General features: G+C 68.9%; 61 protein-coding genes, 2 tRNA genes and 1 pseudogene (1 of these 64 running past the window's edge). 30 read left to right on the top strand and 34 right to left on the bottom strand.

What is annotated here, in order from left to right; all coding sequences use genetic code 11:
• The 11 genes in view from BXA11_RS37705 to BXA11_RS37655 are tightly spaced (at most 21 nt apart) and all read right to left on the bottom strand, a layout consistent with a single transcriptional unit that may run on beyond the window.
• A protein-coding gene (locus tag BXA11_RS37705; protein WP_076442451.1) for a pilus assembly protein TadG-related protein crosses the window boundary here: on the bottom strand, window positions 1–331 show its 5' portion. 89 nt of this gene lie to the left of the window's left edge; only the first 331 of its 420 coding nucleotides appear in the window; the start codon lies at window positions 329–331; its stop codon lies beyond the left edge, outside the window.
• Window positions 328–759 (bottom strand): TadE/TadG family type IV pilus assembly protein, encoded by a 432-nt coding sequence (locus tag BXA11_RS37700; protein WP_076442448.1) that lies wholly within the window; start codon window positions 757–759, stop codon window positions 328–330. Before BXA11_RS37700 ends, BXA11_RS37705 begins: the two co-directional genes overlap by 4 nt.
• Complete coding sequence (locus tag BXA11_RS37695) at window positions 756–1,130, bottom strand: TadE/TadG family type IV pilus assembly protein (RefSeq protein WP_076442446.1); 375 nt, start codon at window positions 1,128–1,130, stop codon at window positions 756–758. Before BXA11_RS37695 ends, BXA11_RS37700 begins: the two co-directional genes overlap by 4 nt.
• Window positions 1,127–1,339, bottom strand: a complete 213-nt coding sequence (locus tag BXA11_RS42805) for a hypothetical protein (protein WP_076442443.1) — start codon at window positions 1,337–1,339, stop codon at window positions 1,127–1,129. The genes BXA11_RS37695 and BXA11_RS42805 overlap by 4 nt, the downstream gene beginning before the upstream one ends.
• Window positions 1,340–1,360: 21 nt before the next feature.
• Window positions 1,361–2,230, bottom strand: coding sequence for a type II secretion system F family protein (locus BXA11_RS37685; RefSeq protein ID WP_143734758.1), 870 nt, complete (start codon window positions 2,228–2,230; stop codon window positions 1,361–1,363).
• Window positions 2,227–3,060: a type II secretion system F family protein gene (locus BXA11_RS37680; RefSeq protein WP_076442439.1), complete on the bottom strand. Its 834-nt coding sequence runs from the start codon at window positions 3,058–3,060 to the stop codon at window positions 2,227–2,229. Before BXA11_RS37680 ends, BXA11_RS37685 begins: the two co-directional genes overlap by 4 nt.
• The gene (locus BXA11_RS37675) at window positions 3,057–4,370 is read right to left on the bottom strand and encodes a TadA family conjugal transfer-associated ATPase (protein ID WP_076442437.1); all 1,314 of its coding nucleotides are present in this window, start codon (window positions 4,368–4,370) and stop codon (window positions 3,057–3,059) included. Before BXA11_RS37675 ends, BXA11_RS37680 begins: the two co-directional genes overlap by 4 nt.
• The gene (locus BXA11_RS37670; protein ID WP_076442435.1) at window positions 4,367–5,110 is read right to left on the bottom strand and encodes a CpaE/TadZ family protein; all 744 of its coding nucleotides are present in this window, start codon (window positions 5,108–5,110) and stop codon (window positions 4,367–4,369) included. Before BXA11_RS37670 ends, BXA11_RS37675 begins: the two co-directional genes overlap by 4 nt.
• A 6-nt stretch (window positions 5,111–5,116) precedes the next feature.
• Complete coding sequence (locus tag BXA11_RS37665; protein ID WP_083744861.1) at window positions 5,117–5,767, bottom strand: SAF domain-containing protein; 651 nt, start codon at window positions 5,765–5,767, stop codon at window positions 5,117–5,119.
• A gap of 4 nt (window positions 5,768–5,771) precedes the next feature.
• Window positions 5,772–6,269: a hypothetical protein gene (locus tag BXA11_RS42800; RefSeq protein ID WP_143734757.1), complete on the bottom strand. Its 498-nt coding sequence runs from the start codon at window positions 6,267–6,269 to the stop codon at window positions 5,772–5,774.
• On the bottom strand, window positions 6,242–6,589 hold the full coding sequence (locus tag BXA11_RS37655; protein ID WP_143734756.1) for a hypothetical protein: 348 nt from the start codon (window positions 6,587–6,589) through the stop codon (window positions 6,242–6,244). Before BXA11_RS37655 ends, BXA11_RS42800 begins: the two co-directional genes overlap by 28 nt.
• 718 nt (window positions 6,590–7,307) lie before the next feature.
• On the opposite strand from BXA11_RS37655, the gene BXA11_RS37650 reads away from it, so the two are divergent.
• Window positions 7,308–8,681: an IS1380 family transposase gene (locus BXA11_RS37650; protein ID WP_275409783.1), complete on the top strand. Its 1,374-nt coding sequence runs from the start codon at window positions 7,308–7,310 to the stop codon at window positions 8,679–8,681.
• A 926-nt stretch (window positions 8,682–9,607) separates the two neighbouring features.
• Here the strand turns inward: BXA11_RS37650 and BXA11_RS42795 are convergent.
• The gene (locus tag BXA11_RS42795) at window positions 9,608–10,522 is read right to left on the bottom strand and encodes a hypothetical protein (protein ID WP_143734755.1); all 915 of its coding nucleotides are present in this window, start codon (window positions 10,520–10,522) and stop codon (window positions 9,608–9,610) included.
• 92 nt (window positions 10,523–10,614) lie between these two features.
• Between BXA11_RS42795 and BXA11_RS42790 the strand changes: the two genes are divergently transcribed.
• Window positions 10,615–10,923 (top strand): type II toxin-antitoxin system Phd/YefM family antitoxin, encoded by a 309-nt coding sequence (locus tag BXA11_RS42790; RefSeq protein ID WP_143734754.1) that lies wholly within the window; start codon window positions 10,615–10,617, stop codon window positions 10,921–10,923.
• 3 nt (window positions 10,924–10,926) lie between these two features.
• Here the strand turns inward: BXA11_RS42790 and BXA11_RS42785 are convergent, their stop codons facing one another.
• A complete protein-coding gene (locus BXA11_RS42785) occupies window positions 10,927–11,277 on the bottom strand; it encodes a hypothetical protein (RefSeq protein ID WP_143734753.1) in 351 nt (116 codons plus the stop codon).
• 435 nt (window positions 11,278–11,712) lie between these two features.
• Between BXA11_RS42785 and BXA11_RS37635 the strand changes: the two genes are divergently transcribed.
• The 4 genes from BXA11_RS37635 (at window position 11,713) to BXA11_RS37615 (ending at window position 15,033) form a co-directional block, all read left to right on the top strand.
• Window positions 11,713–12,582: a helix-turn-helix domain-containing protein gene (locus BXA11_RS37635; RefSeq protein WP_076442423.1), complete on the top strand. Its 870-nt coding sequence runs from the start codon at window positions 11,713–11,715 to the stop codon at window positions 12,580–12,582.
• Between the two features lie 180 nt (window positions 12,583–12,762).
• A complete protein-coding gene (locus BXA11_RS37630) occupies window positions 12,763–12,987 on the top strand; it encodes a DUF397 domain-containing protein (protein WP_076442420.1) in 225 nt (74 codons plus the stop codon).
• 771 nt (window positions 12,988–13,758) lie between these two features.
• On the top strand, window positions 13,759–14,292 hold the full coding sequence (locus BXA11_RS37620; protein ID WP_076442419.1) for an AAA family ATPase: 534 nt from the start codon (window positions 13,759–13,761) through the stop codon (window positions 14,290–14,292).
• A gap of 204 nt (window positions 14,293–14,496) precedes the next feature.
• Window positions 14,497–15,033, top strand: coding sequence for an NUDIX hydrolase (locus BXA11_RS37615; protein WP_308441094.1), 537 nt, complete (start codon window positions 14,497–14,499; stop codon window positions 15,031–15,033).
• Window positions 15,034–15,085: 52 nt separating this feature from the next.
• Here the strand turns inward: BXA11_RS37615 and BXA11_RS37610 are convergent, their stop codons facing one another.
• The 4 genes from BXA11_RS37610 to BXA11_RS37600 form a co-directional block, all read right to left on the bottom strand.
• Window positions 15,086–16,183, bottom strand: coding sequence for a hypothetical protein (locus tag BXA11_RS37610; RefSeq protein WP_076442417.1), 1,098 nt, complete (start codon window positions 16,181–16,183; stop codon window positions 15,086–15,088).
• A 4-nt stretch (window positions 16,184–16,187) separates the two neighbouring features.
• Complete coding sequence (locus tag BXA11_RS45135) at window positions 16,188–16,484, bottom strand: class I SAM-dependent methyltransferase (RefSeq protein WP_239105294.1); 297 nt, start codon at window positions 16,482–16,484, stop codon at window positions 16,188–16,190.
• Window positions 16,448–18,019 carry a methyltransferase, FxLD system gene (gene fxlM / locus BXA11_RS37605; protein WP_239105299.1) on the bottom strand — a complete coding sequence of 524 codons (1,572 nt, stop codon included), beginning with the start codon at window positions 18,017–18,019 and terminating at the stop codon, window positions 16,448–16,450. Before fxlM ends, BXA11_RS45135 begins: the two co-directional genes overlap by 37 nt.
• Before the next feature lie 468 nt (window positions 18,020–18,487).
• Window positions 18,488–18,560 (bottom strand) — tRNA-Arg (locus BXA11_RS37600).
• A gap of 160 nt (window positions 18,561–18,720) precedes the next feature.
• Between BXA11_RS37600 and BXA11_RS37595 the strand changes: the two genes are divergently transcribed.
• Both BXA11_RS37595 and BXA11_RS37590 read left to right on the top strand, forming a co-directional pair.
• Complete coding sequence (locus BXA11_RS37595; protein ID WP_143734750.1) at window positions 18,721–19,287, top strand: hypothetical protein; 567 nt, start codon at window positions 18,721–18,723, stop codon at window positions 19,285–19,287.
• Window positions 19,288–19,416: 129 nt separating this feature from the next.
• Window positions 19,417–20,541: a M15 family metallopeptidase gene (locus BXA11_RS37590; protein WP_083744860.1), complete on the top strand. Its 1,125-nt coding sequence runs from the start codon at window positions 19,417–19,419 to the stop codon at window positions 20,539–20,541.
• A 34-nt stretch (window positions 20,542–20,575) separates the two neighbouring features.
• Here the strand turns inward: BXA11_RS37590 and BXA11_RS37585 are convergent, their stop codons facing one another.
• Window positions 20,576–20,926 carry a DUF1801 domain-containing protein gene (locus BXA11_RS37585; protein ID WP_076442413.1) on the bottom strand — a complete coding sequence of 117 codons (351 nt, stop codon included), beginning with the start codon at window positions 20,924–20,926 and terminating at the stop codon, window positions 20,576–20,578.
• A 116-nt stretch (window positions 20,927–21,042) separates the two neighbouring features.
• Between BXA11_RS37585 and BXA11_RS37580 the strand changes: the two genes are divergently transcribed.
• Window positions 21,043–21,513 (top strand): MarR family winged helix-turn-helix transcriptional regulator, encoded by a 471-nt coding sequence (locus tag BXA11_RS37580; RefSeq protein WP_239105293.1) that lies wholly within the window; start codon window positions 21,043–21,045, stop codon window positions 21,511–21,513.
• Window positions 21,514–21,544: 31 nt separating this feature from the next.
• On the opposite strand, the gene BXA11_RS45130 is transcribed toward BXA11_RS37580, so the two are convergent.
• The 6 genes from BXA11_RS45130 to BXA11_RS37555 form a co-directional block, all read right to left on the bottom strand.
• Complete coding sequence (locus BXA11_RS45130; RefSeq protein ID WP_244303602.1) at window positions 21,545–21,820, bottom strand: hypothetical protein; 276 nt, start codon at window positions 21,818–21,820, stop codon at window positions 21,545–21,547.
• 87 nt (window positions 21,821–21,907) lie between these two features.
• Window positions 21,908–22,195, bottom strand: a complete 288-nt coding sequence (locus BXA11_RS45125; protein ID WP_239105291.1) for an SAF domain-containing protein — start codon at window positions 22,193–22,195, stop codon at window positions 21,908–21,910.
• 208 nt (window positions 22,196–22,403) lie between these two features.
• On the bottom strand, window positions 22,404–23,210 hold the full coding sequence (locus BXA11_RS37570; protein ID WP_076442411.1) for an S-methyl-5'-thioadenosine phosphorylase: 807 nt from the start codon (window positions 23,208–23,210) through the stop codon (window positions 22,404–22,406).
• Between the two features lie 62 nt (window positions 23,211–23,272).
• Window positions 23,273–23,605: an FmdB family zinc ribbon protein gene (locus BXA11_RS37565; RefSeq protein WP_076442408.1), complete on the bottom strand. Its 333-nt coding sequence runs from the start codon at window positions 23,603–23,605 to the stop codon at window positions 23,273–23,275.
• A gap of 173 nt (window positions 23,606–23,778) precedes the next feature.
• Window positions 23,779–25,218 carry a potassium/proton antiporter gene (locus BXA11_RS37560; protein ID WP_444543455.1) on the bottom strand — a complete coding sequence of 480 codons (1,440 nt, stop codon included), beginning with the start codon at window positions 25,216–25,218 and terminating at the stop codon, window positions 23,779–23,781.
• Between the two features lie 99 nt (window positions 25,219–25,317).
• Window positions 25,318–25,884: a 5-formyltetrahydrofolate cyclo-ligase gene (locus tag BXA11_RS37555; RefSeq protein ID WP_143734760.1), complete on the bottom strand. Its 567-nt coding sequence runs from the start codon at window positions 25,882–25,884 to the stop codon at window positions 25,318–25,320.
• Window positions 25,885–25,917: 33 nt separating this feature from the next.
• Here BXA11_RS37555 and galU point away from each other — a divergent pair, with 33 nt between their 5' ends.
• From galU to BXA11_RS37520, 7 genes are all read left to right on the top strand, one after another.
• Window positions 25,918–26,823, top strand: a complete 906-nt coding sequence (gene galU, locus BXA11_RS37550; RefSeq protein ID WP_030511380.1) for a UTP--glucose-1-phosphate uridylyltransferase GalU — start codon at window positions 25,918–25,920, stop codon at window positions 26,821–26,823.
• Window positions 26,824–26,827: 4 nt separating this feature from the next.
• Complete coding sequence (glp, locus tag BXA11_RS37545) at window positions 26,828–28,012, top strand: molybdotransferase-like divisome protein Glp (protein ID WP_076442400.1); 1,185 nt, start codon at window positions 26,828–26,830, stop codon at window positions 28,010–28,012.
• Entirely contained in the window at window positions 28,009–28,485 is a 477-nt protein-coding gene (gene moaC, locus BXA11_RS37540; RefSeq protein WP_030511382.1) for a cyclic pyranopterin monophosphate synthase MoaC, read from the top strand. Before glp ends, moaC begins: the two co-directional genes overlap by 4 nt.
• 3 nt (window positions 28,486–28,488) lie before the next feature.
• Window positions 28,489–28,965: a MogA/MoaB family molybdenum cofactor biosynthesis protein gene (locus BXA11_RS37535; RefSeq protein WP_076442397.1), complete on the top strand. Its 477-nt coding sequence runs from the start codon at window positions 28,489–28,491 to the stop codon at window positions 28,963–28,965.
• 67 nt (window positions 28,966–29,032) lie between these two features.
• The gene (locus BXA11_RS37530; RefSeq protein ID WP_030511384.1) at window positions 29,033–29,674 is read left to right on the top strand and encodes a GNAT family N-acetyltransferase; all 642 of its coding nucleotides are present in this window, start codon (window positions 29,033–29,035) and stop codon (window positions 29,672–29,674) included.
• Window positions 29,675–30,062: 388 nt separating this feature from the next.
• Window positions 30,063–30,785: a divisome protein SepX/GlpR gene (sepX, locus tag BXA11_RS37525; protein ID WP_076442395.1), complete on the top strand. Its 723-nt coding sequence runs from the start codon at window positions 30,063–30,065 to the stop codon at window positions 30,783–30,785.
• A gap of 50 nt (window positions 30,786–30,835) precedes the next feature.
• A tRNA-Ala gene (locus tag BXA11_RS37520) sits at window positions 30,836–30,912 on the top strand.
• A gap of 273 nt (window positions 30,913–31,185) precedes the next feature.
• Here BXA11_RS37520 and BXA11_RS37515 read toward each other — a convergent pair.
• Window positions 31,186–32,097 carry a LysR family transcriptional regulator gene (locus BXA11_RS37515; RefSeq protein WP_076442393.1) on the bottom strand — a complete coding sequence of 304 codons (912 nt, stop codon included), beginning with the start codon at window positions 32,095–32,097 and terminating at the stop codon, window positions 31,186–31,188.
• Between the two features lie 168 nt (window positions 32,098–32,265).
• On the opposite strand from BXA11_RS37515, the gene BXA11_RS37510 reads away from it, so the two are divergent.
• The 3 genes and pseudogenes from BXA11_RS37510 to BXA11_RS45120 form a co-directional block, all read left to right on the top strand.
• Window positions 32,266–32,889 carry an NADPH-dependent F420 reductase gene (locus BXA11_RS37510; RefSeq protein WP_030511387.1) on the top strand — a complete coding sequence of 208 codons (624 nt, stop codon included), beginning with the start codon at window positions 32,266–32,268 and terminating at the stop codon, window positions 32,887–32,889.
• Between the two features lie 42 nt (window positions 32,890–32,931).
• Window positions 32,932–33,873 carry an SDR family oxidoreductase gene (locus BXA11_RS37505; RefSeq protein WP_076442391.1) on the top strand — a complete coding sequence of 314 codons (942 nt, stop codon included), beginning with the start codon at window positions 32,932–32,934 and terminating at the stop codon, window positions 33,871–33,873.
• A gap of 382 nt (window positions 33,874–34,255) precedes the next feature.
• A pseudogene (locus tag BXA11_RS45120) lies at window positions 34,256–34,384 on the top strand (NUDIX domain-containing protein); the annotation flags it as partial.
• Between the two features lie 177 nt (window positions 34,385–34,561).
• On the opposite strand, the gene BXA11_RS37495 reads toward BXA11_RS45120, so the two are convergent.
• Complete coding sequence (locus BXA11_RS37495) at window positions 34,562–35,818, bottom strand: FAD-binding oxidoreductase (RefSeq protein ID WP_239105297.1); 1,257 nt, start codon at window positions 35,816–35,818, stop codon at window positions 34,562–34,564.
• 155 nt (window positions 35,819–35,973) lie between these two features.
• A complete protein-coding gene (locus BXA11_RS44160) occupies window positions 35,974–36,189 on the bottom strand; it encodes a hypothetical protein (RefSeq protein ID WP_204054047.1) in 216 nt (71 codons plus the stop codon).
• A 756-nt stretch (window positions 36,190–36,945) separates the two neighbouring features.
• Between BXA11_RS44160 and BXA11_RS37485 the strand changes: the two genes are divergently transcribed.
• Window positions 36,946–38,367 (top strand): sensor histidine kinase, encoded by a 1,422-nt coding sequence (locus tag BXA11_RS37485; RefSeq protein WP_076442387.1) that lies wholly within the window; start codon window positions 36,946–36,948, stop codon window positions 38,365–38,367.
• Window positions 38,368–38,377: 10 nt separating this feature from the next.
• Here BXA11_RS37485 and BXA11_RS37480 read toward each other — a convergent pair whose 3' ends face one another.
• Both BXA11_RS37480 and BXA11_RS37475 read right to left on the bottom strand, forming a co-directional pair.
• Window positions 38,378–39,295 carry an amidohydrolase family protein gene (locus tag BXA11_RS37480; RefSeq protein WP_076442385.1) on the bottom strand — a complete coding sequence of 306 codons (918 nt, stop codon included), beginning with the start codon at window positions 39,293–39,295 and terminating at the stop codon, window positions 38,378–38,380.
• Window positions 39,296–39,306: 11 nt separating this feature from the next.
• Window positions 39,307–40,263 (bottom strand): helix-turn-helix transcriptional regulator, encoded by a 957-nt coding sequence (locus BXA11_RS37475; RefSeq protein ID WP_076442464.1) that lies wholly within the window; start codon window positions 40,261–40,263, stop codon window positions 39,307–39,309.
• A gap of 80 nt (window positions 40,264–40,343) precedes the next feature.
• Between BXA11_RS37475 and BXA11_RS37470 the strand changes: the two genes are divergently transcribed.
• Both BXA11_RS37470 and BXA11_RS37465 read left to right on the top strand, forming a co-directional pair.
• On the top strand, window positions 40,344–40,754 hold the full coding sequence (locus tag BXA11_RS37470) for a VOC family protein (RefSeq protein ID WP_076442383.1): 411 nt from the start codon (window positions 40,344–40,346) through the stop codon (window positions 40,752–40,754).
• 13 nt (window positions 40,755–40,767) lie between these two features.
• Window positions 40,768–41,310, top strand: a complete 543-nt coding sequence (locus BXA11_RS37465; protein ID WP_076442381.1) for a cellulose binding domain-containing protein — start codon at window positions 40,768–40,770, stop codon at window positions 41,308–41,310.
• Between the two features lie 38 nt (window positions 41,311–41,348).
• On the opposite strand, the gene BXA11_RS37460 is transcribed toward BXA11_RS37465, so the two are convergent.
• The gene (locus tag BXA11_RS37460; protein ID WP_076442379.1) at window positions 41,349–42,692 is read right to left on the bottom strand and encodes a hypothetical protein; all 1,344 of its coding nucleotides are present in this window, start codon (window positions 42,690–42,692) and stop codon (window positions 41,349–41,351) included.
• A gap of 116 nt (window positions 42,693–42,808) precedes the next feature.
• Window positions 42,809–44,416, bottom strand: a complete 1,608-nt coding sequence (locus BXA11_RS37455; protein WP_030511396.1) for a dolichyl-phosphate-mannose--protein mannosyltransferase — start codon at window positions 44,414–44,416, stop codon at window positions 42,809–42,811.
• Window positions 44,417–44,522: 106 nt separating this feature from the next.
• On the opposite strand from BXA11_RS37455, the gene rsmI reads away from it, so the two are divergent.
• A complete protein-coding gene (rsmI, locus tag BXA11_RS37450) occupies window positions 44,523–45,353 on the top strand; it encodes a 16S rRNA (cytidine(1402)-2'-O)-methyltransferase (RefSeq protein ID WP_076442377.1) in 831 nt (276 codons plus the stop codon).
• A 46-nt stretch (window positions 45,354–45,399) separates the two neighbouring features.
• Here rsmI and BXA11_RS37445 read toward each other — a convergent pair whose 3' ends face one another.
• Window positions 45,400–46,836: a hypothetical protein gene (locus BXA11_RS37445; protein ID WP_239105290.1), complete on the bottom strand. Its 1,437-nt coding sequence runs from the start codon at window positions 46,834–46,836 to the stop codon at window positions 45,400–45,402.
• Between the two features lie 398 nt (window positions 46,837–47,234).
• Between BXA11_RS37445 and BXA11_RS37440 the strand changes: the two genes are divergently transcribed.
• Window positions 47,235–48,476, top strand: a complete 1,242-nt coding sequence (locus tag BXA11_RS37440; protein WP_063754704.1) for a glycosyltransferase family 2 protein — start codon at window positions 47,235–47,237, stop codon at window positions 48,474–48,476.
• Here the strand turns inward: BXA11_RS37440 and BXA11_RS43525 are convergent.
• Entirely contained in the window at window positions 48,473–48,637 is a 165-nt protein-coding gene (locus BXA11_RS43525) for a hypothetical protein (RefSeq protein ID WP_159454902.1), read from the bottom strand. The genes BXA11_RS37440 and BXA11_RS43525 overlap by 4 nt on opposite strands.
• Between BXA11_RS43525 and BXA11_RS37435 the strand changes: the two genes are divergently transcribed.
• From BXA11_RS37435 to rsmA, 4 genes are all read left to right on the top strand, one after another.
• The gene (locus BXA11_RS37435) at window positions 48,627–49,310 is read left to right on the top strand and encodes a helix-turn-helix domain-containing protein (RefSeq protein WP_083744859.1); all 684 of its coding nucleotides are present in this window, start codon (window positions 48,627–48,629) and stop codon (window positions 49,308–49,310) included. The genes BXA11_RS43525 and BXA11_RS37435 overlap by 11 nt on opposite strands.
• Before the next feature lie 84 nt (window positions 49,311–49,394).
• The gene (gene metG / locus BXA11_RS37430) at window positions 49,395–50,981 is read left to right on the top strand and encodes a methionine--tRNA ligase (RefSeq protein WP_076442373.1); all 1,587 of its coding nucleotides are present in this window, start codon (window positions 49,395–49,397) and stop codon (window positions 50,979–50,981) included.
• Window positions 50,982–50,983: 2 nt separating this feature from the next.
• Window positions 50,984–51,841, top strand: coding sequence for a TatD family hydrolase (locus BXA11_RS37425; RefSeq protein ID WP_076442371.1), 858 nt, complete (start codon window positions 50,984–50,986; stop codon window positions 51,839–51,841).
• Window positions 51,842–51,860: 19 nt separating this feature from the next.
• Window positions 51,861–52,712 carry a 16S rRNA (adenine(1518)-N(6)/adenine(1519)-N(6))-dimethyltransferase RsmA gene (gene rsmA / locus BXA11_RS37420; RefSeq protein ID WP_076442369.1) on the top strand — a complete coding sequence of 284 codons (852 nt, stop codon included), beginning with the start codon at window positions 51,861–51,863 and terminating at the stop codon, window positions 52,710–52,712.
• A 5-nt stretch (window positions 52,713–52,717) separates the two neighbouring features.
• Here the strand turns inward: rsmA and BXA11_RS37415 are convergent, their stop codons facing one another.
• Window positions 52,718–53,308 (bottom strand): TIGR03086 family metal-binding protein, encoded by a 591-nt coding sequence (locus BXA11_RS37415; protein ID WP_076442367.1) that lies wholly within the window; start codon window positions 53,306–53,308, stop codon window positions 52,718–52,720.
• Between the two features lie 96 nt (window positions 53,309–53,404).
• On the opposite strand from BXA11_RS37415, the gene BXA11_RS37410 reads away from it, so the two are divergent.
• Window positions 53,405–54,103, top strand: coding sequence for a TetR/AcrR family transcriptional regulator (locus tag BXA11_RS37410; protein WP_076442365.1), 699 nt, complete (start codon window positions 53,405–53,407; stop codon window positions 54,101–54,103).
• A 296-nt stretch (window positions 54,104–54,399) separates the two neighbouring features.
• Window positions 54,400–55,007 (top strand): trypsin-like serine peptidase (locus tag BXA11_RS37405; RefSeq protein WP_425293415.1); only part of this gene is annotated, 608 nt, incomplete at its 3' end.

The raw sequence follows: 55,007 nt of genomic DNA, 5'->3' as shown, positions 1-55,007 counted from the left end.
GCATGGTGGGCCGGGACACCGTGACGGTCACCTGGACCGTGCGGTTGCCGGATAGGGAGGCGTTGCCCGAGTGCCCGCTGGAGGACAGGTAGGCCCGGGCGGCGGCCAACGCCTTGGAGGTGTCGATCTCGAATCGGCCGCCGGCGTAGGCGTGGTCGATGTCCACCTGCCCGGCTCCGGCGCGGGCGGCCTCCTCGGCCACGGCGTACGCCTCGCGGTATGCCTGGATCTTGGCTCCGCCGTCCACGACGAGTCCGGCGCAGATCAGCAGCGCCAGGCCGAGCACCGCGGTGAACGCGGTGACGGAGCCTCGCTCCTCGGTCCGGGTCACGGCTGTCCGCTCCTTGCGCGGTGCGGGTCGATCGGGCTGCTGAAGCTGCTGGTCAGGCGCTTGGATCCGAAAACTCCAGGCACGGCGAGGTCGGCCAGGTCAACGTCACAAGTGACACGAGCGAGCACGACAGCAGGCCTCCCCAGCGGAGTGGAGAACCCTGTCGTGTCGACCGTTACCGATGGCGAGCACGCCAGTCCTTCACGGTCGAGCGCCGCCCGCGCACTGGACAGAGCGGCCGATCGTGCCGCGGCTGGATCGCGGGCCATGGAAGCCTGGCGGGCCGCGTCCCGCGCCGCGGCGTCGATGGCGCCATGGGCGAGCGTGACACGGCCCAGCCCGACCACCATCAGCAGCGCAGCAACCAGAGCGGGCGCGATGATCGCCGTCTCCAAGGCCATCGAGCCGCGCTCACGCAGGTCCGTCATTCGGATGTCCACTTCTCCACCGGGGCCCGGGCGACCTGCTCGACATGGAGGGGCAACAGCGGAATCAGGCTGATCGCCTGGCCGCTGACCGCCACGCTGAGGCTGTCCGCGGTGCGCTCGACGCTGACCTTCGCGGAGGTGAGGAACGAGCCGCCGACCTGCCGTATGAAGCGTTCGGCTGTCGCCTGGCCGGCGGAAAGGCTGGAGCCGTACGCCCGCCCGGCTCGCAGTCCTTCCTGAGCCGCCGCCAACGCGAGGTTCCGGGCATGGAACCACAACGCGGCGTTGATTGTGAGCAGGACTAGCAGGAGGAGCGCGGGATAGACCAGCGCGGCCTCCAGCGTCGCTGATCCTCGCTCACGCCCGCTCATTTGATCTTGGCGAGCTGCTCGTTGACGACGGACGTGATTTTCGCGCCTACGGCGATGGCCAGCAGGAACACCACGGCTGCGATGATCACCCATTCGACCGTCGAACCACCGCGTTCAGGGTTCGCGCCGCGCCGCTGCGCGTACCGATTGACAACCAGCGACATCCGCTCCAGCTGTACGGCCAGCGCGAGCATGGCTCTGTAGATCATCGGTGGGTACCTCCGAAAGGGTCAGCCGCCGGTCATCCGCGCGAAGGCGGGATAGCCGAGCAGCAGCAGGAACCCGAGGACCGAGAGGGCCATCGGGACGGTGATGGTCTCGGTACGGGATTTGGCCTTGGACACCTCGGCCGACAGTTCGACCTCGCGCAGGGACTGGGCCTTGGCCATGAGGGTGTCGAGGATGCCGGCGCCGTGAGTTCCGGCGAGCCGGGCGATGGCAGCCAGGTCGGCGAGCTCGGGAACGTGGATCTCCTCGGACAGCCGGGTGAGCTCATCCCATGCGCTCGCGGTGGCTCGCCGTGCGGGGTCCAGCGCGAGGGACAACCGCTGGAAGGTCCACCCTCCGCCGACCTTGGCGGCCGACTCCAGCGCCTCAGCCGGCCCCGATCCTGCCGCGCGAGCGAGCGCCACCAGATCCAGGTACGCCACGATGGCCAGCCGGAATGCCGCCCGCCCCTCGGCGGCCTGGCCGCGTATCGAGGCGTCGGGGGCGAAGAACGCGGCGACGGCGAAGGCCAGGCATGCTCCCCATGAGACCGGCCAGGGAAGGGCGACGCCGAGCAGTGCGCACCACGCCCAGAAGACGACCGGACCAGCTGCCCCGAGCCCGATCATCGCGCCCTTCTGAGTGAGGTAGTCATCGGCCGTCTTGCCGAGCACCGCCAGCTCCGCCTGCGGGATGCGCGCGCCGATTACTGTTCCGGACAGTTTCCGCGCCATGCGCGACCGCCAGTCCCCATCCGGCTCGCTGCGGCTCCCACCCGGCCTGAGCCGTTCCATCGCCGGTGCGAGCGCGGGCGGAGCGGGGAAGACCGCCAGGATGGCGAGGGCTCCGCCGAGGCCGATCAATGCCCCGCAGGTCAGCACCAGCGCTATCACGATGGATCACCTGCGGGGTTGAGGAAGCGATGTCCCTTCGGCGCTCTGGTCAGGCGGTGCAGCCACATGAAGGCACCCGCGTACAGCGCGATCACGATGCCGAGAACGAGCTGGCCGCCGACCGTTCCGAACGGGGCGACATAGGCCCGGTTGACCAGCGCAAAGGCCGTGTATCCGAGCAGTGCGCCGATGACCCATCGGGCGGTCGTGCGATGGGTGGCCCGCTCGGCGTCGATTTCCCGCCGTGCGGCCACGTCCTTGGCCACCGTACGGGCAAGGCCCTGGAGGACCTCCCGCAGTCCCTTGCCACGGGCGCGGCAGGCGAGGATCAGCGCTGCGGCGATCACATCCCCGGTCGGGTCGTTCAGGTCATCGGCGAACGCTCGCAAGGCCTGCTCGGTCGGAGTGCGATAGGCGAGCCGCCGCGCCAGCGCCCGCACTTCGGCTGCGATCGCCGGCGGCGGGTTGTCCGCGCTGGACTGCAACGCCTCCTCGATGCCCGCGCTGCCACCCAGCACGTCGGCCAGATGGCGGGTCCACGTCTGAAGTGCCTCCAGGCGCTCGATCCGCCGCCCGCTGCCGCGGGCGCTGAGCATCCGCGGCAGCGTCACAGCACCCGCGGCAGCCCCGAGGGCGGCGACCGGCCACCCCGTCAGCCACCATGTCAGCACGAGAACTCCCGCAGCCACGGCCGTGGGAATCGCCGGTATCCGCGGCAGCCGCAGTGCCGGGTGCGGAGGCCGTACCGGGGCTCGGCGCATTCCCGTGATGGCGAGCAGAGGTCCCGCGACGAGCGTTGCGCCGGCCAGTGCAGCGAGCCAGCCGGTCATGCGTACCCTCGATCCCAGCCACGAGGCGCGAACAGGTCCGGGTCGAACCCCGCCGCCACCAGTTCCTCCATGCACTGCGGGATGGTGTTCGGAACGGCACGGCCGTCCGGCCCCGGGACGTAGACGTGGTTGACCGCCGGTTCGAGTCCGTCTCCCGGCGGGAGCACCTCGTTCACCTCGGCGACGTAGCGGCGATTGATCACGCCGTCGATGTCGTGGCGGAGTTCGTGTCGCAGGTGGACGACGAAGTCCACGGCCATGCCGATCGTGCGGAACAGGGTGTCCGGCGCGATGGAAAGGGCACCCGATCCGGCGAGGATCAGCATTCGGGCGAACACCTGGTCGGCCGAGTCGGCGTGCATGGTGCAGATGGAGCCGGAGCCGCCGGTGTTCATCGCCTCCAGCATCGGCACCAGCTCGTCGCCGCGGACCTCGCCGACGATGATCCGGCGCGCGTTGAACCGAAGCGCGTCCTCGATGAGCTGGCGCATCGTGATCGCGCCCAAGCCTTCGGTGTTGCCCTCACGGGCTTCCATCGCGAGCACGTCTCGGTGCCGGTCGGTCTGTAGGTGCAGGAAGAGCTCGTACTCCTTCTCCACAGTGGCGATCCGCTCGTCCGGGTCGATTTCGGCGGCCAGTGCCCGGGCGAAGGTGGTCTTGCCGTCGCCCATCCCACCCGTGATCACGATGTCCTTGTGGGCGCGTACGGCGGCGGCGAGGAACGCGCGAAGCCCCTTGTCCACGGTTCCGTTCACCATCAGGTCGTCCAGATCGGCCTCGAGCAGGCCGTGTCTGCGGATGGACAGGCACGGTCGTGGCGTGACTCCCATCAGCGCGGCGATGCGGGTCCGGTGCCCAACGGACAGATGAAGACGCGGCCGGGCGATCGAGAAATCCCGGGCGGTCTGTCCCTGGTAGGCGGCCCACCGACGGACGTTGCCCACCAGTTCCTCATCACTGTCGGCGATCGGTGGTCCGAGCGCCTTGCGGCCGTCCCGGTAGGTGATCCACACCTGGTCACAGCCGTTGACGTCGATGTTCTCCACCTCGGGGTCGTCGACGAACGGCTGCAGACGCCCCAGCGCGAAGATCTCGTTGTAGACCGCTTCCGCGAGCCGGCGCTCCTCCTGCAGCGTCGGCGCATCCCTGCCGGCCAGCGCCCTGCTGTCCACGTGCTCGCGGACCAGGTCGGTGATGACCGCTCTCGCGTACTCGCGTACGGCCTCGTCCCCGGTGACCGCTGCGGCATCAAGCGCTTGCGTGACCGTGGGCAGGACCTCGCGCACCGCCTGCTGGACGTCGAAGCTCACGAGACTGTCACCTCAGTACGTGCCGGTTCCTCGCAGAGGTGATCGGCCAGCGAACGAGCGGCCCGAATCAGTGGAGAACGGGGGAGGTACCGCTCGTTGCCGACGCCATGCGACAGCACCGCCGCGGCCCGAGGATCGTGGGGAAGGTGGTCGACCACCTCCACGCCGAGCGTCTTCGCCACCTCCTTGCGGCCGTACTGCCCGGCCCCGACGAGCAGAGCCCGCGCAGCGGACCGACGACCGCGCAGGGCTCGAATCTCAGTGAGGCGGGGAGCCAGCGCGGACAGGTCCACGAGCGTGGGACGTGCGACCACGAGGACCTGGTCCGCGTCGACGAGCAGCGGGGTAGGCGTGTCCGAGCCGCCGACGCGTCCGACGTCGGCGATCACATCCCCGGGCGTCGCGGTAAAGGTCTTGGTGATGTCCACCCAGAGTTGCCGGACCGAGGCCAGCTGAGCAGGGTCGGCGAGACCTGGCAGGATCCGGCGGGACTCGGCACCAGCCAGATGCAGGATCTGCTCGTGAAGAGTGGTGGCGGGGTCTGCGCCGCGGCGGAGTTGGACCGCCCACTCGCCCAGGCCGCGTTCCTGCGGCTGGCCGGCGAGGTATCCGGACAGGACGCTGCCACCGGCAGGATCGCACTCGGCGAACAGAACCTCACGCGGCCAGGCCAGCGTGAGAGCGAGTCCGGTCGTCGTGACGCCCGGACTATGGCCGCCCGAGCACAAGACGGTCAGCATCTATGTTCACCTCGCCCGCGACTGGAGGATGAGCGCGATCTTCCCGTCCGCGGCCTGACGCGCCAGCGCACTGCCCTCGCCGGCCGGGACGACGAGGTCGACCACGATGAGCCCGTCAGCGTCGGGCTCGCCGACGCGGTCGACCCGAGCCTGGTGATCGGCAGGGGCGCCCTGCCCGTTCGAGATGGCGGGCGCCACGGCGGCGGCCACGACGCGATCACCGGGCTGGATTCCCCTGGCCGGTAGTTGGCTGGGCTTGAGCGCCACCGACACGACGACCTGTCCCGGTGCCGGAACGAGCGTCCCGGTCAGGTGCGCGGGTGCCAGCAGGCTGCCGGCCTTCAGGTCCACGGCGGCGCGTTTACCGATGACCGCACTCTTGTCGGTGGCCTCCACGGCCCGTACTCCCGAATCCAGGCCGAGCGCGACCGTCCGAAGGTCCTGTGCTTGCAACTGCTGGCCGAGGGGAACGTTGCGTGCCATGACGAGGACCGGCGTCCGGTGCCCGGCGATGCCGTACACCTGCCAGGCGATCAGCGCGCCGAGAGCGGTCAGCGCGATGCTCACCACGAGCATCACCGGGCTGCGCCTGCTCGGTAGCGGGCGCACGTGTGTGGCCCGGCTCGCTACCCTGCTCGGCGTGGAGCGCTGGAGCATAGGGCTATCCCTTCGTGACGAGCGCCTGGGCTTCGATGACGCGGATCGGGAAGGTGACCGACTTCGTGATGGGCGGCAGCGTGCCGCCTGTGCCACCCGAGCCGCGCCAGGTGCCGCTCCAGGTCACTGACACGGTCACCCGATAGGCGCTTGCCGGATGCTGGTACGTGTGCGAACAGGTGGAGCTCTGCTGGTCGGCAGGCTGAGTGGTGTCGTACGCGGCTCCGGGCCCGTTGCAGGTGAGCGTCTGGCCGTCGCCGGTACTGATGGTCATCCGCTCGGGAGTGGCAGTGGCCGCGGCCCAAACAGCGCCGATGTGCAGCCGCTTGGACTTGGGCGTCCACTGCCCGTCGGTTAGGAAGAACCACTGCGGAAGCCCGACCAGCCCGTTCTGTCCGCGTGGCGGAGCAGTGAGCACTGTCGGCGGCGCGATCGGGATCAGTTTGTACGCTCGACGAGCGAGCTGCTCGGGGGTTACCGCATCACGTCGTTTTTGATCCAAACGACGTCTCGGTAACCATCGGAGCACTCGACCAGGTAGTAGGCGCCCTTGCCGGTCGGCTCGCTGCTCAGGTTGCTGCCGGGATCGACGAACTCCAGACCACCGTTCTCTCGCCCGTCGGCGAACCACGGTTGGTAAGAACATCTGACCTTCGATCCCTTGCCCGCCGGAGTCGCTGACCCGGGACGGGGCAGGCGCTTGGCCGAAATGATGTAGCCCGTGTAGTCGCTCGACACGCCGATGCCATCTCCGTCCCCGTCTCCGAGCGGGGCAATGACAAGTCCGGCGACAAGGACATAAGTCATTCCGTAGGCGAACAAGGCTCTTTCACCTGCTCTACCTTCGACACTCGCCAGGCGCCATCCGTCCCCTTCGCAAGGGTGGCGACAAGATGAATGCGACTCGTTCCGTACGTGAGGCGCTTTCCTGTCCGATCGTCTGCCTGACCGCCTTTTCGGGCGTCTTGGCAGTCGTGGAGGGTGGCGTGGTCGCCCTTGATCCGTACGTCGAACGGGTGATGTTCGGGCTGTCCCCAGGTCACCCGGTGAGTGGCGCGGAGCGCGGCGATTCCTCGCAGCATCCGGCTCAGGAGAGGCCGGGTGGCTACCTGTTCAAGGATCGCCTTGCGCTCTGCTGGGTAAGCCCGCTCGGCGCGTTGGCCAGCGGGATAGAGGTCGCGGTATGCGGCAAGAACGACATCCTCGCTCGTGGTGGCCGTCCGCCTGGGCGAGGGCGGCGTGATGGTACGGGTTGGTTCTCGAGCGGTGCCACTGGACTGGCAGGCAGCCACAGTGCTTGCCGCGACGACGAACATCGCCACCAAGGGCAAGGCGCGTTTTGGGCACCGCGAAACAACCCTCACCGGCCAGCACCTTCACCGTAGAAATTGGTCCACTACAAGCAGTCGCCAGATTAGCCTCGGGCTTTCGCGGCGAATCTGAGCGGGCTTGATCGTTTACATGAGAAAAGTGCCTTTGAGCTGGGAGGATTGGGCTTGTCTAAGGTCCTGTCCGCACCAGTTCAGAAGGCACTTTCCGAGTGAAGACTATCGTGTCCCGGCGCAAGATCATGGTGTCCGCTGACGGCTCGGGACTCCTCTCGCAGGCCGGTGGGCTGTTACTGAAGGAGACGTTGCGGGTCACGGGTCTGGATGCGGCGCTGTCGGCGGAGTTGGAGCGGTGGCGTGCGTCCCGGGCCGTGCACGATCCCGGCAAGGTCATCGCCGATCTGGCCCTCACCATGGCGCTGGGTGGGGACTGCCTGGCCGACATCGCGATGCTCCGCGCTCAAAGCGAGGTGTTCGGCCCGATCGCCTCCGATCCGACCGTGTCCCGGCTGATCGACCGCCTGGCCGCCGATCCCGCCCGCGCGTTGAAGGCGATCCGCGCCGCCCGTGCCATCGCCCGCGAGCGGGCATGGATGCTGGCCGGCACCCACGCCCCCGGCGCCGACAATGAACTGATCCCCATCGATATCGACGCGACCATCGTCATCGCCCACTCCGACAAGGACCAGGCCGCGCCGACCTGGAAGAAGACCTTCGGGTTCCATCCGATGACGGTCTTCGCCGACCACGGCCCCGCAGGGGGCGGGGAACCGCTGGCGATCGTGCTACGGCCCGGCAACGCCGGGTCCAACACCGCCGCCGACCACATCACCGCGACCCGCCTGGCCGCGGCTCAGCTTCCCAAGCAGCGCCGCCGTCAGGTGCTGATCCGCACCGACTCCGGCGGCGGCACCCGCGAGTTCCTGTCCTGGCTGACCCGCCCCGGGCGGCGGCTGTCGTATTCCATCGGGTTCGCCCTCACCGAGGAGGTCCAGGCCGCGATCCTGGCCCTGCCCCAGCAGGCGTGGACACCCGCCTACGACGCCGAGGGCCAGGTACGGCCCGGTGCGTGGGTCGCCGAACTGACCGGCCTGGTAAAGCTGGACGGCTGGCCGAAGGGAATGCGCCTGATCGTCCGCAGGGAGCGCCCGCACCCGGGCGCGCAGTTGCGCTTCACCGACATCGACGGGCACCGCTTCACCTGCTTCGTCACCAACACCAAGCGGGGCCAGCTCGCCGACCTGGAGCTACGCCACCGCCGCCGCGCCCGCTGCGAGGACCGCATCCGCGCCGCCAAGGACACCGGGCTGCGCAACCTGCCGCTGCACGACTTCGCTCAGAACGAGATCTGGTGCGAGGTCGTCGCCCTGGCCTGCGAGCTCATCGCCTGGATGCAGATGCTCGCCCTGGACGGGCCCGCTCGCCGGTATGAGCCCAAACGGCTGCGGCTGCGCCTGTTCGCCGTCGCCGCTCGCCTCGTCCGCGGGGGACGCCGCCTGCGCCTGCGCATCGCCGCATACTGGCCCTGGGCCGGCCAGCTGGTCACCGCCGTCACCCGGCTCCAGGCCCTGCCAGCACCGACCTGACCAGCGCCAAATCATCCCGACTACCAGGAAGGACACTCCGCGGGCCCGTGGAACCCCGCATCCCCGGCGCGACAGCCGGGCCATCAGCCTGACCACAACTCCAAAATCACACTCCAGCCGAATAGCTCAGCCAGCCACCGGACGGGCGCGAAAGATCGAGGTTAGAGTAGTGGCCCAACCGTGGCGCCTAACGGTCTGGTCATTCAATCATTACCGGCGATTTATCAAGACGGCTCAACCCTTATGGCGGTTGTCCTCTTGTGGTGCAAGAGTTGAGTCCCAAATCGTCGAAATCCAAGTAATTCTGCGCCTAATGGGCGCTTGTTCTGTATAGCGCCCTAAATGGGATCAGGAGTTCCGCGAACGTCTCGAACTGCAGCCTTGAGAGCGACAAGATATAAACCGCTCATGAGGGCGGCTACCTGCTCGCCAACAGTCCGGCCATCGCTGCCCGCAGCGGCTACCTACCGCGCCCACTGGGCAACGACGCCCGCAGCCGAACCTCAAGCGGGTGCCCACAGTCTGGCCGATGCTGGAGTTCCCCCACGTCGGGCTGCGCGCCGCGCCCGTTCACCCTGCCTGCCAGTCCTTGGACACGGTGCCCTGCCCGGCCGCTGACCGTGGCGCTCGCTGGCGGTGACAGCGACGCCAAGCTAAACGCCCGCTCATGTATCTGGGCTACAGGAGCAGGCGGATGAGGCTGTCCTCCAGGTGAGCGGTCTGGTATGCGTCTGCCGCCGGGATCGCCGCGTTCATCCTCCCTGCCCGGCCCGGCGGCAAGAACGTGTCCAGGTCCGCGAAGGGAACGAATGGATCAGGTGAACCTCCCCCCGCCAAGTCATCGAAGATATAGAGCTGAGGGTGCAGTCGCCAAACACCGTAATTGTCTTTGGCGGCATCTGCGCGGGCCGCATTAGCAAACTCCTCTATTTGACAGGGCGAGGAATTACGATCAAGTCTTCGGTATTCTCAATTTTCTGTGCGGCACAACCCCCCTGAGCTGGCAGGACCACTATGGGAGCGTTCAGGGTTCCTCCCACTGCGACACCGTCCAGCATTCGCCCACCACAGCCACCGGACCATGACTTCGGGATGGCAACCTGCACTGGGATCGGGGCCTTAACATCCACGAGATGAGGCGGTAATGCGGTTAGTCCGACGAGAAGCAGGAGACTTGTGACAAAAACTATGCCCGCCTTCTTCAAGCCGCTTGCTAATTTAGTGTATCGCCGCCAGGACTCGAACGCAGAAGCAGCATCGATAACCGACTTTATGCGCCTGTCGAGATCGGCCGCGACATCGGCCAAGGATGCCCGGTCGGCCAAGTCATCGAGCTTATAGGTATAAGCTCCTATCTGCACCTGCGTGTTCGGTCCGTGGGATATAATGGCGTTATAAGCCTTGGTGTGATCCTGTATGAGTTGGGAAATGGCGTCACGGCCGGCACCCAGTAGATCCGTGCGACGCTCTACTACCAGATATTTCATGAGAGGACTGGAGGGGGACTCCAATCGCGGGTCCGGATAGTTGCCGTGATCGGCACGGTCAAGATCTGATAACTCCCCTATGCTACGACGGGGCGCCGCCAGAACCGCCGCCGCACCGTACAGCGTCCAGACCACGCTCAGCAGGGCGGCCAGGATCGCAAGCAGAGCGAGAACGACGGCCCACGGGCCGACATCGAGTAGACCCTTCAGGCTTCGAAGCTGCAGTCCGGCCACCAATACAGCGACGATCGAAGCACTAGCGCCGACGAGCCAGCGCGCTGCGGCGCGCAGATCGGACGCGTGGGACACATCGTTCGCGACTGGTGACGCGGCCTCAACGGTGGAGATGCTCATCACCTGATCATTTGTCCTTCCTGGCACACCGGTCGCATACTGAGGGCTTCATGTAGTACAAAGGTAGTACGCAGACTTGCGGGAGCTGGCCTATGAGCGATGAGAAGTCACAAGCAGGTCGAGAAGGTGTGCGCATTTACAAAATGCGCGATCTTAATCAAAGAACGGCCGAGGTGATTCAAGAGATTAACGATTCCGGCCTGCCTGCAGTGATTACACGTCACGGTAGATTCGCCGCTATAATTTATCCTCTTCTGCACAGGAATCTAGAGGGCGAAATTATTGCCCGGCTGCTGGACCAGCAAGGAGCGGAGGAAGTCCTGGCGCGGGATCCCGCTCGCCAGACCCTGGGAATTTCTACAGGAGAGCTTGCGCGACGTCTTGGAATCGAGTGGCCTTGATTATTATCCCCTGATTCCTTCGAAAAGCGAGACATGCAAGACGCGAATCACCATGATCGTTGCATGCACTCCCGACTGCCGATACTCTTTATCTGTCGTACGCTGGTAGACTATGTAGTAGTTCGCCAATTCGTCATCGTCGAGGAAATCGCCGCAAAACCTTTTCTGTGATATCGCGCGGCGCCATGCCTTCGCACCCTCGTGACCCTTGACCCATCCTTCATCTGCATTGCGCTCACGCGGAGGAAAGATCAGTTCATCTTCCGCCAGGGCGAGGAGCCGCCTTTGGATGGCTGTATTGCCGATTTCTTCGAGATCGACATACGCCATGTCACTCCAGGTTGCCCTGCTCACGCTTTCCTCCCCGACCGCCACCGGATCTTCTGATGCAGGACATCAGCGGTAGGCGCTCGCACAGCTAGAACGTCCCCGACTTGCGGAGGAGAAGCCAGGCCTGCTTCGAGCCCCGATCCCCATGACTCGCTGACGCGTTGCTGGCATCAGGAGTCGGCTTCCGAAGAAGACCGCGCGGACTTTCGAGAACCGGCACAGTGGCTTGACCCCTCCCCTGCTCTGCAGCAGATCTGCTACCTTGCATCTCAGATCCTAGCAGAAAGCAACGAATCAGGATGCAACGTGGCAAGGAGAGGATAGAAGCAGGTCAAGTGCCATGCTCTCCGTACGGAGAGGTGGGGAGATCGCTCTACATGCGGTAGTGTTAGATGTGCCAGGTTGCAGCATGCAAGGTCACAGTCAAGACCGTTGCCGATCACTGAGAGCGAGAGAGGGATGTCGATCGATCAACGAGGCCCCGTGATCAATGGGGCTCTGTTGCGCGCAGAGCTGATTCGGCTTCGTAAAACAAGCAAGATGACCCAAGAGGAGGTAGCCAAAAGGCTGGATTGGCATACGTCCAAGCTGATCCGTATCGAGGGAGGCCGAACCGGAATCTCAAAGGTGGATCTCGAGGCCCTTGTTCGCCTGTACGGCGCAGCGGGAGGCCAGGAGTTGGATAGGCTGATAGAACTAAATCAAGGGGCTCGATCTAGGGCATGGTGGGATGAATTCAAGAACGATGTTACAGAAGCCTATCTTACGTACATCGGATTTGAGGCAGGAGCTTCTCGTATACGGCAATTCCAGCCTCTAGCTATCCCCGGCCTACTGCAAACCAAAGAGTACGCCGAGACGATCACTACGGATCCGGACGTAGTCCGTCTGGGACAGCGGGTTCGGCTTCGCCTCAGGCGCCAAGATTGGCTAAATAAACGCCAGTCGCCGCCGCAGCAAAAATTCATACTCGATGAGGCCGTTATACGCCGACATGTTGGGATAAGCAAAGATCCCGCTATCATGCCGAGTCAGCTGCGACATATTGTAGACATTGTCCGTGAACGCGATAATGTCGAAGTCCGAGTCATTCCATTTAACGTCGGAGCGCATGCTGGAATGCTTCGCGGCGCTTTCACGTTGCTCGATTTTCAAGATGAGCTTGGTGAACTGCTGCATATGGAGAGTAGTGCAGCAGAAATAACCCTGACGGGGGATGATCCTCGCATAGCCGACGCTCGGGCCGACTTCGAAGCCCTAACGGAGGAGGCATTGGCGCCAGGGGAGTCACTCGATCTCATCATAGATGTCGCGTCCCAAATGGGGTGAGAGTCACTTAGCAGCTACGGTCCCTCGCGACACGTATGCCTCGTGGGTCTCAAGAGTGGCATCTGTGCATGCTGATAGCGATGTGCGGGCTCGCCCCACCTCGCCGAGCGTCACGGGCTCGGTCTGTACCGGCTTGGCCTCCCAAGCTATTCTTCTCACGGACACAGGGAGGATAGCTTCATGGCCTCAGGTTCAAGCGACCCTGCTGAGCTGATCTGGAGAAAGAGTTCCGCAAGCGTTGGCGGCGAGTGTGTGGAAGTTGCTTTCGGACCCAATTTGGTGTATGTGCGCGACTCTAACGATGAAAACGGGCCCGTTCTCAGGTTCAGCCGCCCGGACTGGGTCGCCTTCATCGCCGGCGTCCGTTTAGGAGAGTTCGACTGGCCTAAGACCAATAGTGGGTGAGACTACTATCCGGTGCGTCCTTCCAACAGCCTGTAGCGGGATACGGTTGGTGATTTAGGTAGCCCTGCAGCGCTATTACAGCCTGAGACCCCTCCTGTTTCCCGTCTGAGCGTGGCCTTCGCGACGTTGCGCTGCGATAAGCGACTCTCGGCTCATGCTATGGAAGCCGAGTGGAAGCGAGCACGCGGCCGGGACGGCGGTTAGGCACACCCAGTGCTGACGCTCTCAACACAGGTTCAACTTGGTTGGGGGAGGGTAGTGGTTGGAGCCGGGCGGCGGGCAAGTTGAATCGTGGAGATAGCGCCAGGCGCTGGTCATGCTGTGGGAGAAACCGCCGACCAGGCGGGCGTAAGTAACCCGTTGTGCAGATGGACCAGCACCAGTAGCGCCCGTTGCATTAGGGTAAACGTCGTCATCGGCTGCGCCGTGGGCATACCGGGCCAGGCAGACAGGGGTTCGGTTGGACGAGGAGATCGCGGCAGGATAAGGCAGCCCAGTCGTCCTTGTAGACCGGGTGCACGACAAGCACCCGCCCCTCGTTGTCTCGGAGCAATGCGCCTGCCGCGGCACGAAGGCGGGGTACGGAGGCGACGTAGGCCAGGTATGACGCGGAGTCGCTCATGACGGCTCCGACACTATGAGCCGCGCACGGCCTGGCGCCGGGTATTTCCAAACCTCACGTGGAAGCAGCTCGTACACCACTGGGCGGGACGTCACCGGCCGGCAGGGAAAGACGGCGTGTCGCCCACGGACTGTTCATACCCTGAGCCGGTGCGTACCGGCTCTCTCGACACCCGTTTGATCGTTCTCCGCGGGAACTCCGGCTCTGGGAAGACCAGCGTCGCCCGTGCGGTGCGGGCCGCCTATGGCCGTGGCCTGGCGCTGGTCGGCCAGGACGTCGTACGGCGGGAACTGCTGCGGGAGCGGGACGTACATGACGGTGTGAGCATCGGCCTCATCGACACGATCGTCCGGTACTCCCTCGATCACGGGTATCACGTCCTGCTCGAAGGCATCCTCACCGCCATCCGGTACGGGGCGATGCTGCAGTCCCTATGCCGTGACCACGCCGGGACCAGCGCCTTCTTCTACCTGGACGTGTCCTTTCCCGAGACGCTCCGGCGGCATGACAGCCGCGCCCAGCGGTCGGAGTTCACCCCAGACCAGATGCGGGAGTGGTACCGCGAGCGCGACCTGCTCCCGGACGGGTGCGAGACGGTCATCGGCGAGGACAGTCCGCTGGAAGCGTCGGTGCGGCAGGTGCTGCGCCAAGCTCGCCTGACTCCAGCACAGACCAACCAGTGACACGCCGCACCATGACGGCCGCCTCGATCCGCGATGATCCCCACGATCGCGGTCAGTGAGATGGTCGTGGTTGAACGTATCGAGGACAGCGCGGACGAGTACGTCGTCATCGGACGCCTGTAGGCGCTTCCTTCGTCGACGGTCCGGTCCCCGCGTTCCTTGTGTTCCTCCCGTGAGGTGCTCTTCGGTCAGTAGCCTATGCCGGTGATTCTGGCTAACCCTGACCAGCACACACTGCGCGCGGCTCTGACTGACACGTACCGCGCTGAGGCGGAGTTCGATGACGCGCGGGCCCGGCTGGAAGAGGTGCTGGGCAGCCGCAGCGCTATCGAGCCGATCGCGGCTGAGGTCTGGGCGTTCGACGAGGCCCTTGAGCGTGTTCTGCTCGTCAAGCACCGCTGGAGAGGCTGGGTGGTGCCCGGCGGGAAGGTCGAGCAGGGAGAAATCCCACGGGACGCCGCCCGCCGTGAGCTGCATGAGGAAACCGGCATCGTCGGCGACCTGTCGGACGTCCCCGCGGCGGTTTTCGTGCGGTCCTATCGTTCTGATTGGGCGCCCACGCTCGGCCTTGCGTATGCCGCAGTGCTCAACGGGTCGCTCCCGCTGAGCGGTGAGAGTCACCAGCCGGCCGCCTGGGTCCCGTTGCACCACGACTGGGAGGGCGCCTTTCCCGAGGACAGACCACGGATCCGCGAGTACGCCAGGCATCTGGCCCGTACCCGAGAGGGTACGGGCCGCTGACCAGAGCGGCGGCTGGAGGCCGCTCCGCCTTTGCATTTCCGGCGCGAGCGGGTCACAGAAGCCCGCGGAGTGTCACCTCGGCCGTGTCCACAGCTGCGGTGAGAGCCTGCATGTGGCCAGGTGAGAGCTTCCCGACACCGAGCCCTGACGCGGTCAGTACGTCGTGGAGTTTCTGTCTTTGCTCACTGGCCAGGCGGGAGCAGACCGGGTGGTGGTTCAGGACGTCGCGAGCGGCGTAGGTGTCGAGGATGGCCACGTCCACGACGGCGTCCCGCAGAAGGGCGGGGCAGGGGCTGGTCCGCTCGTGGGCCAGGTCGAGTGCGGTCAGTCCGACTCGGGCCTGGAACGCCGCGGTCGCTGCGTCGGGCGGGGCGATCAGCGCGAGTGCCTCCTGCAGGGCATGCTCCCGCTCTGGCTGCGGCGCTGGTGACGTCGCTGGGCGGCAGCAGATGCGCAGGAGGGCCGCGATGGCGTTCTCCCACGGTTCTGCAGGGACCGCGGATTCGATTGTGGCGCGAGCCTGCTCGTCGAGGCCGCGTTCCATCAGTGACATGATCATGATTTGACGGCCGTCGAGGAGGCGATTGCCGACGCCGCGGTGCGCGGCCATCGCGTCGGCGGCCTCGGTCCAGCGGCCGATCCGCGCCAGGGCCCTGGCGCCGTCGATGAGCACGGTGACCCACAGCTCCTCGCACACCTTCCGGTGGTCCGCCTCCGTGTCGATCAACACCGACAGATCCACGTCGTGGTTACGGATCTCGGCTGTGCCACGCCGCTGAGCAGCGCGGTACAGCCGCATGAGCAGGTCGTAGGCGCCTTCGCCGTCACCTTCACGGATCAGCAGCCGGGCGATGTTCACCAGCGGCATGAGTGCCATCACGGCAATGTCCCCGGTGAGGTTGCCCGCTTTGGCGAAGACCTGGTGCTGCCTCCAGCACAGCTGCGCGGCCAGGTCCGGCATCCCGACGTCGGAGGCGATCAGCGCGGCGTAGTTGAGGACTCCGCTGGCGCGGGCCATCGCATCACGATGGCTCGCATTGGCAGGCTCGACGGTCAGCTCGGTGAGGTGGCTGATGCGTTCGGCCAGGGGTAACCCGGCCGCCTTGGGCCGGCGGACCAGCGGGATCCGGCTGGCTATCGCGGGGATCATCGGCTCAGCTCCTGCGCGGCCAGTCGACGACGAGACGGCTGTAGGTCTTGTCGATTACGAAGCGCGGTTCAGCGGCCGTCAATTGGTCGCGGACATCATCTACGGCCATGCGGAAGCCGGGTTCCGGGGCGTTGTTGCCCCAGTCGCGGTCCCATTCGCCGATCTCGGTGGCGACCTGGTTGGCGAGCTCGGCGGCGCGCGGGCCGTGGCCGATGACGCCGATCTCCCAGAACCTGCCCTGCTCGTCCTCGCCTTCGCGCACGGTCAGGTAGGCCAGGGTGTCGCCGTCGAGCGCGGCCATGGAGCCCCAGCCGAAGTGCGGGGTGAAGCCAGCACGAGACCCGGGCATGCGGGACAGGCCGTTGGGCAGCACGCCGCCAAGTACAGATACAGCCACTGCCAGGGGTCCCCCTGGCGGAATTTCACACCGGAGTAGACCTTGGCCTGCGGCTGGTCCAGGACGGTGCGCATCGCCTCGCGGTCCACGTCCTGCTCGCTGAAGGTCTCCAGGCGTACGTTTCCCTCACCGGCCATATGCACAAGCGTGTAGATGTCGTCGCAGACGCCTTTGCGTAGGGGCACGAACGTCGCCATCTCACACGAGACGGCCTTCCAGGTCCGACCGTCGCGTTCGAAAGCAAAGGATCGCGAGATGCTGCCGCGAATCCGCATCGGGATGACTAGGCGTCCGTCCGGGGCGAGCTGGCCGAGGATCCTCAGGGGGACGTCGCCGGCGCCGACGGTGAACTGGATGCGGTCGAAGGGGGCGTGTTCGGGCAGGCCGGCGGCGCCGTCGCCCAGCACGACGGCCACGTTCGGAGCCCCGGCCTGCGCGAGGTTCTTCTGGGCGCCGTCCACGAGGTCCTGGTCGACGTCCACGGTCCATACGTGACCGCCGGGGGCCACAAGCTGGCCGAGCAGGTGTGCGTTGTAGCCGGTGGCGGCCCCGGCTTCCAGGATCTTGTGGCCAGGCTTGGCGCCCAGCTGCTCCAGCTGGGTGGCGATGATCGAGGGTGCGGAGATGCAGGAGATCATCTCGCCCGTCTCGTCGTGCTTGATGGGCACGGCGTCGTCGACGTACGCGGCCTGAAGGTCGACGCCGGGTAGGAACAGGTGCCGTTCGGTGTTCCGGAAGGCGGCGATGACGTCGGGGGTGCGCAGGTGGCCGCTGTCGATGAGGCGGGTCACAAGCGCTTCGCGCAGCTCGGCGGGGTCGGTTACAAGCGTCACGGTGGTCTCCATTCGGGTGAGGTTAGAGTCCGGTGAGGTGGACGTGCGGGAAGACACGTCAGCTGCCTCCTCGTCGGCGAAGGCGACGTGTCGGCCCAGCCATGCGGTTGCGGCCTGCTCGTCGGCGGACACTCCGGCGCGGTTGAAGGCGAAGATCGCGTGATGGGCGAGTATCGCGCGCAGACCCCGCGTCAGCCGCCCATCCGCGGCCAGCCGCCTCAGCCGGTGTCCGGCCTCCTCGAACGCGGCGACGCGCTCGGCCCAGCCGGGCTCGGCGTCCGGCCGCCGAGCGGCGTCGGCGTTCATCAGGCGCCGCATAGCCGCTACTGTCCGGTCACGCGAGGCGACGGCGGGCGGGGTGACGGATGGCCGCAGGTAGCTGAGCTTCGCCCAGACGTCGCCGATCTCGAAAGGGTCCAAGCCAGCCGCCCGGTTCATGGCCGAGATCAGCAGGATGCAGCGTTCCCGGGCACCCGCCCTGCCCGTCTCGGCCAGAGCTGCGCGGCTGTCCGCGCAGAACACCTCATGGGCGACATCCATGCCTTCGGGGCCGCCGAACGCCTCGGTCTCCGGCTCGTAGACACCGCCGACCCAGCCACCGGCCAGTTGGTCGGCGACGAGCCGGTCCAGCAGGTCCGCAGCCGAGCGCTCGGTGCGCAGCCGCAGCCCTCTGGACAGGCTGATCGCTCAGATCGAGGACACCGACGCGGACGACGCGTTCTGCCAACGTCTGCGGGCCCGCTTCACGGAGCTGGAAGGCGAGCGCCGGATCAAGGCGGAGGAGCTTGCCGATGCCGAGGGGAGTCCGCCCGCGCGCGACCACCAAGCCGGCCTGCTCCACATGATCCCCATGCTGCAGACGAAGATCGCTGAGCTGCCCGAAGAGCTCCAGCGCGAGCTGTTCACGGCCTTCCATCTGGAGATCCGCCATGACGCCGGCCGTGGGGTGGCGTTGATCCGAATCACTCTGGACCACGAGACGATCAAAGGAGTCGCGGCGATGGCAGAAGAACTTCCCGGAAACGAAAACAGGCGCCTGCTGGAGGCAGGCGCCTGTGCCGAAGATTTGGTGAGTGCCCCCGGCAGGATTCGAACCTGCGGCACCCGCTTTAGGAGAGCGGTGCTCTATCCCCTGAGCTACGGAGGCGCATGATGTGCATCAGTAAGCCTAGCGAAAGGTTGGGCCCGCTCGCGCCTTCCACGGGGTGTCGTTTCGGAGTCTGCCGGTCATCGGCAGGCTGACCTGCGGTAAAGCGATGGCAAGTGGTCGTACGCCCCCCAGGGGAGGGGGGTTACCGTCGCTGGCCGTGACCGTAACGCGACGTGGATCCGCGCGCGGGCTGCGATCGGTGGTGCTCGTCGCGGCTCTGCTCGCGCCGGCGATCCTTGCCTCGGGCATGCTCATGGCCGACTTCGCCGGCTACGGGGAGCGGGCGCGGTCCCACTTCTCGCGCGATGCGGCCGTACGTGCGGCAGCGGCCGGGACGGCAGACGAGAAGGGCGGCGAAACCGCGGCTCCCGCCAGAACGCCCGCTACGCGGCTCGGCATGCCGCGGAATCCGGCTGACGGCCAGGAGGCCCCGAGGATCGACATGGTCCCGATGGCGGGGACGGTGCGCAAACCCCTGCTGAACCCGACCCCGGTTCCCGCGCCGTCCGGTCCCGCGCGTCTCTACGAGGGGCGCGTACGGATCCTTCCGATCGCTCAACCCGTCCGTCAGGTCGTCCACGGGGACACGCCGAAGGCGAGCCGACCGGTGGAGAAGCCGGAGCCTCGCGAGGAGACGACGTTCGCGTGTGCGCCGGAGTGGCGGGACACGTGGCTGTGGGAGCTCTGCCGGGAGCGTGAGGGCCAATCCGAAGGCGGGCGATGAGCTGGAAACGCGCAAATGCGACGTGTCCGGTCGATAGCACTTATGCGAACCGGGGCTCGGGCACGCTGCGCGCTGTAGTAACGTGCGTCCCTGACCCAGGTCAAGAGTTCGCAAACGGGGGAATCGATCGTGTCATCTCCTCGATCAGCCAGGCTGATCGCGGTCGTCACGGCGATGACTTCGCTGGCCGTCTCTGCGCCGTACGGTACGGCCACGGCCGCCTTGGCCGACACCACGACCGCGAAGGCTCGTACGGAGGCCGCCGGAGCAAGCGCGCCGGCCGGTGCGCTCGACAAGGAGCCCACCACGCTGACCGAGCTGCGGCGGGAGGCTCAGAAGGCGTACAAGTCCATCGAGGACGCGAACAGGCAACTGGTGGCGCGGCAGAAGAAGTTCGGCGCCGTCGAGAAGGCGCTGGCGACCAAGTTGCAGAGTCTCCAGCAGGCCACCGCTGAGCTCAACAAACTGCGCAAGCCGCTGTCCGACCTCGCCTCGTCCATGTACCAGGACCCCTCGCTCGACGGACTCAGTCCGTTCTTCAGGGCGGGAAATGGCACGGAGACCCTCAGGAGGATCGCCGACCTCGACCACATCGTCGCCGGGCGGAACAACGTGCTCGGCGACGCGGTGAAGCTGCTGGAGCGGCAGCAGCAGCTCGCGCAGGAGGCGCAGGAGCTCCGGGCGGCCAACCTCCTGCAGGAGGCGCAGCTGAGTGCGCAGGTCGCTGCGCTGCGCAAACGCTCTAGCACGCTGGTGCGGTCGCTGACCAAGGCGCTGATCAAGCTCGGTGTGAAGATCGGCAGCAAGGGGGCGGGCGGCTGCGACCCGACCAGGATCGGTCAGGCGGAGCAGTACCCGAACGGCCTGCTGCCCCAGACCATCCTGTGCCCCCTGCCGCAGGCCGGAGAGGAGCTGCGGGCGGACGCGGCGATCGCCTTCGCCGATCTCAACATCGCCTACAAGAAGCGCTTCGGCAGCTCGATGTGCATCTCCGACAGCTATCGCAATCTGAGTGAGCAGCAGTCCATCTATTATCGGCGGCCCGGTTTCGCGGCCACTCCGGGCAAGAGCAACCACGGTCTGGGGCTCGCGGTCGACTTGTGCGGCGGAGTGCAGAACTTCCGCTCCGTGCAGTTCAACTGGCTGGAGGCCAACAGCAAGCGCTATGGCTGGATACACCCCGACTGGTCGTATCACAGCCCCTTCGAGCCCTGGCATTGGGAGTACGACCCCAAGCTCGGCGCGCAGGTCTGACGACCGGTTCCACCGAGCGGGGGAACCGGTCGCGTCAGTTCGCGTCGAGGCGGACGGCCTGGCCGATGTAGTCGCGCAGCGCGTCCTCGTTCATCCCGTCCAACGTCTTGATCTTGACGTGGCGGGTCTTCTTGCCCACGCCGTCCAGGAGGCCGTGGGGGTCGGACATCTCCGCGCCCCGCTCGAAGGCGAAGGTGAGATGGGTCTTGCTCTGGCTGATGACGGCGAGGATCTTGTTGCCCCGCCAGGCGGGCGAGCCGTACGTGAGGCACTCGACGGCCTCGGGGGCCTCTTCGGCCACCAGGGTGCGCAGGGCCGCGACGATCTCGCGGTACTTCGGGTCGAGCTTCGTCTCGACGTAGGTGTCGATCTCGCTGCTGGCCATGGTCGTGATCCCTCGCTGTCTGGTCCTCTGGGGCGGCTGTGCGCGTTCAGGGCGCCACGATATGATAAAGATCCATGACGGTCAATGATCGTGACTAATTTGGAAGACGGTGGACCGTGCGGGTTCCTGACCTCGGCATGCTGGCCGGCCAGTTGATGCGTGCTCTTCAGGAGGAGCTGTTCGAGACCCTCGCCGAGCAGGGACACCCCGACGTGAGCCCGCGGCACGGGACCGTGCTGGCGTTCCTTGATCCGAAGGGTGTGCGCGCGACGGACCTCGCGGCCCGGTCGGGCCAGCACAAGCAGATCGTCGGCACGATCCTCGACGAGCTCGTCAGGCTCGGCTACGTCACCCGCGAACCCGATCCCGCCGACCGCCGGGCCAAGCTCATCGTCCCCACCGAGCGTGGCATCGACGAGATCACCAAGGCGCGCGCGATCCTCGCCGCCATCGAGGAGCGGCACGAACGAACCCTCGGCGCCGGGCGCTACGCCGGGTTCAGGGAGATGCTCCAGCAGGTCACGCGGGACCAGCGGGCCTGGCGGCAGGTCGGCGCGACCACGGCCTGGCAGGCGCCCATGGCCTGATCAGCCCCCTCCGCCGCCCGGACAAGGCCCATCAGTGCGGGTGGATGGTCATCGACAGCCTGCCCTGCGCCTGTGCCTGTGCCAACTGGGCCGCCTGCCCGGGGGTCGTGGCCAGCACGAGTAATGCGCCGCCGTCCGTACGGCCTGGTGGCCGGGCCATCACTCGCACCTCCTGGGCGACGGTCCGGGCCTGGAAAGGCCCGTCCTCGAAGGCCGCCAGGACGTCGATCACGTCTCCCGGCGACAGCAGGCGGGCGGCGTCGGGATCGGCCATCCTGACCGGCGTCGCGACCAGACCCGGGACCACATCCGGCGCCGCGGCCGGGCCACCGCCGGCCGAGCCGCCGGATGTCTGCCCGGCCAGGGTCTGGTGGAACAGGCCCGGGCCGAGCAGTCACGCGTCGGTGAGGAGCTCGCCTCGGCGCAACGGACCGGCGAGCACGCGGCCCGGGACCGGGGCGCCCGGCGCGTACGCCCCGGCGGGCACCGCGTCGGGCGGGAGCCGTACGACCACGACGTCGGAGGCGGCCAGCCGGCCTCCGGGCAGGTCGCGGGCGGCGGCGAGGACCTCCACCCCGTCGGGGGTGCGGACGGCCAGCAGCACGCAGGCCACCGCCATACCGGAGAGGACGGCGGCGATCGGACGGCGACGGCGCGTCCTCAGCCGCTTCAGATCACGCATGACCACCTCGCCCGCCTTTCGCCCCTCGCCTCACGGCGGAGCCCGGTGGCACCGTGGGCGCTCCACGCCGACGCCCCCTCGCGCTGTCCGTCCGCGCTGTCCGTCCGCGCTGCTTGTCTGGGCGGCGCTCCGGCGGCGGTGTCGCGCCCCCGGCTCCGCAGCCGGTTCCGCGGCCGGACACCGCCGTGCGGCATGGCACGCATCGGCGTCAGGGAAGCTCGATCGGCAGCTTGATCCCGTCGAGCGCGTTGCCGCAGGGGCAGGAGCGCTCCTCCGGAAGGGCCTCGACGACCTGGGCGACCAGAGTGCGCATCCGCTCCACGTTGGCGGCGAAGAAAGCGAGCACCTCTTCGTGGGTGACCCCCTCACCGGCCTCCACACCGGCGTCGTGGTCGGTCACGAGGGCGAGCGTCGTGTAGCAGAGTGCGAGTTCGCGGGCGAGCACGGCCTCGGGGTGCCCGGTCATGCCGATGATCGACCAGCCCGCCCCCGCGAACCACTTCGACTCTGCCCTGGTGGAGAACCGGGGCCCCTGGACCACGACCAGAGTGCCGCCGTCGACCGTGTCCCAGCCCGTCTCGCGCGCCGTGGCCACAGCGGCCGCTCGGCCGGAGGGGCAGTAGGGGTCGGAGAACGACACGTGCACGGCCCCGCCCGCGTCGTAGTAGGTCTGCTCACGGCCCTGCGTGCGATCCACGAGCTGGTCGGGGATCACGAGGGCGCCCGGGCCGATCTCCGGGCGCAGGGACCCGACCGCACTGGGCGCGAGCACCTGGCGGACGCCGAGGGACCGCAGGGCCCACATGTTCGCCCGATAGGGAATGCGGTGGGGTGGGAAGGTGTGGCCGCGGCCGTGCCGGGGGACGAACGCGACGGTCCGCTCGCCGATGCGGCCCACGGTGATCGAGTCACTCGGCGGGCCGTACGGCGTCATCATGTCGATCTCTTCGGCGTCCTCCAGCAGGGAGTAGAACCCCGAGCCGCCGATGACCCCGATGTCTGCGCTATTGACCATGGGCCGACCCTAGCGAACGGCGCCGTACAGCCGCCGCGTCCCGCCGGCCCCTGTGGATAACCTCAGGCGGCCGCGGTCGATCCGGACGAGGACGTGCTCGACGAAGACGAAGAGGTGCTCGACGAGCTCGTGGAGGTCGCCGGCTCCTTCTTGCCCGAGTCGCCGGACGACTTCGAGGACGACGTCGTCGTGGTGGACGTGGTCGTCGACGAGCTCGAAGAACGGCTGTCGGTCCGGTAGAAGCCCGAGCCCTTGAACACGATGCCAACGGCGGAGAAGACCTTGCGCAGCTTGCCCTGGCAGGCCGGGCACTCCGTGAGCGGGTCGTCAGAGAACTTCTGGACGGCCTCCAGCTGCTCACCGCAAGCGGTACAGGCGTACTGGTAGGTAGGCACTCGCTCCTCCTGAGACTGGCACTCGACCGGGTCGATTGCTAATGGTAAGCAGTCAACAAGCCCAAACGCCACTCCAGCCCGGTTTATTGCCCCGCGCCGTCCCATTCGCTCCCACCGCGATCCGCCCGCGCAACGCGATGGTCCGCCCGCGCCCGAGGACGCAGCGACGACGGTCAGCTGCCGCGTTCGCCATACCAGCCGGCCAGCTTGCCGCGGCGGCTGACGGCGCGCAGGCGGCGTTCGACCGTCTCCCGCTGGGCGGCCGTGGTGACCACGAGGAGCTGGTCGCCCGCCAGCAGCCGGGTCGTCTGCGTGGGCACGAACGACTGCCCGTTCCGTACGACGAGCGTGACCATGGTGTTCGCCGGCAGCCGGAGCTCGAAGATCTCCACACCGTGCATGAGCGAGCCGGACGGGATGCGGACCTGCAGCAGATCGGCGTTCAGTTCCCCCAGCGGCGCGGCCTCCACGTCGAGGTCGCGGGCCTCGCCCTCCGCCGCCAGGCCGAGCAGCCTGGCGAGGTACGGCAGCGTGGGCCCCTGCAGGATCGTGAACACGATGACGATGATGAACACGTCGTTGAACAGGCCCTTCGCCCCCGGCAGACCGGCGGCCCAGGGGATCGCGGCCAGCACGATGGGCACCGCCCCGCGCAGCCCAGCCCACGACAGGAACACCTGCTCGCGCCACGACAGCGAACCGAGACGCAGGAGCCGTGCGATCGCCGCGGACACCAGCACGGACGCCGGCCGGGCGAGCAGGACCAGCAGCAGGCCCGCCACGAGGGCCGGGACGAGCACGCCCGGCAGTTCGCTCGGGTTCGCCAGCATTCCGAGCATGACGAACAGCCCGATCTGGGCGAGCCAGGCGGCGCCCTCCGCGAAGCCGCGCGTGGCGGCGCGGTGGGGGAGCCTGGCGTTGCCCAGGATCAGCGTGGTCAGGTAGACCGCGAGGAACCCGCTGCCGTGCAGCAGGGTCGCCCCGCTGTAGGTGACGAAGGCCAGCGCCAGCACCGCGATCGGGTAGAGGCCGGAGGCGGGCAGCGCGACCCGGCGCAGCGCGTACACCCCCGCGGGGCCCACCGCGAGACCGACGGCCGCGCCGATGACCAGTTCGACGGCGGTGTCCAGAAGGATGTGCGGCAGCGAGAGCGGCAGCGTCGAGCCGGCGCTCAGCATGATCACGAGGATGACGGTCGGGGCGTCGTTGAAGCCCGACTCGGCCTCCAGGATTCCCGCGAGCCGGGGAGGCAGCGGCAGCCGTCTCAGCACGGAGAACACGGCCGCCGCGTCGGTCGACGCCAGGAACGCGCCAAGCAGCAGCGCCATCCGCCACTCCATGCCGAGCAGGACGGCGACACCTGCCGCGAGCACGACGACGCTGACCGCGATACCGGCCGTGGCGAGCACGAGCGCCGTCGGCACGGCGTCGCGTACGTGGCTCCAGTTGGTGGTGAGACCGCCTTCGGCGAGGATCACGGCGAGCGCGACCATGCCGAGCTGCTGGGCCGTCTGGGCGTTGTCGAAGTGGATGCCGATGATGCCGCCCTCGCCGAGCAGCAGCCCGAGGCCGAGATAGAGGAGCAGCGTGGGAAGGCCGGTGCGGTGCGCGATCCGGACGGACGCGATGGCCGCGATGACGACGACGGCGGACAGGAGCAGCCAGACGTTCAGACCGATCCGCTCCCTTCGCCGTCCGCTATACCAATCTTGTCACATCTGTACCAAACGGGCGATTCCACTCGGGAGGGCGGCGAAGCGTACGCGCTGGTCGTGGGGCTCGGCGGGAACCCCTTCCATCAGCTCGCCCTCGTGCAGGAGCGCCACCGTCGGCACGTTCGGCCCGACGCGCGCGAGGGCCCGGTCGTAGAAGCCGCCGCCGCGGCCGAGCCGTACGCCGGTCACCCGGTCCACGGCGAGGGCCGGCGCGATCACCAGCGCGGCGGTGCGGATCGCGTCGACGCCGCGCCGTACGTCCACCGGCTCCATGATTCCGTTCGGGCCGGGCGCCAGTGAGTCGGGCCCGTCGTACACCGCCCAGTCGAGGTCGCCGTCCGGGCGCTGCACCGGAAGCATCACCGTGGCGCCGTGCTTCCACAGGGCCAGGATCAGTCCCTGCGTGGACGGCTCGGCGCCAGTGGACCAGTAGCAGGCCACCAGCCCGGCCATCTGCACCCACGGCTGGTCGAGGAGTAACTCCCTGATGGACGCCGACGACTCGCGCAGCGTCTCGGGATCGAGCTCCGACCGGCCGCGCAGGATACGCCGACGCAGGTTCATCTTGTCCAAAGACTGCTCCGTTAGTGTCTACTCATGGCTGACTTCGATCCCGTGACCAAAGCCGTCGTGCCCGCCGCGGGTCTCGGCACCCGCTTCCTTCCCGCGACGAAGGCGACCCCCAAGGAGATGCTGCCCATCGTCGACAAGCCGGCCATCCAGTACGTGGTGGAGGAGGCCGTCTCCGCCGGGCTGCTCGACGTCCTCATGGTGACCGGCCGCAACAAGCGCTCGATCGAGGACCACTTCGACGTAGCGTACGAGTTGGAGGACGCTCTTCGCGCCAAGGGCGACGAGGAACGCCTCAACCAGGTGAAGGAGCCCGTCGACCTCGCCACCATGCACTACGTGCGGCAGGGGGAGCCCAAGGGTCTCGGCCACGCCGTCCTGTGCGCCAAGCAGCACGTCGGCCACGAGCCGTTCGCCTGCCTGCTCGGCGACGACATCATCGATCCCCGCGATGCGCTGCTCAAGCGCATGATCGAGGTGCGCGCGACCTATGGCGGCAGCGTCATCGCGCTGATGGAGGTGCCGCGCGAGCACGTCTCCCTGTACGGCGCCGCCGCCATCGAGCCGACCGACGAGGACGACGTCGTCCGCGTCACCGACCTCGTGGAGAAGCCCCCGGCCGACGAGGCGCCCTCGAACTGGGCCGTCATCGGCCGTTATGTGATCGACCCCGCCGTGTTCGACGTGCTGGAACGCACCCCGCCCGGGCGCGGCGGCGAGATCCAGCTCACCGACGCCCTGCGCACCCTGGCCGCGTCGGGCCCGGAGGAGGGCGGTCCGGTGCACGGCGTGCTGTTCCGCGGCCGTCGCTACGACACCGGCAACAAGCTGGAGTATCTGCAGACTGTGGTGCAGTTCGCCGCGAACCGGGACGACCTCGCCCCCGAGTTCCTGCCGTGGCTGCGGGAGTTCCTGGACAAGACCGGACAGTGAGCCGATGAAGCCCGTCGACCGCCATCTCGCCGACATCCTCGCGACGGTGCGACCGCTCGCACCGCTCGAGGTCGAGATCGAGGCCGCCCTCGGCGCCGTGCTGGCCGAGGACGTCGCCTCGCCTGTCCCGCTGCCGCCGTTCGACAACTCGGCGATGGACGGCTACGCCGTACAGGCCGGGGACGTGGCCGCCGCACCCGTCACGCTGCCCGTGATCGGGGACGTGGCTGCGGGGGACGGCGGGCTGAACGCCCTCGGCCCCGGCCTCGTCACCCGCATCATGACCGGGGCGCCCCTGCCCGCGGGCGCCGACGCCGTCGTTCCCGTGGAGTGGACCGACGGCGGCACCGCCCGCGTACGGATCGACAGGCCCGCCCCGCTCGGCAACGCGATCAGGCGGGCGGGTGAGGACGTGCGGGCGGGCGACGTGGTGCTCCGCGAGGGCGCCAGGATCGGGCCCGCCCAGATCGGCATCCTCGCCGGGGTGGGCCGGCGCCGGGTGCTGGTGCGGCCCCGGCCGAGGGTGGTCGTGCTGTCCACGGGTGCCGAGCTCAGCGAGCCCGGCACCCCGCTGGGCGCGGGCCACATCTGGGAGTCCAACAGCTTCATGCTCGCCGCGGCCGTACGCGAGGCCGGGGCGGAGGGGTTCCGGGCCGGTTCGGTGACCGACGACCCCAAGGAGTTCATGGACACGCTGGACGCCCAGCTCCTGCGGGCCGACGCCGTGATCACCAGCGGCGGCGTCTCCATGGGGGCGTACGAGCCGGTCAAGGAGGCCCTGTCGCCGCTGGGGACGGTGACCTTCGAGAAGGTCGCCATGCAGCCGGGCATGCCGCAGGGCTTCGGCGTCGTGGGGCCCGACCGTGTGCCGATCTTCACGCTGCCGGGTAACCCGGTCTCGTCGTTCGTGTCGTTCGTGCTCTTCGTCAAGCCGGCCCTGCGGGCGATGCAGGGACTCCCGGCCGGGCCGCCCGCGACCGTGCGCGCGACCGTCACCGGGCCGGTGCGGTCCCCGGCCGGCAAGCGGTCGTACCTGCGGGCCGTGCTGACCGGAGAAACCGTCGCGCCGGTGACCGGGCAGGGCTCGCACCAGCTCGCGGCGCTGGCCGCAGCGAACGCGCTGATCGTGGTGCCGGAGGACGATACCTCGCTGCCCGAGGGCGCCGAGGTGGAGGTGATACCGCTATGAAGCTGACTCACGTGGACGAGTCGGGCGCCGCCCGGATGGTGGACGTCTCGGAGAAGGACGTGAGCGCGCGTACCTCCGTCGCGACCGGGCGGGTGCTGCTGTCGCCCGAGGCGGTGGCCGTGCTGCGCGCGGGAGACGTGCCCAAGGGCGACGCGCTCGGCGTGGCGCGGATCGCCGGGATCATGGGCGCCAAGCGCACCCCGGACCTCGTGCCGCTGTGCCACCCGATCGCCCTGACCGGCGTGAAGGTCGAGCTGGCCGTCGTGGACGAGGGGGTGGAGATCACCGCCCGGGTCCGTACGGCCGACAGGACGGGCGTCGAGATGGAGGCGCTCACGGCCGTCACCGTCGCGGCGCTCGCGCTGGTGGACATGGTCAAGGCGGTCGACCCGGCGGCGGTGATCAGCGATGTCCGGGTCGAGGAGAAGACGGGCGGCAAGACGGGCCACTGGACCCGGTCCGGACAGGAGTAAGGCGTGCGCGCTTTGGTGGTGACGGTGTCCAACAGGGCGTCCGCGGGCGTCTACGAGGACCGCTCCGGGCCGCTGCTGGCCTCCCTCCTCAAGGAGGCGGGCTGCGACCAGGTGGACGGGCCCCGCGTGGTGCCCGACGGGGACGCTGTCGAGGCCGCGCTGCGCGAGGGCGTCGCCGCGGGCTACGACGTGATCGTCACCACGGGCGGCACCGGGGTCACCCCTCTCGACCTCACCCCGGAGATGACCCGCCGGGTGCTCGACCGGGAGATCCCCGGCATCGCCGAGGCCGTACGGCAGGTCAACCGGGAGAAGGTGCCGACGTCGATCCTGTCCCGCGGTCTCGCCGGGCAGGCGGGCACGACGCTGGTGGTCAACCTGCCCGGGTCCTCCGGCGGCGTACGGGACGGCATGGCCGTGCTGACCCCGATCCTGGCCCACGTCGTCGACCAGATCAACGGCGGCGACCATGCCCGCTGAGGAGTCCGCCGAGCCCGGGGCGCGTCCCGCGTGGCGCGTTGACCGTGTTCCGGTGGATGATTGACGAATGGATCGACTTCGCGGCTGGCCGGCATCCATGGCCGAGGGGCCCGTCGGGCTGCGGCCGCTGCGCCTGCGTGACGTCCGGGACTGGCGCGACACCCGGCTGCGCAACGCCGAATGGCTCCGCCCCTGGGAACCGAGCAACCCCGAGACCCCGCTGTTCCGCACCGGCCTCGGGCCGTACGTCTCGATGGTCGGCACGCTGCGCCGCGAGGCCCGCCAGGGGATGGCCATGCCCTGGGTGGTCACGTACGAGGGGCGGTTCGCCGGGCAGCTCACCGTGGGGGCGATCGTGTGGGGGTCGGCCCGCTCCGCGCAGGTGGGCTACTGGGTCGACGGCGCGCTCGCCGGGCGGGGCATCATCCCGACCGCGCTCGCCATGGCGGTGGACCACTGCTTCTTCACGACCGGTTTACACCGCCTTGAGGCCAACATCCGGCCGGAGAACCAGGCCAGCCGCAGGGTCGTGGAGAAGCTCGGGTTCCGGGAGGAGGGCATCCGCCGGCGTCAGCTGCACATCGACGGCGCGTGGCGCGACCACATCTGCTACGCGCTGACCGTCGAGGACGTGCCGCGCGGACTGCTCGTCCAGTGGCGCCGCACCATGAACTCGGCCGCCCGCCGCAGCGAGTCCAGCCCGGGGTAGGAGACGGCGTACGACCGGCTGCAATCGAAGGACAAGCCGATCACTAGCGGGCGCTGTGATGCTCGGTGGCGGTAGACCGAAACCGCGTCACTGGAGGCATCCCATTGAGGAAGCGGACCCCGTCCCTCGCCCCCCGGCCGCCGCTGGCCCACCGGTAGCGGGTCCTCACGGCGGACGACGGGCGTGGCCTGTGGGAATCGCGCGCTCGCACGGGATCGAATTACATGAAGAGCTTTGACGATCTCGCGACACACCGGACTGAATGCTCGTCATTCAGTGACACACAGTCCTACGGTGCGTGACGTGAACACCTCTCCGCCGACACAGGGCCACGGATGTGTTCACCATGCCCTCAGGCACGCCCGTACGGCGGTCCGGAGGTGGCCGCATGGGTAGTGCCCTGCTCTACCTCGCCATCGTCGTCATGTGGCTCAGCGTCCTGCTGCCCATGTGGCTGCGCCGGGACCGGCACACCGACGACGAGCTGTTCGAGGAGCAGGCGGAGGCGTCCACGCTGTCCGAGCCGCCCGCCGCCGACTTCACCGAGGCTCCGGAGATCTCGGCGGACGGCTCCGCCGACACAGACGCGGACGCCGATGCGGACGCGGGCGACGCCGACACCGTCGTCGCCCCGCCGGCCGCGTCATCGGGCTCCGCCGGTCCCGCCGCGTCTTCCGTCGCGGAGCCGGGCGCCGAGGCCGTCACGGCGGACCGGATCGCGGCGGAGCGGCACGCCCGGGCCCGCCGCGTCGCCGCGCACCGCCGCGCCCGGATCCTCGCCCGTCGCCGGCGTCGGCTCCTGTGGAGCATCCTGCTCGTGCTGGCCTCCGTGGTCACCGCGGCCGTACGCGTGATGCCCTGGTGGGCCGTCGCGCCCTCGGGCGCGCTCCTCCTCGGCTACCTCGCCGTGCTGCGCGTGGCCGTGCGCGCGGACAGGGAGCAGCGGGAGAAGGCCGCCCTGGCGCGGGCCGAGCACCTGCGCCGCCGGCGGGAGCACCGCCGCGCCCTGGCCGCGGCGGTCCGCGAGGCGGAGATCATCCAGTTCGAGGCGCGCAAGCGCGTCCAGGTCTTCGACCAGTACGCCGACGGACGCCGAGCGGCCGGAGACTGATTCGGTGGCGCGAACACCCCGCAGAGTTTGCTAATCTAGTCGAGGTCGTTGGGGCTATAGCGCAGTCCGGTAGCGCACTTCGTTCGCATCGAAGGGGTCTGGGGTTCAAATCCCCATAGCTCCACCACGACGAAGGCCCGTCAGGTGATCCACCTGGCGGGCCTTTTCGCTGCCCGGGGCCGTACCGCCACGTCCTGGGTCGTTCGCCGTCGAGGCCGGTCGGCACGGCTACCGCCTCGTTTCCGCTGCCGGCAGTCAGCGAAAGTCAACGGCCGGGCGGGTCGCGCCGTCATGCGGTGTTGCGGTTCACCGATCGGGGGCTGCAACGATCGAACCCGGAGTGTTCGGCATCGCGGTGAGCGCGGCTCTCGGTTGGCGCTGCTGTGGCCGGCCGGATCGATCAACCGTTCGTGGCGGCGGATTCGCCTCCGAGCTGCCACATTTCGTAGTTGCCGCATTCCGCTGTGATCTCGGCGGTCGCCCGAGCCGCGGCGACGAAGTCGTCGACCAGAGGCGAGGTGCGTGCCGCCGGCACGGCGAGGCACACCTGTTCGGGGGACAGGTCCGGGATGGGCACGTAGCTGACGTCCGGATGGGAGTAGAACACGGTCGCTGAACGGGCCAGAAACGAGATACCGCGGCCGGCTGCGACGTGCTCGAGCGTCTCGTCCACCCCGCGCACCTGGTATCCGGCGTTCGGGTGCGGGCGCCTCGTGGGCTGCGTGCTCGGGTCGGCGTTCCAGACCAGCGGTTCGCCGGCCAGGTCGGCCTCGGTGATCTGTTCCTTGCCGGCCAACCAGTGGTCGGCGGGCAGCACCGCCACCCGCGGCTCGGTGTACAGCGGGGTGACGCGCAGGCCCGCCTCGTCGATCGGCAGCCGTACATAACCCACGTCGATGCGGCCGTCGAGCAGCATCGCGGCCTGTTCATCCCCCTCGATGCGCTGTACGTCGACGATCACATCCGGATGCCGGGTCTCGAACGCCCGTACCGCTGGTGTGACGGCGACACCGGCCCGGAAACCAACCGTCAGCCGCCGGATGCCACGCGCAGCAACGCTCACCCGGCGGCGGACCCCCTGCGCGGCGGCCAGCAGCGGGCCGGCGTCGTCCAGCAACTGCTGGCCTGCATCGGTCAGCGTCACGCCGTGGCTGTCCCTGACGAACAGAGGGGCGCCGAGGTCATGCTCGAGCGCGCGGATCTGGCGGCTGAGGGCCGGCTGCGCGATGTGCAGGTCGTCGGCGGCGCGGCCGAAGTGCAACCTCTCAGCGACCGCGACGAAGTAGCGCAGCTTGCGTAAATCCAGATCCATCAGGCCCCCCGTCTGGTGATGCCTTCAGGTTATCGCCACCGCCACAAGAGGTCTTGGACACCGAGATCGGCTGGTGGCACGTTCGGGTCGAGCGCCGAACAGTGCGCTTCCCGAGGCGTCGATGACTTGTTCGTCGACGACCTTCGCAGCTTCAGAAAGGCATGACTCATGAGCGGCATCAGCATTGTCGGCGTGGGCGGCATGGCCCGCGCCCTGGGCGCCCGCGTGGTCGCGGGCGGCAACGACGTCGAAATCATCGGCCGCGACATCTCCAAGGCCAAGGAGATGGCCGCGGCGCTCGGCGGCGGCGCTACGGCCGTGACGTTCGGCACCGCCCCAGCCGGCGACATCGTCATCCTCGCGGTCCCGAACGCCAGTGCCGTGCCCGTGGTCACCCAGTACGGTGACGCGCTGGCCGGCAAGGTCATCATCGACCTCACGAACCCGGTCAACGCCGACGCCACCGGGCTGGTCACCGCTGACGGCGCGTCCGCCGCACAGGCGATCGCCGACGCCGCCCCGGCGAGCGCACACGTCGTGAAGGCGTTCAACACCGTCTTCGGGCACACGCTGGTTCCGGGCCGCTCGCTGGACGTGTTGTTCGCCGGCGACGACGCTCAAGCCAAGGCAACCGTCTCGGCGTTCATCGAAAGCCTGGGGTTGCGCCCGCTGGATGCCGGAGGCCTGGAGATGGCGCACTGGCTGGAAGGGCTGGGCCTGCTGATGATCAGCCTCGCCCGAAACGGTGTCGGGACCTTCGACTTCACCCTCGGCATCAGCACTCTCCGCTGAACCGATCACACCCACACTTCTTCACCCACGGAGAGCCATATCATGCGCGTTTTTGTTACTGGTGGAACCGGCCACTCCGGTTCCCACATCGTCCCCGAGCTCGTCGCCGCCGGTCACGAGGTCACCGGCCTGGCCCGGTCGGACGGGGCGGCAGCGGCGCTGTCCGCGCTCGGCGCCAAGGTGCGTCGAGGCGACCTCGAGGATCTCACCGGGCTCCGGGAGACGGCCGCGGAGTTCGACGGCGTCATCCATGTCGCGCATCGACAGGACCTGCTCTTCTCCGGTGGAATCGATGCCGTGGCCGCCGCGGAGGTCCCCATCATGCTCGCCTACGGCGAGGCGCTGGAAGGGACCGGAAAACCGCTGGTCGTGGCCGGCAGCATCGGCTCGCCCGGGCAGCAGGACCTGGGCCGGCCGGCCACCGAGGAGGACCCGGCCCTGCCCGTCCGCGACGAGCACAAAGGCACTCTGCATGCTCGTAATGTCGTGGAGTCGGCCGTGATCGGGCTCGCTGAACGAGGAGTGCGGTCGTCGGTCGTGCGGATCGCGAACATCGCGCACAGCACCACAGACAGTCGCGGTTTCCTCGTACAGCTGATCGCTCTGGCGAAGGAGAGAGGTTTCGCCGGCTACCCCGGGGACGGCGCGAACCTGTGGAACGCCGTGCACATCCGTGATGCCGCCTCCTTGTTCCGGTTGGCACTGGAGAAGGGGCCGGCGGGCCGGTATTGGCACGCGGTAGCGGATGAGGGCGTCGCGTTCCGGGAAATCTCCGAGGCGATCGGCAGCCGCCTGGGCCTGCCTGCCCTGAGTATTCCCATGGACGAACTGGTGTTGCCGGGATACTTCGGGTTCCTCGCCAACGTCGTCACGCGCAGCTACCCGGCGTCCAACGCCATCACCCGTCAGGTCCTCGGGTGGGAACCGGTTCAGCCGCGACTGCTTGACGACCTGGACAACGGCCATTACTTCCCCGCCGGCTGACGGAGAACCAGACCCCGGCGAAACGCTTCGGGGGGCTTCGTTTCACGTAACAGCCGTGATCTCTAGCGTTGATGGAAGGTCGCGATGGCCGCTTCGAGGAGGCGAAGGTACGGGTCGCGTCTGGCACAGGCGCCCACGTTCGACGGCCTCACGGAGGTGGTCGGCTGTCTGCCAGAAGACGGCACGATCATTTGCCGGGTCCTCTCGTCACCGGCCATGCCCCACTCCTCGACTCGTCTGCACGTTTACTGCCCTCAAGGCGATCGGCTGGAGGTGACATCTGACCGGGCGCGACGAACGCCACTCGGTGAGCGTTGCCGGCGTAATCATCGACGACCATGACCCCGTCCTGCTCACCCGATGAGCCGACAACGGTGATTGGCAAGCGCCGGGCGGAGTCCTCGAGCTGGGGGAGGCCATCAGCGATGGCCTCCGCCGAGAAGTCCTCGAAGAAGCGGGTCTCATCATTGAGCCCATCGCTCTGCCCGCGCCTACACGAACATGGTCCTGACACGGCGGTGGCCTGGGCATCGCCAGCAACACCCACCACGACACACAAAACGCCTGATCAATCACACGGCTGTCCGTGTGGTCTTCGATAGGGACGGACAACGGCGGGTGACGCGCCTGTGCGGCGTCCAGAGCCGCCTGCACCTGATCGTGTGGCAGACGGACTTACCCCCAGTGGTTACGCCGGCACGATGTTGTGGTTCACCCGGAACACGTTGAGTGGGTCGTACGCCTTTTTGATCTCAGCCAGACGCCGGTAGCGCTCCGCGCCGTACACCAGACGCAGTTCTTCCGCAGTGGTGGCCTCGTCCGCGGACAGGAAGTTCACCATGCGGTTGCCCTCAACCGCCCACGGGGCGAGGCGGCGCATGATCCGGTCGAGGTACCCCTGTAGCAGACCGGCCTGGTCAGGCCCGCCGACGCCGGCGGCGAACACGATGAACGGTATCCCTCGTGTGGGCACCGCGTCCGGTACGGCCGGCTCCCGGTCCAGCGCTCCGCCGAGGGCACGGATTTCCACGCTGGCCAGCGGGCAGTCCGAGCCCGGTCCGGTGAGTTCGATGAAGGCGTCCATGGTCTCGGCGGACAGTTCCCGTAGCGCCGTGGTCCGGTCGTAGTAGGGCATCGGCTGCGGGGGATCCATGTGGATCATGCCGACGCTCGTGTACGGCATCTTCGTCACCGCGTCCAGCAGTGGGGTGGTGACGGCCCGGATCGGGGCGATCAGAGCCTCTCCCTCGGAGGCGGGGCCGAGGTGGGCGAACCGCACGTGCAGCACGAACGCACCGCGAAGCGGTTCAGGTAGTTCCGGCAACGCAGGCAGCCGCTGGACCGCGACCGAGGTGGTGGCCTCCTCCGGCAGTCCGGCCGCCCACGTCCGCCAGACGTGCAGGACCTCGGCCATCTGCTCTCCGGCGAAGTAGAGTCCACCTCCGTAGAACTCCGTCACCGGGAACAGGCACATCTCCAGTGCGGTCACTACCCCGAAGTTCCCCTTGCCTCCGCGCAGCGCCCAGAACAGGTCTGGTTCGCTGTCCGCCGTCACCTTTCGCAGTTCGCCGTCGGCGGTCACGACCTCGATCATCTGTACGTGTTCTGAGGCATAACCCTGGGACCGGCTGAGGACAGGGCCCTGCCCGCCCCCGAGGATGTAGCCGATCACTCCGACGTCCAGTGAGGAGCCGTTCAGCGGCGCCAGGCCGTACTCGGCCGCTTTCTCGACCACCTCATGCCAGCGCACTCCCGCCTCCACGCGGACGATCCGGTTGACGGCATCCACGTGCACTCCGTTCAACCGCGAGGTATTGATCAGTACGGCTTCGCGCGTCGATCGGATGACCTGATGTCCCGTGGCTCGCACCGCCACCGGCCGATTGTGCCCTGCGGCGAAGCGGACTGCGGCCTGTACGTCGGCCGTGTTCGCGGCGCCGACCACCAGCGCCGGTTCCAGCGGATTGTTGAGGTTGTACGCACTACTCTCCGCGGCGTAACCCTCCTCACCCGGCACCAGCAATAGCCCGTGTATCTCGGTTGCGAGCTCTGCGACCTCCTCGTGGACACGCTCGGCATTGAAGCCAAAGGACGTTGCACTCACAGGGTGTATCTCCAAGTATTTCGTTTGGGGTGTCGCGTTCCCGGCAGGCTCGCGACCACCGTGATGCCGGCATCGCCCGGCAGCGACGTGAGGGTGCGCGCCTCGACGGCCGCGTACTCCGCGAGGGTGCCGCCGCGAGTCCAGTCGGTGAGGCCGAACGTCCGCTGTCCCGCCGACAGCCCCGTCGTTCCACAGTCAACGGCGCTGATCACACCGGCCGACTCGTGCCCGGGGATCGACGGCGTCCGGTCACGGCCGAGGCGATCCGTCCAGTTCGATGGCCACGACAGCTCACCCGGAGGTGAATTCCGACGCGTGAACCGCAACGAGGACGTCGTTCCTCGCCGCCTCCGGATCGGGACGCTCGGCCGGCGTCCTCCCGGCCGTTCCCGCGGCCTGATCCGTCACCACAATCGCCTTCATCCGGCACCTCGGTGTATCCAGTCTTTGCCTGCGCGGCATGTACGATCCAGCCAAAACTGGACGAACTGGTCCAGATTAGTACGGATGCGGAGTCGTTGTGCCCGGTGAGCGGCGAGCGCCTGGCGGCGATCAAAGAGGTCGATATGCCTGCGAGCGGGTTGTGCGCTCGATGGTCGATGGGACGCCTCAAGGGACATCAACGGTCAACCGAACTGGACTAAATCGTCCAAACCGGTGTCGTGCGTCTCCTCCGGCACCACGGCCTCCAGCCACCCTCCACTAGCTGCCGCTGACTGCGACCGAGAAAGGCCCCGGCACCCACATGATCAACCGCGGTGCCGGGTGCGGCCCGGCCTCTCCGCTTTCCGGTAAACGTCCGAGCGGCCGCGGGTGTCCCGCCCAGAGGCGCCTACGAACGAGAGGCGGGGATTCCTTGGTGTTCCGCCCAAGACGTGGATCGGCTGTGGCGACCTGTCGAGATAGGACAATCACCTCTTTCCCGGCTCTTTCCGCCTCGTATGGTCCACTGGCCAGGAGGGGGGAGGATGCGCCTGCACGACCACTTCTCCATCACGTTCCGCATCACCCTGTTCACCGGGGTGACGGCGGCCTTTCTGTGTGCGCTGCTGGCCCTGTCCATCATGATGGGTGTCCATCACTACGCCAGCGACGACACCACAGGGGAGATCACGGCGGCGGGTGGCCGCGTGGCCGTCCAGCTTGAGCGGGGGGAACTGACCTACCCGCTCGACGTGTACAAGAGTCGCGATCTCCAGGTGGTCGACCCCTCCGGCGCTGTGGTCGCCTCGACCGCGAACATGCGGGGCAAGCCGAGAATGGCGCTGTTCTTTCCGCCGGACACCAGGAACAGCGTGACCCGTACCGTGTGCAGCGGCGACTTCCCGACCCCCGGATGCCACGTCGTCGTGGCGCAGTGGGCGCACCGCAGCAGCGGCCGATGGCTGGTCTACAGCGCGGCCCCGGAGGTGCCGCCATGGGTCGATCCCTGGCTGGCCGCGCTGGTGGGAGTGAGTGCCGCGGCGCTGGCCGCGGCCATCACCTATCTGGGCTACCGAGACGTGCGCGCATCGCTCAGGCCGATGGACGCCATCCGCGCGGAACTGGACGAGATCAACGAGACCTGCCCCGGCCGCCGGGTGCCGATGCCGCCCGCGGACGACGAGATCCGGGCGATGGCCGACAGCGTCAACCGTACGCTGAGCCGGCTGGACAGCGCGCTGCAGCAGGTGCAGAGCGCGCTGCGACACCAGCGCCAGTTCGTCTCCAACGCCTCCCACGATCTGCGCACTCCGATAGCCGCCATGCGCGCCGAGGTGGAGGACGGCCTCCTCGCGCCGGAGGAGACCAGCGTGCGCCAGCTTGGTGCGGTCCTCCTGCCCAGTCTCGACCGGCTGCAGGCGATCGTGCACGACCTGCTGACCCTCGACCGGCTGGAGCAGGGCGCGTGCGGCGAACAGTGCAGGGTCGATCTGGCCGTGCTCGTGGCCGCGGAGCTGCGGAACCGCCGGCCCAAGGCCAAGCGTCTCGATTGCGCCATCAAGCCCGGGGTCGTCGTGATCGGCGACAGGGTGCGTCTCGCCCGGCTGCTGACCAGCCTTCTCGACAACGCCGAACGGCATGCCAGGACGACGGTCACCGTGTCCGTACGGCACGAACCCGGCGAGGATCATGACACCGCGGTGCTGGAGGTCAGCGACGACGGGCCGGGCATCGACCGGGACAAGCGCGAGATGGTGTTCGACCGGTTCACCCGGGTGGACACGGCGCGCAGCAGGAACGCGGGGGGCGCGGGGCTGGGTCTGGCGATCGCCCGGCAGATCGCGGAGGCCCACGGAGGCAGCCTGACAATCGAGGACAGCCCCGTCGGCGCCCGCTTCGTCCTGCGCCTCCCGGCCGTTCCCGATGCGGAGACGACGGCTTCGACCGGCGACAGCGTCTCTCCGTGAAACGACGAGGTCATGTCTCCGGAGTGACCGGCTGGAGGCCGAAGACCCTGGCGGCGTTGTCGTGGCAGACGGCGCGCAGCCACCCGTCCCCGAGGTCCAGGCCGGCGAGGGCCGACAGCGCCTCGGCGTACGGGTAAGGGATGTTGGGAAAGTCGGTGCCGAGCAGGACACGGTCCTGAAGCTCCAGCAGCAGCGGGACGGCCTCCAGGGGGAAGGGCGCGGTCTCCTCGGTGAAGCCGGTGAAGGCCATCGTCGTGTCCAGGCAGACCGCCGGGTGACGCAGGGCCAGGGCGAGGAACTCGGCATACTCGGGAGTGCCCATGTGGGCGATCACGAGCGGCAGCCGGGGATGCCGGGAGAGCAGGGCCGCGATCGGTTCCGGCCCGGTGTGCGGCCCGGGGGCCGGGCCCGACCCGCAGTGCGTGACCACCGGGATGCCGTGGTCCTCCAGCAGCCCCCAGACATCGTCGAGCAGCGGGTCGTTCGGGTCGTACGCGCCGACCTGGAGGTGCGCCTTGAACACCCGGGCGCCCCGCTCGATGGCCCGCGCGACGTACCGCCCGGCGCCGGGCTCGGGGAAGAACGTCGCCGTGTGCAGGCAGCCGGGCACCCGGGCGGCGAAATCGGCGGCCCAGTCGTTCAGCCACTCCGCCATGCCGGGCTTGTGGGGATAGAGCATGGAGGTGAACGCCCGCACGCCGAAGGCCCTGAGCCGTTCGACGCGGTCGTCCTCGGGCAGCCGGTAGGCGATGGGCCAGGCCCGGCCGACCAGCGGCCCGGCCGAGTCGAAGTACGCCCACACCTTGGTCAGGACGCGTTCCGGCATGAAGTGCGTGTGGACGTCGATCAGGCCGGGCAGGCCCAGTCTCCGCCAGAACGCGTTCACGTATCGGATGTCGTCGTCTGCGGTGAGTATCTCGTCCGGCATGACCTCACACGTTATCCGCCTCCCGCGGCGAGGTAGCGCGCGGCCAGCGCACGCAGGTGGGCGCGCAGCTCGGGAGGGTCGAGCACGGTGAAGGGCACGTCGAGCGCGGTGAGGAAGGCCGTCAGGTTGCGGAGCGAGTCGCCGCCGGTCTCCAGCACACAGGCGTCCGCGCCCTCGGCGCGCAGCAGCCCGGCCGCGGGGGTGAGCCGCGCGCCCACGACCTCGACGGGCGCGTGCAGCCGTACGACGGCCCGGTGCCGCCAGGCGGCCGAGCCCGCCCCGCGTACGACGTGGGCGGCGGCGTCGCCCTCGGGCGGTTCACGCGGGGTGAAGCGGGGGCCGTTCGGGACGCGGAGCCGCACGCGGTCGGCGCGGAAGGTCCGCCAGTCGGCGCGGTCGACGTCCCAGGCCAGCAGATACCAGCGCCGGCCGGTGAAGACGAGCCGATGCGGCTCGACGGTGCGGCGTCCCTCGTGCCCCCGGTGGTCGAGGTAGTCGAACCGCAGCGTCTCGTGGTCGCGGACGGCCGCGGCGATCGAGGTCAGCGTCTCGGGGTCCACCGTGGGACCGTGCCTCGGCACGGCGACCGTCGCGGCGCGCACGGCCTCGATCCGGTGGCGCAGCCGGGACGGCAGCATCCGCTGAAGCTTGGCGAGCGCGCGCAGCGAGGTCTCCTCGATGCCGGTCACGGTGCTGCCCGCGGCGGCCTGCAGGCTGACGACCACCGCGACGACCTCCTCGTCGTCCAGCAGCAGCGGGGGCAGCGAGGACCCCGCGCCCAGCCGGTATCCGCCGGCCGTGCCGGTGGCCGAGCGGATCTCGTATCCCAGGTGGCGCAGCCGTTCGACGTCGTTGCGCACGGTCCTGGTGGTCACGCCGAGCCGGTCCGCGAGGTCGGCGCCGGACCATCCGGGCCGGGTCTGGAGCAGCGCCAGCAACCGCAGCAGCCGTACGGAGGTTTCCAGCATGGTCACAGTCTCCCGCGCATTGCGGAACCGTATGTTCCTCAAGCCCTCCTAGCGTTTGTCTCCGAGGAAGGGAGCACGAAATGTTGCGTGGACTGACGACCGTGAACTTCTGGGCCGACGACGTCGAGGAGGCGACGCGGTGGTACGCCGAGGTGCTCGGCGTGGAGGCGTACTTCGAGCGCAGGGGGCCGGACGGGCGGCTCGCCTACGCCGAGTTCCGCCTCGGCGACCATCGGCACGAACTCGGGTTCATCGACCGGCGCTACGCGCCGCACCCGACGGCCGAACCGGCCGGAGCCGTCGTCTACTGGCACGTGGACGACCTCACGGCGGTGCTGGACAGACTGCTGTCGATGGGCGCCAAACAGCACGAGGTGCCGACGGAGCGCGGTCCCGGGTTCGTCACCGCCTCGGTCGCCGACCCGTTCGGCAACATCCTCGGGATCATGTACAACGCCCACTACCTGGAGGTCCTCGAAGGCCGCGGCTGAAAGTTGCAGCGCCGTGCGCGGCCCATCAGGCGCGTACGGCCTGCCGCGCCCCGCGTCCGTTGACCGGCCGACCGCCGATACGGACGATCACGTCATCGGGGCCGTCGACCGACACGACGGCGCCGCCACCGCCCACGCCGATCCCGTGCGAGCCGCGTCGGGGTCGGTGACCGTGCGGATCTACAACGACGTCATCACCACGCCGTCGCCGTCCCCACAGACGATCAACTGCCGGGTGGACTACCGGCAGGTCACCTGGACGGGCGGGATGACCGCGACCATCGAGCTCACCAACACCAGCACCACGCCCGTACGGGACTGGCGGCTCATGTTCCTGTTCACCAATCCCGGGCAGGCGGTGTCCTTGGGATGGTCGGCCACCTGGTCCCAGACCGGCTCCGAGGTGACCGCGGTGGCTCCCTCCTGGGGCACCGACATTGCTCCCGGTCAGACAGTGCACCTCGGCTTCAACGGCTCCTACTCCGGGGGCGGTTCCAACCCGATGCAGTGGCGACTCAACGGCGAGCCCTGCACCGTGAGGATCATCACGACGTGAGGTGACGTCGTCGGCACGGCACGGGGAAGCCCGTGCGTTCAGCCGAGGCCGGCGTATTGGCGGGGGCGCAGGGCCTGGGCGCGCAGCGCCGCCAGCGCGGCGCGCCGCCCGGCGTCAGTGAGCCGCCACGGCGGGGCGCCCGTCACACGCGTCTCGGCTTCACGGCCGGCGCTCCCGGGCGCTCGGCCCGGACCATCCAGGCCCAGGGCGTCGAGGCGGTGGCGGAGCCGGGCGAGCGGACCGGTGAGGTCGGCGCCGCCGACCCGGCCGCCGTCCGTCGCGCGCCAGCCCTCGCCGTTGACCACCTCGGCGACCCGGTCGCGCAGGTCGCCGTCCCGCACCGCGTCGCCGTCCACCAGGATCATCAGCGCCGACTCGCGGATGGAGACCTCGAAGTCGTGCTCCCCGGGGGCGGGGACGAGCAGGGTGGGCGCCGCCGCGTCCCACATGGCGGCGCGGTCGTCCAGCAGGTTCCTGCCGGTGGTGGTGAGCACCAGCCTCCGGCCGCTGCGCCGCAGCGCCCCGAGATCGTGCACGGCGATCTGCCGCAGCTCGGTGAGAGCGGGCACGTCGGCCTCGCCGCGTACGGCCCCCGACCTGGTCCGATTGCCCCAGCCGAACCGGTCGGCCGCCTCGGCGGCCACGGCACGCCCGACGTTGAGCCGCTCGGTCAGCCGGACCCCGGTGCGGGCCAGGCCGAGTAGCCAGCGCAGCGGTTCCAGGTGCGGCTCGTCCGGAGCCGCGATGGGGGCGTGCAGCCGCACCTCGAAGGGCTGGGCGAGCTCGCGGCGGGCGGTGCCGCGTCCGAGCACCCAGCGGTTCAGCCGCTCGCCGTGGACCCGGTGCAGCCAGCAGTCGCCGCCCAGCTCCGGGCGGGGCGCGGTGAGCCACCGGCGGGTCAGCTCCTCGCGGTCCACCGGGTCGCCGGTCACGATGGCCAGCTCCAGGGCGGCCGCGCAGGCGACGTGCGCCCCGAGCTCCTCCGGCCCCATGATCGAGCTCCACGACAGCTCGGCGACGTCCGGGGGCAGCACTCCGGTGGCCTCGAGCTCCCGATGGTAGGCCGCGGCTCCGGCCTCCTCGCCCTCCCTGACGTACGTCAGCAGGATCCGGACGGTGGCCGGGGAGTCGCACAGGGCGGCGTAACGCTCCATGCCCGCGAGCCGCAGCAGCCGGCCGAGAGCCCTGGCGATGGTCGTCTGGTCGCCCGGCACCTTGATCGGCAGCGTGTACCAGAGGAACTCGCACACATCGAACTGACTGATGGTCTCCAGCGCCTCGCCGCCGGCGAGCCACTCGACCGCGACGCGGGCGGACTCGGCGATGTCCGGCTCGGAGCGCTCCAGCTGGGCGAGGAGCGCGGCGACGTCAGGTGCGGGCATGACCCGCAGTCTGCCGTATCGACCCCATCGTTGACGACGACCGGGCATCACTCGCGACCACCCCCCCTCTGGGTGCACCCTAGGGCGCACAGTACGCGCCCAACGATACGGGGGGGTCAGATCCACGAGTCGAACAGCATCCTCGCGTGCCAGGAGTCGTACGAGATGGACTCGGCGGCGATCACGGGATAGAGCCAGCCGAAGTTGACCAGGGCCAGGAGCACGAACGCCCCGACCACGGCCGTGCCGACCACGCGCCGGTTGGGCCGGGCAGGGTCCTCTCTGCCGATGATCAATCCGCACGCCAGCACGAGTGCCAGGATCATGAACGGCACCATCGGCATCGCGTAGAACATGAACATCGTCCGGTTGTCCGCGACGGCGAAGTAGAACCACGGCAGCCATCCGGCGGCGTAGCCGAGCAGCACCGCGCCCGCCCGCCAGTCGCGGGTCGCGACATACCAGGCGATCATGCCGATCAGCGCGAGCAGACCGGCGTACCAGATGATCGGCGTCCCGGTGCCGAGGACCGCCCAGGAGCAGGAGGCGGCGCCGCAGTTCTTCGGCGACTCGTAGAAGAACGCCACCGGGCGCAGCAGCAGCGGCCACTGCCACGGCTCGGACTGGTACGGGTGGGTCGCCTCCAGGCCCGTGTGGAAGCTGAACACCTGCTTCTGGTAGTCGAACCACGAGCGGAGCGAGTCGATGACGAAGTAGACCGGGCCGCTCGATGTGGCCTGGTCCCAGTTGCGGCCGTAGCCCTTGTCGGTGACGAACCATCCCGTGAACGACACGATGTAGGTGACGATCGGGACGGCCGCCATCCACGCCGCGGCGAGCGGAAGGTCGCGGCGGATGACCGTTCCGTACGGCCGGGGCGTGCCGACGGCCCGCCGGGCGCCCACGTCCCACAGCAGCGTCATGATCGCGAAGGCGGCGATGTAGAAGCCGCCGGTCCACTTGGTCGCCATGGCCAGGCCGAGGCACAGCCCGGCGGCCAGGCGCCAGGGCCGCAGGCCCAGCCGCGGCCCGTCCGCGGGCGACCCCGCCTCGTGCCACGCGGCGAGGCGGCTGCGGGACCAGTCCCGGTCGGCCACGAGGCAGGCGAACCCGGCGAGCACCCAGAACATCAGGAAGATGTCCAGCAGCGCCGTGCGGGACAGCACGAAGTGGAGGGCGTCGAGAGACAGCAGCAGGCCGGCCGCGCAGCCGAGCAGCGTCGAGCGGGTCATCCTGCGGGCCGTGCGGGCGAGGATCAGGATGGACAGCGTGCCGAGCAGCGCGGCGACGAAGCGCCAGCCGAACGGGTTCGCTCCGAAGATCAACTCGCCGAGGCCGATCAGCCACTTGCCGACCGGCGGGTGCACCACGTAGGAGGCGCACTCGCTCACCGAGCCGCACTGCTTGAAGATGTTCTCGTTGCCGGAGAGCAGGAGCTTGTCCGCGCCGTCGACGAACTGCCGCTCGACGCCGTACTTGATGGTGGCGAAGGCGTCCTTGACGTAATACGTCTCGTCGAAGACGACGGAGTGCGGCGTGCCCAGGCGGTAGAACCGCAGGAATCCGCCGAAGAGGGCGACCAGGATGGGGCCGAGCCAGCCCCACATGGCGCTGCCGGGCATGGGCGGCACGAGCCGGTCGCGCAGGGAAACCGCGGGAGCGTTCTCCTGTGGTCCCTCTTCCGGCTGCTCGAACGCCTTGTGAGAATAGTCGGTCACGGCCACGCGGACAGATTACTGGTGAGTCCCCGCCTAGGACACGGGTCGCGCGCGGATTCGGTCATCTGGCCGTTCGTCGATGAATGTTTCACGCCCGCCATAGGGTGGACGGATGCTCGTTCTCGCCGGAGCCCCGATCGGCCAGCCCAAAGACGCCTCCCCACGGCTGCGCGAAGTGCTCGCCGCGGCCGACGTGATCGCCGCGGAGGACACCCGCCGGCTGCGGCGGCTCGCGGCCGACCTGGAGATCGCCATCGGCGGCCGCGTGGTGTCCTACTACGACGCCAACGAGAGCGCGCGGGCCGCCGAGTTGCTGGAGGCGCTGCGCGAGGGCCGGACCGTCGTCGTGATCACCGACGCGGGGATGCCGGGCGTCTCGGACCCCGGCTATCGGCTCACCCGCCTCGCTGTCGAGGCCGGCCTGCCCGTGACGGCGTTGCCCGGTCCGTCGGCGGTGACGACCGCCCTCGCCGTCTCCGGCCTGCCGAGCGACCGGTTCTGCTTCGAGGGGTTCCCGCCGCGCAAGCCGGGGGAGCGGTCCAGGCGGCTGGCGGCGCTGGCGGCCGAGGAGCGCACGATGGTGTTCTTCGAGGCGCCGCACCGCCTGCACGCGACTCTGGCGGCGATGGCGGAGGCCTTCGGCGCGCAGCGGCCCGCCGCCGTCTGCCGTGAGCTCACCAAGACCTACGAGGAGGTGCGGCGCGGCGGCCTCGGCGAGCTGGCCGAATGGGCCGCGGGCGAGGTCAGGGGCGAGATCACGCTGGTGGTGGCGGGACGGACCGCCGAGGAGGCCGCGCCGGGTATCGAGGAACTGGTCGAGGAGGTGGCCAGGCGCGAGGGCCTGGGTGTGTCGCGCAAGCAGGCCATCACCGAGGTGGCCAAGTCGGCCGGCGTCCCCAAGCGCGACCTCTACAACGCCGTCCACGCCACCCCACCGTCGTGATCTTGTAGTTTGTCGCACCGGTGATCACGGAGGCTGGCCGCCCAGGTCAGCGGCCGCGCCTGCGACTGACTACAAGATCACGCGCGGTGATGGCGGCGGCGAGGCAGGCGAGGGGGGCGGCGGGCAGCAGGTAGCGGTAGTCGAACTCGGCCGTCGCCGCCGGGGCCAGGATCAGCCCCACCGCCCCCAGCCAGGGCAGCAGCGCGGGCCCGCCGAGGTCGCGCCAGCGCCGCGCCAGGCCGTAGAGGCCGAACAACAGCAGCATGCCCAGCACGAGGCCCGGCAGCCGTACGACCTTCTGGTAGCCGATCATGATGTCCGACCACGGCGAGACCACGTGCGTCGCGGCAGGGCCGTTCTCGTACGCCTCGGCGTCCTTGTCCGTGGTGCTGTGGTAGGAGCTCCACTTGGGCAGTTTGCGGGTGTACTCGTTGTCGAACTCGTACTGCAGGAAGGTCTTCGCGTCGGGGAACCGCGGACGGCCCCACTGGAAGGCGCGGAAGAAGTCCTTGGCCACCGCGGCCAGGTAGTCGCCCGGCTGGGCCAGGATCGCCTTCTTCGCGAAGGCGCTCGCGTTCGTGTTGATCTCGGGGGTGAACTTCATGCCCGAGCCGAAGACGTGGAGCTGGTTCTGGTCGTCCCACCACAGGTACGCCTGGGCGGACAGGCCGCGGTCCTTGGGCGCGACGTTGATGCACAGCAGCGCCAGCTCCAGCTCGCGGCGCTCGTCGATGTCCATCTTGTGGCAGTCGGCGAACAGCGACGTCCTCATGTAGAGGATCACTCCGTCGCTGTTGGTCATCGCGAACTGGCCGTTCACCGCCTTGAACCAGCCCATGTAGGCCAGCACGGGCAGCGCGCACGCGGCGACCATGGCGGCGATCGGCTTCCAGCCCGCCCGCTTGATCACCAGGTAGGCCACGACCAGGGCGAGGATGGGCAGGCCGATGCTCCGGGTCAGCGCCGTCAGCGCGAGCAGCAGCCCGACCACGGCGCCGCTCCGCCAGGTCATCCGCTCCCGCCACAGCACGAGCGTCACCACGCCCACGACGAGCAGGATGAACATGGTGTCCGACATGATCAGCTGTTCGAGCTGGATCTGGTAGGCGTCGAACATCACGGGGGCGGCGGCCAGCGTCGCCCCCCAGCCTGGCATCCCAAATCTTCTGGTCAGCAGCGCATAAATAAGGAACGCCGCCGCGAGGCCCATGAGGTGCTGGGTCAACACCACGAGCGAGAAACTGTGGAACGGCTTGAGCAGCAGCAGCCAGAAGCTGTACCCGTCCGGGCGGATCGGGTGCGGACGCGGGCGCAGCGCCACGGACACGTAGTCGTAGGAGTCGTTGAACCACATGGCGGGGCCGAAGCCCAGCATCGTGACGATCCGCAGCACGAAGGCGACGCCGAGCGTGGCCGCGAAGATCCGGTGCCGGCGCAGCAGGGCGAGCGGACGGTCCCAGCCGCCCGCCGGGGAGACGTTCACCGATGGAGGATCCGCGATCGCGACCATCAAAGTCGCGCGGATTCGACCGCCTGCTTCAACCGGCGGGTGAGTCCGCGCTTCCTCCCCTCGAGTTTCGCCGATGCCTTCCATGGGACAGCCGCGGGCGTGTGACGAAGGACGACCGCGCCGTCCGGGCGGAGTTCCGGCACGTCACCTGCGGGCATACCCCGCACGCCGGCGTGGCCGGCGCGCTGAGAACTCTCCGGGCCGGGCTCGTCCTCTGCGACGCCGCTTGGCCGGCGACGCGGGGAGCCCGCCGCTCCAGCGGTGGGTGGAGTCACGGTTACAGAATGCCAGCCGTTTCACGGACTTGACTCGGGCGCTACGGGGAAGCGGGCATCATTGGTGTCCTGCCGTCATATGCGAGGAGTTGCGACGTGGAACTTACCGTTGTCATGCCATGCCTCAATGAGGCCGAGACCGTTGAGATCTGTGTTCGCAAGGCTCTCACCTGCATGCGCGAGAACGGGATCGACGGCGAGGTGGTGATCGCCGACAACGGCAGCACCGACGGCTCGCAACAGCTGGCCCGCGATGCGGGCGCCCGGGTTGTCCATATTGACGAGAAGGGTTACGGCAACGCCCTGATCGGCGGCATCCGGGCCGCTCGCGGCAAGTACGTCATCATGGGCGATGCCGACGACTCCTACGACTTCACGAGCCTGATGCCCTTCGTCGAGCAGCTCCGGGACGGCGCCGAGCTGGTCATGGGCAACCGGTTCCGCGGCGGCATCGCACCGGGGGCCATGCCCCCGCTCCACCGCTACCTGGGCAACCCGGTCCTGTCGTTCATCGGCCGGCTGTTCTTCCCCAGCGCGATCGGCGACTTCCACTGTGGACTGCGCGGCTTCCGCCGCGACTCGATCCTGCGGCTGGGACTCCAGACCGGTGGCATGGAGTTCGCGTCCGAGATGGTCGTGAAGGCGACCCTGCAGGGGCTCGACGTCCGCGAGGTGCCCACCACCCTGTCGCCCGACGGCCGCTCCCGCCCGCCGCACCTGCGCTCCTGGCGGGACGGCTGGCGTCACCTGCGCTTCCTGCTGCTTTACAGCCCGCGCTGGCTGTTCTTCATCCCGGGCCTGGTGCTGATGAGCCTCGGCCTCGTCGCCGGGGCCGCGCTGTCGTTCGGCCCGGTCTACATCGGCAAGCTCGCCTTCGACGTCGACACGCTTGTCGGCGCGTCCGCGATGGTGGTCAGCGGTTTCCAGGCCGTCTTGTTCGCGTTGTTCACCAAGGTGTACGCGGCCGAGGAGGGCTTCCTCCCCGAGGACCGGCGCATCCGGAGGCTGGTGGACGTCGTCACGCTGGAGAAGGGCCTGCTCGCGGGTGGCGCCCTGGCCGTGGCCGGTCTCGTCGGCCTGGTGGCCTCGCTCGCCCACTGGGGCGGCCGCGGCTTCGGCGAGCTGATCCCGGCCGAGTCGCTGCGCCTCGTCGTGCCGTCGGCGACCGCGTTCGTCATGAGCTTCCAGACGATCTTCGCGTCGCTGTTCATCAGCATCCTCGGCATCCGCCGTACGCGGGAGAACCCGGTCGACATTGCGGCGTCCGCCGCCGAGGAGGCCGCCGAGGCCGTCAGCCGCGAGTCCGAGACCACCGCCGACCGCGAGTCCGTGGCCTAGAGCGCCGCGCGGATCGCCCAGTCGAAGGCGACGCTGTGGCCCAGCCTGACCGGGGTCAGGTCGGTCTCCCCGGCGTCGTCGCCGTCGACCGCGACGTCGGCGTAGACGTCCTGGGCCCAGGTGACCAGGTCGTAGCCCGCCGGAGCGACGGTGACCGGCACTTCGACGAGGTCCTGGTATTCCCGGAAGGTTCCGGCCGGGGGGCTCTTCCTCCACCCGGCCGGCCGCAGTCTGTCGGTGGAGCTCGGGGGCGGGCTCGACACGGTCCACGCGTACCTCACGGATGAGGCGTTGCGTGAGGCCAACGACGGCCGGCCGGTGGAGCTGCGTGAGGAGCTGGGCGCCAAGGACCCGCTGGTCGAGCAGCTCATGCTCGCGCTGCACGGTGTCGTGCGGCGTTGGGAGCCCCCAGCCCGCACCTATGCGGACCACCTGACCGGGATGCTCGCCGCCCAGCTCGTGCACCGGCATCGCGCGGGCCGTGAGCGCCCGGGGCGCAGAACCCCGAGCGGCCTTTCGTCCCGGCGGATGACCAGGGTGAGGGAGCTGATGGAGCGGCGGCTCGCCGAACCGCTGCCGGTCGCGGATCTCGCCGCCGCGGCCTCATTGAGCGTCAGCCAGTTCACCCGGCAGTTCAAGGCCAGTACGGGCGAGTCGCCGCACCAGTACCTGCTGCGGTTGCGCCTGCAGCGGGCATGCCGCCTGCTCCGCACCGGGAACTCCTCCATCGGCGAGGTGGCGGTCAGCTGCGGCTTCTCCCACCGGGAACACCTCACCCGGGTGATGCGTGCTCGGCTGGGCACGACTCCGGCCGCCGTCCGCCGTGCGGGCTGACCTTCCCGGAGACGTCGCCCGCGTCCGCGGCGCGCGGCGTTTTAACCCGAGGAGTCATCTCCCCGGGGCCGATAGGATTCGCACATGGCGGCTACAGGTACGACTGCATCCGGGGAGTCGGCGTTCTACGTGACGACGCCGATTTACTACGTCAACGACGCCCCGCACCTGGGCCACGCCTACACGACCGTCGCGGGCGACGTGCTCACCCGCTGGCACCGTCAGCGCGGCGAGAAGGTGTGGTACCTCACGGGCACGGACGAGCACGGTCAGAAGATCATGCGTACGGCCGAGGCGAACGGCGTCTCACCGCAGGAGTGGTGCGACAAGCTCGTCGAGGAGGCCTGGAAGCCGCTCTGGGAGCACCTGCAGATCGCCAACGACGACTTCATCCGCACCACCGAGCCGCGCCACACCGACCGCGTGCAGGAGTTCGTGCAGGACCTGTACGACAAGGGCGAGATCTACAAGGGCGAGTACGAGGGCCCCTACTGCATCGGGTGCGAGGAGTACAAGTCTCCCGGCGACCTGCTGGAGGGCGACCTCTGCCCGATCCACAAGCGCCCGGTCGAGTGGCTGAGGGAGGAGAACTACTTCTTCCGGCTCTCCGCGTACGGCCCGCGCCTGTTGGAGCACTACGAGCAGAACCCCGACTTCATCCAGCCGGCCTCGGCGCGCAACGAGATCGTGCAGCTGGTGAAGCAGGGCCTGCAGGACCTGTCGATCTCGCGGTCGACCTTCGACTGGGGCGTCCCGGTCCCCTGGGATTCCAAGCACGTCATCTACGTGTGGATCGACGCGCTGCTCAACTACGCCACGGCCGTCGGGTACGGCTCGGACCAGGCGAAGTTCGACGCCACCTGGCCGGCGAACGTCCACCTGGTCGGCAAGGACATCCTCCGGTTCCACGCGGCGATCTGGCCGGCCATGCTGATGGCCAACAACCTGCCGCTGCCGCGCAAGATCTTCGCCAACGGCTGGCTTCTGGTCAGCGGCGAGAAGATGAGCAAGTCCAACCTCACCGGCATCTCGCCGCGCGACCTCACGAGCCACTTCGGCGTGGACGCCTACCGCTACTACTTCCTGCGGGCGATCCCGTTCGGCCAGGACGGCTCGTTCTCCTGGGAGGACTTCTCCGCCCGTTACACCTCCGAGCTCGCCAACGACTTCGGCAACCTGGCGTCCCGGGTCGCGGCGATGATCGGCAAGTACTTCGACGGGGTGCTGCCGGAGGCGAAGGACGCGGGCCCGGCCGAGCAGGCGATCGCGGACGGCCTGGCCGCGGCGGTGGCCCAGGCCGACACCTTGATCGGTGACAACCTGGACTTCGCCGGCGGCATCGGCGCCATCTTCGACTTCGTCAAGCAGGTCAACGGCTACCTGAGCGAGCAGGCGCCGTGGAAGGTGGCCAAGGACGACTCGGCGGAGGGACAGGCGCGGCTCGCCACGATCCTCTACACCGCGGCCGAGTCGCTGCGCGCGATCGCGGTCCTGCTCCACCCGATCATGCCGACCACCGCCGAGAAGCTGTGGGCGTCCCTCGGGGCGGAGCCGCACCTGGGCGCGCTCGCGGACCAGCGGATCGCCGACCTCGCCACCTGGGGCCGGCTGCCCGCCGGGGCGCAGGTCGTCAAGGGCGAGATCCTCTTCCCGCGGCTGGAGAACGCCTGACCATGTCGCGTGAGCGTCCCGCGCCGCCCGAGGCGCTGCCGGCGGAGGTGTTCGACAGCCACTGCCACCTGGACATCATGGTCGGCAACCGGCAGGCGTCCTCGGGCGATCCCGTCGCGCTGGCGGCCCAGGCGGCCGGGGCGAGCGTCGAGTCGATCCTCGCCGAGGCGAAGTCGGTCGGCGTGACGCGGCTGGTGACCGTCGGATACGACCTGCCGTCGTCCCGGTGGAACGCCGAGGTGGCCGGCGGGCACCGGGACGTCTACGCGGCCGTGGCCATCCACCCCAACGAGGCGCACGCCTCCACGCCCGAGGTCCTCGCCGAGATCGAGGACCTCGCACGGCGGCCGCAGGTGCGGGCGGTGGGGGAGACCGGGCTCGACTACTTCCGCGACTGGGCGTCGAAGGACGACCAGCACGCCAGCTTCCGCGCGCACATCGAGATCGCCAAGCGGACCGGCAAGGCCCTGGTCATCCACGACCGCGACGCGCACGACGACGTGCTCGCCGTGCTCGCCGACCAGGGGGCTCCCGACGTGGTCGTCTTCCACAGCTTCTCGGGCGACGCCGAGATGGCCAAGCGGTGTGTGGACGCCGGTTACTTCATGTCGTTCTCCGGCCCGGTGACGTACAAGAACGCCGGATATCTGCGCGAGGCGGCGGCGGTCGCCCCGCCCGAGCTGATGCTGGTCGAGACCGACGCGCCCTACCTGCCGCCGACGCCGCACCGGGGCAAGCCCAACGCGCCCTACCTGATCCCGCTCACGCTCCGCTGCCTCGCGGAGGTCAAGGGCATGGACCTCGCCGATCTCGCCGCCCGGATCACGGTCAACGGCGAGACCGTCTTCGGCGCCTGGTAGCGCGGGAGACACTGGAGACATGAGTCTGCTCGGGCCGGTCGAAGTGCGTGCGCTCGCGGAGAAGCTGAACATCCGGCCGACGAAGAAGCTGGGGCAGAACTTCGTGATCGACGGCGGCACCGTCCGCCGGATCGTCCGGCTCGCCGGGGTCGAACCGCACGACGTGGCGATCGAGGTCGGGCCGGGGCTGGGCTCGCTCACCCTGGCCCTGCTCCCGGAGGTCGCCGAGGTCGTCGCCGTGGAGATCGACCCGGTGCTGGCGGAGCAGTTGCCGCTGACGGTGACCGAGCGGGCTCCCGAGGTGGCCGGCCGGTTGACCGTGGTGCACGCCGACGCCCTCAAGGTCGGGCCCGCCGAGCTCGGGACCGAGCCGACCGCGCTGGTCGCGAACCTGCCCTACAACGTGTCCGTGCCGGTCGTGCTGCACCTGCTGGAGGTGCTGCCGTCGCTGCGGCGCGGGCTGGTGATGGTGCAGTCGGAGGTCGCCGACCGGCTCGCCGCCACGCCGGGGTCGCGCATCTACGGCGTTCCCTCGGTGAAGGCCGCCTGGTATGCCGAGGTGCGCCGGGCCGGTCCGGTCGGGCGCAACGTCTTCTGGCCCGCGCCGAACGTCGACTCCGGCCTGGTCTCGTTCGTACGGCGGGAGCCGCCGGCGACGACGGCGACCCGCGAAGAGGTGTTCGCCGCCGTCGACGCGGCGTTCGCGCAGCGCCGCAAGACGCTGCGGGCCGCGCTCGCCTCCTGGGCCGGCACGGCGGCCGCCGCCGAGAAGGCCCTGCTCGGGGCCGGGGTCGACCCCTCGGCCCGCGGGGAGCAGTTGGGCGTCGAGGACTTCGCCCGCATCGCCGAGCAGCGGGCCGCGGCGACCTAGACGGTTCACATCGGCCGGCGGCCGAGGTAGGCCAGCAGCACGGCCACCGCGTCGGCGTCGTCGCCGGTCTCCAGCGCGGGAGCGTACGCGCCGTAGGCCCGGAGCGGTTCGACGATCCGGGAGGCGACCTCCATCAGGGGCAGGGCCATCTCCGGGGTGAGCGGCGAGGGCTGCCCCGTGGCCACGGCGATGTCCCAGGCGTGCACCGCCGCGTCCAGCGCACACGCGCCGGCCGCGAGCCACGCCGGCATGGGGCCCTGGGGGAGCGGCACCGGCACCTGCTCGGCGTCGTCGTCCACGGTCGCCCAAGCGCGGGCCGAGGCGTCCAGCGCGACGGCCAGGTGAGCCGCGGGGTCGCCCTCGATACGGCCGGAGGGCGAGAACGGGTCCTCCGAGGGCCACGGCCCACCGGTGATCGCGGCGGTGAAGGCCGTCTGGTCCCCGGTCGCGTGCTGCAGCACCTGGGTGACCGACCACTTCTCGCACGGGGTCGGGGCGTCCCACGCCTCGCCGCCGACGCCCGCGACGGCGTCGCGCAACGCGTCGTGCGCCTGGGTCAGCAGGGTCCGCCAGCTCGCCGTCGTGGTCTCGTTCATGGGATGCCCCTCTTCCTCATTAGAACGGAATGTTCTGTTCCGTTGCTCACCACTATAGCAGAACGGAATGCTCTGTTCCACTGCTACTGTGGCCGCATGCCGAAGCAGACGGACGACAGCGGTTCCGCCGGCCTCGCCGGACGGCGGGGCCGGGCCGCGCGCAACGACGCCGCCATCCTCGACGCCGCCAGGGAGGTCTTCCTGGCCGATCCCAAGGCGCCGGTGGCGGCCGTCGCGGAGCGGGCCGGGGTCGGAATGAGCGCGCTCTATCGGAGATATCCCGGCAAGGAGGACCTGCTGCGCAGGCTGTGCCACGACGGCCTGCGCCGCTGGATCGAGGAGGCGGAAGCGGTCGAGGCCGAGCCGGACGCGTGGAAGGCGCTCGTCGTCTTCCTCGAACGGATCGTCGACGCCGACGTGCACTCGCTCACGGTCCACCTCGCCGGCACCTTCACGCCGACCGAGGAGATGGGGCGTGACGCGCGGCGGGCCGCCGAGCTGATGGGCCGGCTGGTGGAGCGGGCCTACGCGGCCGGACTATTGCGCCGTGACCTGGTCGTAGACGACATCGGTCTCGTGCTGGAGGGGTGCGCCGCCGTACGCGTGCCCGACGCGGAGCGCACGCGCGAGCTGCGGCGGCGCTTCCTGGCGATGGTGCTCGCCGGTGTTGCCGGAGCCGGTGTCGCGGGAGCCGGTGTGACCGGGACCGGCGCGGACGCTCTCCCCGGCCCGGCTCCGGAGCCGGGCGAGCTGAACTGGCGGTGGCGGCGGCCGGGTCAGTCGGGCCGAGTTTGACGTGATCGACGGTGATCCCGTTCCATCGAAGGAGTGTGATTTACATCACACACAGGGCTTGTGTCGATCAGTGACGGTTTGTGACGGGGTCGCGTATGGCGGCCCATGTGATCAGCGAAAACGTGGCGGCCGCGGAGAGGGTGCGGGCGGCGGCGACGATCGCGATCCTGACGCGGTGATCAGACGGAAAACCACTGGGGCGGTCACTGCCAGCAAATCCTCAGATAGCTTTTAGTCGTCCTTTACTGACGGATGGGGCGCAGTGGCGCCCGACGATCAGACCAGGGAGTAGTAACTTGAAGCGCACCCTCACCCTCGGCGGCATCGCGGTCGGCCTCCTGGCCTCCGCCGTCGTCGCCGCCCCCGCCCACGCGGACTCCGTTCCGCACGACACCCTGGCCAGCACCAACTTCGCTGCCAAGCAGGTCGCCGCCTTCTGGTACGGCCAGAACAAGGCCAACCTGGTCAACGCGACGCCGTACGCGGTGGAGACCACGCTGCCCACCAAGCACGTCTCCTCGGGTGGCGCCTCCGCGGACAGCAAGGCCGGCGTGGTCGGCTCCAGCGGTGACAAGTCGGCTTCCTCCGGCACGTCGAAGAACGTGAACCTGCCGAAGACCACCGGCAAGGTGTTCTTCATCGGTGCCGACCACAAGCCGCACTGGTGCTCGGCGACCGCCGTGCAGAGCCAGTACAAGAACCTGGTGGCGACCGCCGGCCATTGCGTGTACGACACCAAGAGCAACAAGGCGACCCTCGACAAGTGGGTCTTCGTCCCCGGCTACTACCAGGGCAAGACTCCGTGGGGCATCTACGTGGGTAAGACCGCGTACACCCACTACGACTACGACGTCTATGAGGACGGCGACCGCGACTACGCGTTCGTGACCGTCTACAACGGCGT

It is taken from the genome of Microbispora rosea, assembly GCF_900156315.1.
GTDB lineage: Bacteria > Actinomycetota > Actinomycetes > Streptosporangiales > Streptosporangiaceae > Microbispora > Microbispora rosea.
This window is presented reverse-complemented; position numbering and strand designations above follow the sequence as displayed.

Bases quoted from the DNA above. Each gene is read 5' to 3' on its own strand.
- BXA11_RS37570 (WP_076442411.1), bottom strand. From the start codon at position 23,210: ATGGTCAATAGCGCAGACATCGGGGTCATCGGCGGCTCGGGGTTCTAC.
- BXA11_RS37480 (WP_076442385.1), bottom strand. From the start codon at position 39,295: ATGCCGGACGAGATACTCACCGCAGACGACGACATCCGATACGTGAAC.
- BXA11_RS42790 (WP_143734754.1), top strand. From the start codon at position 10,615: ATGAGCGATGAGAAGTCACAAGCAGGTCGAGAAGGTGTGCGCATTTAC.
- BXA11_RS37425 (WP_076442371.1), top strand. From the start codon at position 50,984: ATGTCGCGTGAGCGTCCCGCGCCGCCCGAGGCGCTGCCGGCGGAGGTG.
- BXA11_RS37635 (WP_076442423.1), top strand. From the start codon at position 11,713: ATGTCGATCGATCAACGAGGCCCCGTGATCAATGGGGCTCTGTTGCGC.
- BXA11_RS37585 (WP_076442413.1), bottom strand. From the start codon at position 20,926: ATGGCCAGCAGCGAGATCGACACCTACGTCGAGACGAAGCTCGACCCG.
- BXA11_RS37470 (WP_076442383.1), top strand. From the start codon at position 40,344: ATGTTGCGTGGACTGACGACCGTGAACTTCTGGGCCGACGACGTCGAG.
- BXA11_RS37670 (WP_076442435.1), bottom strand. From the start codon at position 5,110: ATGCTGACCGTCTTGTGCTCGGGCGGCCATAGTCCGGGCGTCACGACG.
- moaC (WP_030511382.1), top strand. From the start codon at position 28,009: ATGAAGCTGACTCACGTGGACGAGTCGGGCGCCGCCCGGATGGTGGAC.
- rsmA (WP_076442369.1), top strand. From the start codon at position 51,861: ATGAGTCTGCTCGGGCCGGTCGAAGTGCGTGCGCTCGCGGAGAAGCTG.
- BXA11_RS37555 (WP_143734760.1), bottom strand. From the start codon at position 25,884: ATGAACCTGCGTCGGCGTATCCTGCGCGGCCGGTCGGAGCTCGATCCC.
- BXA11_RS45125 (WP_239105291.1), bottom strand. From the start codon at position 22,195: ATGCGTGATCTGAAGCGGCTGAGGACGCGCCGTCGCCGTCCGATCGCC.
- BXA11_RS37680 (WP_076442439.1), bottom strand. From the start codon at position 3,060: ATGACCGGCTGGCTCGCTGCACTGGCCGGCGCAACGCTCGTCGCGGGA.
- BXA11_RS42805 (WP_076442443.1), bottom strand. From the start codon at position 1,339: ATGATCTACAGAGCCATGCTCGCGCTGGCCGTACAGCTGGAGCGGATG.
- BXA11_RS37485 (WP_076442387.1), top strand. From the start codon at position 36,946: ATGCGCCTGCACGACCACTTCTCCATCACGTTCCGCATCACCCTGTTC.
- BXA11_RS37515 (WP_076442393.1), bottom strand. From the start codon at position 32,097: ATGGATCTGGATTTACGCAAGCTGCGCTACTTCGTCGCGGTCGCTGAG.
- galU (WP_030511380.1), top strand. From the start codon at position 25,918: ATGGCTGACTTCGATCCCGTGACCAAAGCCGTCGTGCCCGCCGCGGGT.
- BXA11_RS37505 (WP_076442391.1), top strand. From the start codon at position 32,932: ATGCGCGTTTTTGTTACTGGTGGAACCGGCCACTCCGGTTCCCACATC.
- BXA11_RS45135 (WP_239105294.1), bottom strand. From the start codon at position 16,484: ATGGCCGCGCTCGACGGCGACACCCTGGCCTACCTGACCGTGCGCGAA.
- BXA11_RS37665 (WP_083744861.1), bottom strand. From the start codon at position 5,767: ATGCTCCAGCGCTCCACGCCGAGCAGGGTAGCGAGCCGGGCCACACAC.
- BXA11_RS37700 (WP_076442448.1), bottom strand. From the start codon at position 759: ATGACGGACCTGCGTGAGCGCGGCTCGATGGCCTTGGAGACGGCGATC.
- BXA11_RS37415 (WP_076442367.1), bottom strand. From the start codon at position 53,308: ATGAACGAGACCACGACGGCGAGCTGGCGGACCCTGCTGACCCAGGCG.
- BXA11_RS42795 (WP_143734755.1), bottom strand. From the start codon at position 10,522: ATGAGCATCTCCACCGTTGAGGCCGCGTCACCAGTCGCGAACGATGTG.
- BXA11_RS37460 (WP_076442379.1), bottom strand. From the start codon at position 42,692: ATGCCCGCACCTGACGTCGCCGCGCTCCTCGCCCAGCTGGAGCGCTCC.
- glp (WP_076442400.1), top strand. From the start codon at position 26,828: ATGAAGCCCGTCGACCGCCATCTCGCCGACATCCTCGCGACGGTGCGA.
- BXA11_RS37630 (WP_076442420.1), top strand. From the start codon at position 12,763: ATGGCCTCAGGTTCAAGCGACCCTGCTGAGCTGATCTGGAGAAAGAGT.
- metG (WP_076442373.1), top strand. From the start codon at position 49,395: ATGGCGGCTACAGGTACGACTGCATCCGGGGAGTCGGCGTTCTACGTG.
- BXA11_RS37510 (WP_030511387.1), top strand. From the start codon at position 32,266: ATGAGCGGCATCAGCATTGTCGGCGTGGGCGGCATGGCCCGCGCCCTG.
- BXA11_RS37530 (WP_030511384.1), top strand. From the start codon at position 29,033: ATGGATCGACTTCGCGGCTGGCCGGCATCCATGGCCGAGGGGCCCGTC.
- BXA11_RS37695 (WP_076442446.1), bottom strand. From the start codon at position 1,130: ATGAGCGGGCGTGAGCGAGGATCAGCGACGCTGGAGGCCGCGCTGGTC.
- BXA11_RS37410 (WP_076442365.1), top strand. From the start codon at position 53,405: ATGCCGAAGCAGACGGACGACAGCGGTTCCGCCGGCCTCGCCGGACGG.
- BXA11_RS37475 (WP_076442464.1), bottom strand. From the start codon at position 40,263: ATGCTGGAAACCTCCGTACGGCTGCTGCGGTTGCTGGCGCTGCTCCAG.
- BXA11_RS37610 (WP_076442417.1), bottom strand. From the start codon at position 16,183: ATGATCCCCGCGATAGCCAGCCGGATCCCGCTGGTCCGCCGGCCCAAG.
- sepX (WP_076442395.1), top strand. From the start codon at position 30,063: ATGGGTAGTGCCCTGCTCTACCTCGCCATCGTCGTCATGTGGCTCAGC.
- rsmI (WP_076442377.1), top strand. From the start codon at position 44,523: ATGCTCGTTCTCGCCGGAGCCCCGATCGGCCAGCCCAAAGACGCCTCC.